General features: G+C 28.0%; 53 protein-coding genes (2 of these 53 cut by a window edge). 31 read left to right on the top strand and 22 right to left on the bottom strand.

Going from position 1 to position 57671, the window contains the following annotated elements; genetic code table 11:
• The 5 genes from KMP11_RS06625 to KMP11_RS06605 all read left to right on the top strand — a co-directional run.
• Positions 1–1093, top strand: the end of a protein-coding gene (locus KMP11_RS06625) for an Eco57I restriction-modification methylase domain-containing protein (RefSeq protein ID WP_215756806.1). Its footprint begins 2954 nt before the window's first position; 1093 of the gene's 4047 nt are visible here — the last part of the coding sequence; the start codon falls outside the window, past its left edge; it ends in the stop codon at positions 1091–1093.
• Between the two features lie 2 nt (positions 1094–1095).
• Entirely contained in the window at positions 1096–1677 is a 582-nt protein-coding gene (locus KMP11_RS06620; RefSeq protein WP_215756805.1) for an SLATT domain-containing protein, read from the top strand.
• Complete coding sequence (locus tag KMP11_RS06615) at positions 1655–2452, top strand: SMODS domain-containing nucleotidyltransferase (RefSeq protein WP_215756804.1); 798 nt, start codon at positions 1655–1657, stop codon at positions 2450–2452. The genes KMP11_RS06620 and KMP11_RS06615 overlap by 23 nt, the downstream gene beginning before the upstream one ends.
• A 2-nt stretch (positions 2453–2454) precedes the next feature.
• Positions 2455–3600, top strand: a complete 1146-nt coding sequence (locus KMP11_RS06610; protein WP_215756803.1) for an ATP-binding protein — start codon at positions 2455–2457, stop codon at positions 3598–3600.
• A 70-nt stretch (positions 3601–3670) separates the two neighbouring features.
• Complete coding sequence (locus tag KMP11_RS06605) at positions 3671–4159, top strand: hypothetical protein (RefSeq protein WP_215756802.1); 489 nt, start codon at positions 3671–3673, stop codon at positions 4157–4159.
• 16 nt (positions 4160–4175) lie between these two features.
• Here KMP11_RS06605 and KMP11_RS06600 read toward each other — a convergent pair whose 3' ends face one another.
• Together KMP11_RS06600 and mobC are read right to left on the bottom strand one after the other, a co-directional pair.
• Positions 4176–5516, bottom strand: a complete 1341-nt coding sequence (locus KMP11_RS06600; protein WP_215756801.1) for a relaxase/mobilization nuclease domain-containing protein — start codon at positions 5514–5516, stop codon at positions 4176–4178.
• Between the two features lie 2 nt (positions 5517–5518).
• Complete coding sequence (gene mobC, locus KMP11_RS06595; protein ID WP_215756800.1) at positions 5519–5875, bottom strand: plasmid mobilization protein; 357 nt, start codon at positions 5873–5875, stop codon at positions 5519–5521.
• Positions 5876–6542: 667 nt separating this feature from the next.
• On the opposite strand from mobC, the gene KMP11_RS06590 reads away from it, so the two are divergent.
• The 8 genes from KMP11_RS06590 to KMP11_RS06555 all read left to right on the top strand — a co-directional run bounded on the left by KMP11_RS06590 (position 6543) and on the right by KMP11_RS06555 (position 14531).
• A complete protein-coding gene (locus KMP11_RS06590; protein WP_215756799.1) occupies positions 6543–6959 on the top strand; it encodes a sigma factor-like helix-turn-helix DNA-binding protein in 417 nt (138 codons plus the stop codon).
• A 447-nt stretch (positions 6960–7406) separates the two neighbouring features.
• Complete coding sequence (locus tag KMP11_RS06585) at positions 7407–7562, top strand: hypothetical protein (RefSeq protein ID WP_215756798.1); 156 nt, start codon at positions 7407–7409, stop codon at positions 7560–7562.
• 100 nt (positions 7563–7662) lie between these two features.
• Positions 7663–9318 (top strand): recombinase family protein, encoded by a 1656-nt coding sequence (locus tag KMP11_RS06580; RefSeq protein WP_215756797.1) that lies wholly within the window; start codon positions 7663–7665, stop codon positions 9316–9318.
• 1 nt (position 9319) lies between these two features.
• Positions 9320–10987 carry a recombinase family protein gene (locus KMP11_RS06575; protein WP_215756796.1) on the top strand — a complete coding sequence of 556 codons (1668 nt, stop codon included), beginning with the start codon at positions 9320–9322 and terminating at the stop codon, positions 10985–10987.
• Complete coding sequence (locus KMP11_RS06570) at positions 10980–12479, top strand: recombinase family protein (protein ID WP_215756795.1); 1500 nt, start codon at positions 10980–10982, stop codon at positions 12477–12479. Before KMP11_RS06575 ends, KMP11_RS06570 begins: the two co-directional genes overlap by 8 nt.
• A 56-nt stretch (positions 12480–12535) precedes the next feature.
• Positions 12536–13078, top strand: a complete 543-nt coding sequence (locus KMP11_RS06565) for a hypothetical protein (protein ID WP_216279790.1) — start codon at positions 12536–12538, stop codon at positions 13076–13078.
• A gap of 246 nt (positions 13079–13324) precedes the next feature.
• Positions 13325–14287 carry a hypothetical protein gene (locus tag KMP11_RS06560; RefSeq protein ID WP_216279789.1) on the top strand — a complete coding sequence of 321 codons (963 nt, stop codon included), beginning with the start codon at positions 13325–13327 and terminating at the stop codon, positions 14285–14287.
• A 19-nt stretch (positions 14288–14306) separates the two neighbouring features.
• Entirely contained in the window at positions 14307–14531 is a 225-nt protein-coding gene (locus tag KMP11_RS06555; protein ID WP_371741339.1) for a TnpV protein, read from the top strand.
• A gap of 317 nt (positions 14532–14848) precedes the next feature.
• On the opposite strand, the gene zwf is transcribed toward KMP11_RS06555, so the two are convergent.
• Together zwf and gndA are read right to left on the bottom strand one after the other, a co-directional pair.
• The gene (gene zwf, locus KMP11_RS06550; RefSeq protein ID WP_253195954.1) at positions 14849–16270 is read right to left on the bottom strand and encodes a glucose-6-phosphate dehydrogenase; all 1422 of its coding nucleotides are present in this window, start codon (positions 16268–16270) and stop codon (positions 14849–14851) included.
• Complete coding sequence (gndA, locus tag KMP11_RS06545; RefSeq protein ID WP_216279787.1) at positions 16209–17621, bottom strand: NADP-dependent phosphogluconate dehydrogenase; 1413 nt, start codon at positions 17619–17621, stop codon at positions 16209–16211. The genes zwf and gndA overlap by 62 nt, the downstream gene beginning before the upstream one ends.
• A gap of 167 nt (positions 17622–17788) precedes the next feature.
• Between gndA and KMP11_RS06540 the strand changes: the two genes are divergently transcribed.
• Complete coding sequence (locus KMP11_RS06540) at positions 17789–18088, top strand: hypothetical protein (RefSeq protein ID WP_216279786.1); 300 nt, start codon at positions 17789–17791, stop codon at positions 18086–18088.
• A gap of 443 nt (positions 18089–18531) precedes the next feature.
• Here the strand turns inward: KMP11_RS06540 and KMP11_RS06535 are convergent, their stop codons facing one another.
• The 6 genes from KMP11_RS06535 to KMP11_RS06515 all read right to left on the bottom strand — a co-directional run bounded on the left by KMP11_RS06535 (position 18532) and on the right by KMP11_RS06515 (position 25765).
• On the bottom strand, positions 18532–19560 hold the full coding sequence (locus KMP11_RS06535) for a sensor histidine kinase (protein WP_215756990.1): 1029 nt from the start codon (positions 19558–19560) through the stop codon (positions 18532–18534).
• Between the two features lie 3 nt (positions 19561–19563).
• Complete coding sequence (locus tag KMP11_RS06530) at positions 19564–20265, bottom strand: response regulator transcription factor (RefSeq protein ID WP_215756989.1); 702 nt, start codon at positions 20263–20265, stop codon at positions 19564–19566.
• 118 nt (positions 20266–20383) lie between these two features.
• Positions 20384–21724, bottom strand: coding sequence for an SSURE domain-containing protein (locus KMP11_RS06525; RefSeq protein ID WP_216279785.1), 1341 nt, complete (start codon positions 21722–21724; stop codon positions 20384–20386).
• A gap of 763 nt (positions 21725–22487) precedes the next feature.
• Complete coding sequence (locus KMP11_RS06520; protein WP_216279784.1) at positions 22488–22958, bottom strand: hypothetical protein; 471 nt, start codon at positions 22956–22958, stop codon at positions 22488–22490.
• A 359-nt stretch (positions 22959–23317) separates the two neighbouring features.
• Positions 23318–23443, bottom strand: coding sequence for a hypothetical protein (locus tag KMP11_RS07860; protein WP_256444857.1), 126 nt, complete (start codon positions 23441–23443; stop codon positions 23318–23320).
• A gap of 837 nt (positions 23444–24280) precedes the next feature.
• On the bottom strand, positions 24281–25765 hold the full coding sequence (locus KMP11_RS06515; RefSeq protein WP_216279783.1) for a DUF1846 domain-containing protein: 1485 nt from the start codon (positions 25763–25765) through the stop codon (positions 24281–24283).
• A 165-nt stretch (positions 25766–25930) separates the two neighbouring features.
• Here KMP11_RS06515 and KMP11_RS06510 point away from each other — a divergent pair, with 165 nt between their 5' ends.
• Positions 25931–27154, top strand: a complete 1224-nt coding sequence (locus KMP11_RS06510) for an HD domain-containing protein (RefSeq protein ID WP_215756568.1) — start codon at positions 25931–25933, stop codon at positions 27152–27154.
• A gap of 655 nt (positions 27155–27809) precedes the next feature.
• On the top strand, positions 27810–29186 hold the full coding sequence (gene brnQ, locus KMP11_RS06505; RefSeq protein WP_215756567.1) for a branched-chain amino acid transport system II carrier protein: 1377 nt from the start codon (positions 27810–27812) through the stop codon (positions 29184–29186).
• A 155-nt stretch (positions 29187–29341) separates the two neighbouring features.
• Here the strand turns inward: brnQ and KMP11_RS06500 are convergent, their stop codons facing one another.
• Both KMP11_RS06500 and KMP11_RS06495 read right to left on the bottom strand, forming a co-directional pair.
• The gene (locus KMP11_RS06500) at positions 29342–29470 is read right to left on the bottom strand and encodes an LPXTG cell wall anchor domain-containing protein (protein ID WP_216279782.1); all 129 of its coding nucleotides are present in this window, start codon (positions 29468–29470) and stop codon (positions 29342–29344) included.
• A 28-nt stretch (positions 29471–29498) separates the two neighbouring features.
• Positions 29499–30092 (bottom strand): hypothetical protein, encoded by a 594-nt coding sequence (locus tag KMP11_RS06495; protein WP_216279781.1) that lies wholly within the window; start codon positions 30090–30092, stop codon positions 29499–29501.
• 179 nt (positions 30093–30271) lie between these two features.
• On the opposite strand from KMP11_RS06495, the gene KMP11_RS06490 reads away from it, so the two are divergent.
• The 7 genes from KMP11_RS06490 to dnaJ all read left to right on the top strand — a co-directional run bounded on the left by KMP11_RS06490 (position 30272) and on the right by dnaJ (position 38025).
• Positions 30272–30823 (top strand): DUF402 domain-containing protein, encoded by a 552-nt coding sequence (locus KMP11_RS06490; protein ID WP_215756564.1) that lies wholly within the window; start codon positions 30272–30274, stop codon positions 30821–30823.
• 1 nt (position 30824) lies between these two features.
• Positions 30825–31637, top strand: coding sequence for an NAD kinase (locus tag KMP11_RS06485; protein WP_215756563.1), 813 nt, complete (start codon positions 30825–30827; stop codon positions 31635–31637).
• Positions 31630–32511, top strand: a complete 882-nt coding sequence (locus KMP11_RS06480) for an RluA family pseudouridine synthase (RefSeq protein ID WP_215756562.1) — start codon at positions 31630–31632, stop codon at positions 32509–32511. The genes KMP11_RS06485 and KMP11_RS06480 overlap by 8 nt, the downstream gene beginning before the upstream one ends.
• A 637-nt stretch (positions 32512–33148) precedes the next feature.
• A complete protein-coding gene (gene hrcA / locus KMP11_RS06475; RefSeq protein WP_252344704.1) occupies positions 33149–34156 on the top strand; it encodes a heat-inducible transcriptional repressor HrcA in 1008 nt (335 codons plus the stop codon).
• 12 nt (positions 34157–34168) lie between these two features.
• The gene (gene grpE / locus KMP11_RS06470) at positions 34169–34759 is read left to right on the top strand and encodes a nucleotide exchange factor GrpE (protein ID WP_216279780.1); all 591 of its coding nucleotides are present in this window, start codon (positions 34169–34171) and stop codon (positions 34757–34759) included.
• Positions 34760–34833: 74 nt separating this feature from the next.
• Positions 34834–36663, top strand: coding sequence for a molecular chaperone DnaK (gene dnaK / locus KMP11_RS06465; protein ID WP_216279779.1), 1830 nt, complete (start codon positions 34834–34836; stop codon positions 36661–36663).
• 204 nt (positions 36664–36867) lie between these two features.
• Positions 36868–38025 carry a molecular chaperone DnaJ gene (dnaJ, locus tag KMP11_RS06460; RefSeq protein WP_216279778.1) on the top strand — a complete coding sequence of 386 codons (1158 nt, stop codon included), beginning with the start codon at positions 36868–36870 and terminating at the stop codon, positions 38023–38025.
• A gap of 434 nt (positions 38026–38459) precedes the next feature.
• Here dnaJ and KMP11_RS06455 read toward each other — a convergent pair whose 3' ends face one another.
• The gene (locus KMP11_RS06455) at positions 38460–38888 is read right to left on the bottom strand and encodes an Rrf2 family transcriptional regulator (protein ID WP_216279777.1); all 429 of its coding nucleotides are present in this window, start codon (positions 38886–38888) and stop codon (positions 38460–38462) included.
• 148 nt (positions 38889–39036) lie between these two features.
• On the opposite strand from KMP11_RS06455, the gene KMP11_RS06450 reads away from it, so the two are divergent.
• Complete coding sequence (locus tag KMP11_RS06450; protein ID WP_216279776.1) at positions 39037–39666, top strand: NAD(P)-dependent oxidoreductase; 630 nt, start codon at positions 39037–39039, stop codon at positions 39664–39666.
• Positions 39667–39752: 86 nt separating this feature from the next.
• On the opposite strand, the gene KMP11_RS06445 is transcribed toward KMP11_RS06450, so the two are convergent.
• Positions 39753–40178, bottom strand: coding sequence for an HIT family protein (locus KMP11_RS06445; RefSeq protein WP_215756556.1), 426 nt, complete (start codon positions 40176–40178; stop codon positions 39753–39755).
• Between the two features lie 12 nt (positions 40179–40190).
• Positions 40191–41015, bottom strand: coding sequence for a purine-nucleoside phosphorylase (locus KMP11_RS06440; RefSeq protein ID WP_216279775.1), 825 nt, complete (start codon positions 41013–41015; stop codon positions 40191–40193).
• A 777-nt stretch (positions 41016–41792) separates the two neighbouring features.
• Between KMP11_RS06440 and KMP11_RS06435 the strand changes: the two genes are divergently transcribed.
• From KMP11_RS06435 to KMP11_RS06420, 4 genes are all read left to right on the top strand, one after another.
• Entirely contained in the window at positions 41793–42902 is a 1110-nt protein-coding gene (locus KMP11_RS06435) for a BMP family lipoprotein (protein WP_215756554.1), read from the top strand.
• A 183-nt stretch (positions 42903–43085) separates the two neighbouring features.
• Positions 43086–44597, top strand: coding sequence for an ABC transporter ATP-binding protein (locus KMP11_RS06430; protein ID WP_216279774.1), 1512 nt, complete (start codon positions 43086–43088; stop codon positions 44595–44597).
• 12 nt (positions 44598–44609) lie between these two features.
• The gene (locus KMP11_RS06425) at positions 44610–45677 is read left to right on the top strand and encodes an ABC transporter permease (protein WP_215756552.1); all 1068 of its coding nucleotides are present in this window, start codon (positions 44610–44612) and stop codon (positions 45675–45677) included.
• A complete protein-coding gene (locus tag KMP11_RS06420) occupies positions 45678–46598 on the top strand; it encodes an ABC transporter permease (protein WP_215756551.1) in 921 nt (306 codons plus the stop codon). It abuts the gene before it with no gap.
• A 245-nt stretch (positions 46599–46843) separates the two neighbouring features.
• Here KMP11_RS06420 and KMP11_RS06415 read toward each other — a convergent pair whose 3' ends face one another.
• From KMP11_RS06415 to KMP11_RS06395, 5 genes are all read right to left on the bottom strand, one after another.
• The gene (locus tag KMP11_RS06415; protein ID WP_216279773.1) at positions 46844–47419 is read right to left on the bottom strand and encodes a DJ-1 family glyoxalase III; all 576 of its coding nucleotides are present in this window, start codon (positions 47417–47419) and stop codon (positions 46844–46846) included.
• 17 nt (positions 47420–47436) lie between these two features.
• Positions 47437–48165, bottom strand: coding sequence for a gamma-glutamyl-gamma-aminobutyrate hydrolase family protein (locus KMP11_RS06410; protein WP_216279772.1), 729 nt, complete (start codon positions 48163–48165; stop codon positions 47437–47439).
• A 75-nt stretch (positions 48166–48240) separates the two neighbouring features.
• Positions 48241–48786 (bottom strand): ribosome hibernation-promoting factor, HPF/YfiA family, encoded by a 546-nt coding sequence (gene hpf / locus KMP11_RS06405; protein WP_215756548.1) that lies wholly within the window; start codon positions 48784–48786, stop codon positions 48241–48243.
• A gap of 150 nt (positions 48787–48936) precedes the next feature.
• Entirely contained in the window at positions 48937–49536 is a 600-nt protein-coding gene (locus KMP11_RS06400) for a ComF family protein (protein WP_216279771.1), read from the bottom strand.
• 7 nt (positions 49537–49543) lie between these two features.
• A complete protein-coding gene (locus KMP11_RS06395) occupies positions 49544–51004 on the bottom strand; it encodes a DEAD/DEAH box helicase (RefSeq protein WP_216279770.1) in 1461 nt (486 codons plus the stop codon).
• A gap of 212 nt (positions 51005–51216) precedes the next feature.
• Between KMP11_RS06395 and KMP11_RS06390 the strand changes: the two genes are divergently transcribed.
• On the top strand, positions 51217–53385 hold the full coding sequence (locus KMP11_RS06390) for a hypothetical protein (protein ID WP_216279769.1): 2169 nt from the start codon (positions 51217–51219) through the stop codon (positions 53383–53385).
• A gap of 21 nt (positions 53386–53406) precedes the next feature.
• Positions 53407–54141 (top strand): GTP pyrophosphokinase, encoded by a 735-nt coding sequence (locus KMP11_RS06385; protein ID WP_216279768.1) that lies wholly within the window; start codon positions 53407–53409, stop codon positions 54139–54141.
• Between the two features lie 876 nt (positions 54142–55017).
• On the opposite strand, the gene KMP11_RS06380 is transcribed toward KMP11_RS06385, so the two are convergent.
• Positions 55018–55620 (bottom strand): glycerol-3-phosphate acyltransferase, encoded by a 603-nt coding sequence (locus KMP11_RS06380; protein WP_216279767.1) that lies wholly within the window; start codon positions 55618–55620, stop codon positions 55018–55020.
• On the bottom strand, positions 55617–56588 hold the full coding sequence (locus tag KMP11_RS06375; RefSeq protein WP_215756541.1) for a lysylphosphatidylglycerol synthase domain-containing protein: 972 nt from the start codon (positions 56586–56588) through the stop codon (positions 55617–55619). Before KMP11_RS06375 ends, KMP11_RS06380 begins: the two co-directional genes overlap by 4 nt.
• Positions 56589–56800: 212 nt before the next feature.
• On the opposite strand from KMP11_RS06375, the gene ychF reads away from it, so the two are divergent.
• Positions 56801–57671, top strand: the 5' portion of a protein-coding gene (gene ychF, locus KMP11_RS06370) for a redox-regulated ATPase YchF (RefSeq protein WP_216279766.1). It continues 230 nt past the right edge of the window; only the first 871 of its 1101 coding nucleotides appear in the window; its start codon is at positions 56801–56803; its stop codon lies off the right edge, out of view.

Here is a 57671-nt window from a genome sequence, read left to right as displayed (position 1 = left end):
AAAGATATGTAATTTACTTAAACAAAATAAAAAATTTAGGGAAATTGACTTAACTGATGAAATAAAGGCAGGTGAAAAAATAGTGAAGTTTGGAGCAATAGTAGGCAATCCACCTTATCAAGTTAGTGATGGTGGAGCACAATCGAGTGCAAAACCAATTTACCATCATTTTGTTTTACTTGGGAAGCAATTATCTAATACTTATACAAGCTTTATAACACCAACAAGATGGTTTGCAGGTGGAAAGGGATTAGATAATTTTAGAGAATACATGTTGAATGATAATTCTATTGTAGAATTACATGATTTTTTAACTCCAGAGGATGTCTTTCCAAACACAAATAATCGAGGTGGAGTATGTTATTTTATAAGTGATATTAATAAGGTAAAGCCTGAGGTTAAAGTTGTAACGAATAAAAATCGAGAAGTTATTTCTAATATCGACAGAAAACTTTTAGTGGAGGGTATTGAAATCTTTATTAGAGACAGCATTGGTTTAGAAATTATTGATAAATGCAAAGGTAATTCTATATCTGAAGAAGTATCATCGTTACGCCCATTTGGATTTAGGGGTTATTTTATAACCGATCCAAAATACAAAGATAGTTTAGAGGATATGATTAATCCAATTATATGTTATGGAAAAGGAAAAAAAATTGGATTTGTCGAGAGAGAATTAGTTGGAAAAAATACAGAATGGATTGACTCATGGAAAGTGTTTATACCTAGAGCAAATAACATAGGTACTGAATTAAATGATGATAACTTAAATGCTTTTGTAGCTAAACCAAATGAGATTTGTACGGAAAGTTACTTATCAATAGGAGCAAATTTGAATTTAGATAATAAATCTAGTTGCAATTTAGTAAAATATTTAACAACAAAGTTTGTAAGATATATGCATAGCCTTGCAAAAGCCAGTCAAGATGCTACATCTAAAACATTTAGATTTGTTCCTATACAGGATTTTAGTGATAAGTCAGATATAGACTGGTCAAAATCTATTGAAGAGATAGATATTCAACTATTTGAAAAATATAGTTTAACTGAAAACGAACGTAATCATATTAAAACTTCTATTAAGGAGATGTAATTATGAATGATTATTTTATCCTAGAAGATAATGTGCGAAATACATTTATGAGTGTTGTTTGGGCACATAAAATTCAAGAAAAACAGGCGGATATTTTAAGCAATAAGTATAAACGATATGAAGTTGCAAGAATAATCTGCTCTTCACTCACATCAGCAGGATTAATATCATTAATTTTTGTAGATGAGTTTTGGGTTAAACTGGGATCAGCATTACTATCTTTTTTAAGTGCATTTATAAGTATGTTTTTTAAATCCTTTGAATTACAAAACAATATACAAAATCATAAAAAAACAGCTGTAGAATTACTTATTTTAAGAGATAAATTTAAGGTACTGCTGATAGAAATTATGCATGCAAATAATAATATTGAAGAACTATTAATAAAATATACAGATTTGCAAAACTTGCTTTGGGATGTTTATAAAAACGCTCCAAACACTACTGATAAAGCTGTAAAAATGGCACATGAAGCTTTGAATGTTAAAAAAGATAATAATTTTACAGAAGATAAGATTGATATCAATTTACCGAAAAGTTTACAAAGGGGGAGGTTGAAAAATGATGAGAGTAAGAAAATATGACAATGTTATTCCTAAAGATGTAAGAGATGTTATTTCTTATAGATATAAAAGAATAACTAGAGCCATTAATAGAGAATTTTGGAAAACTGAAAGTGAATTTAATAATAGTATCTTTGTTGGTTCATATGGTCGTAATACAGCAATAAGTACGAGTGATATTGATATATTAGTCAAGCTACCTGAAAAAGAGTTTGATAGGTTTGATAGTTTAAGTGGGAATTCACAATCAAGATTATTACAGGCTGTTAGAAATGCAATAAAAGATAGTTATCCTAATAGCGAAATTAGAGCAGACGGTCAAATTGTTAAAGTACTTTTTAGTGATGGAATTAAATTTGAAGTTCTACCTGCGTTTAAAAATTGGAATGATAATTATATTTATCCAGATACTAACATGGGAGGGAATTGGCTATCTACAAATCCGAAAGCGGAACAAAGTGCAATAAAAGAAAAGAATAATTCCAGTAATGGATTGTTAATAGCTACTTGCAGGCATATGAGATTTATAAGAGATAACTATTTTAAGAGTTATAAGTTATCTGGAATAGTTATTGACAGTTTTGTTTATCATGCTATGGGTGATTGGAAATTTGTTAATTCAGGTGAAAGTTCTTCTGAACCAGGTACTTATGAAAGAGTTTTGCTAGACTATTTCAACAAGAACAAATATTATTGGAGAATTATTAAAATTAAAGCTCCAGGTAGTTGTGATGAAGTTGATTGTGAACATAGTGTAGATTGTTTAGAAAAAATTCTTAATTTCATGGTGAATTAATAATGAATAATGAAATTAAGAATATAGAATTTTTAGAAAAAATTCTTTTGAATGCTTTGGAAAGCCAGCGAGAAGATGAGTTTTTTGATTTCAAACTTAAGTGGCATGAAAATATAGAAGATTTAATCAAAGATATAATATGTTTTACAAATACAGTACATGATAAGGATTCGTATATTTTCTTTGGAATTAGTGATGAGTTTAAGGTTATAGGCATTAAACCCGAGGAAAGAAGAAAGCAGGCAGAAATTGTAGATACAATGTCAAAATTATATTTTTCTTGTGCTGAGAGACCTATATTTTCGGTAAAAACAATTAATATAGAAGATAAAATAGTAGATGTATTAGTAATAAAAAATATAAATAATACTCCTTTATTTCTTGATAAGCCATATGGAAAAATGAAGTCTGGATGTATATATTCACGAGAATTAGACCGAAATACTCCTAACAATGGAAATTCAACATTTTCACAGATAGAGAGACTTTGGAAGAAAAGGTTCGGATTTAATAAAACAAAAAAAGAAATTTTTTTTGATTTACTTGTAAATAAAATGGATTGGTCTTACATTGAACCAGAATATTACAACTCATATTTTCCTGAATTTAGAATTAAGATAGAAGATGGTTACGAGAATTTTAGTAACGCTGATGCTTTTTACTCTTATGCTGTGATTAATGAATCAACTTCCTTTTCGGATATAAAACTTCAATACAAGGGAGAAGTGATTGATCTCTATCAAGGAGTTACCTTAGATTCAGGGAGACTTTTTATTCCAACTCCTGAGTGGGGATTTATTTCTAATAGAACTCAATATTACAAAGATAATATAGTATATAGGTACTATTTAAAGGATAGTTTTAGATATAGGTTATTACAATTTCTGTATGATAGAAGTAACGAAGAGGCTAATTATGCTTTTAATAGATTTAAAGAAGTTATACTATTTTTTGAAAATAGTGAAGAAAGAGAAATATTTGAATCTTATATTCTCGCCAATTTAAATGAATTAGAAAATCTGAAGAATAATTCGAAAGATTTTGATTATATGTCTGATGATGACTTGAAAATGAAGGATTATAAAGAAAAATTAAAATATGGTCTTAACCTTAATATTTTATTAAATAAATTTAGAAAAACAAGTTAATTTTCTCATACCTGACAAACCACATCTCCATGCGGTAAAATATAGTTAAGAAAGATAGGAGGTGTATAGAATGATACCAGCTATAATTTTAGTAACATTATTATTCATTGGATTTTACAAGTTATTAGCATTATCTTCGCTTAAAATAACAGCATTTGCAGTTGATTTTTTGCTTATCTTTATATACACAACTACCTTTATGCATAGTGCAGTATCTGTGAAAATTTCAAGTGGTTATGTTGTTTATTTCTGGGATATAGTATTTGGAATTTTAGCAATGGGAATATACGGGTTCTTAATTTTATTGATACACCGACTTCTTCCAATTGTTAGTAAAGGACTAAATTACTTTATTACATTTATAGGTGTTTCTGTTACTATAAGACTTGCTACAAGTTTTGCAACATCAATTATAAATATCTTTAATTCAAATTTTAAACCTACAAATCACATACAGTTACTTAACAATGTAACGGCAGATAAAGTAGTGTATATTCTTATAGCAATACTAATTGCTATTCCAGTTTGGAATGTCAGAATGGAAAAACTAAATAGCTAAAATCAAAGACTTGGAGTTATAGTTCCAAGTCTTTATTAATATACTTATCATAGTTATTTTTTAATAATTGTAATTTGTAATTCAAATCATTTATAGAAGAATACTCAGCATATAAAGTATTCTTTTTTTCTTGTAGTACTTCAAGTTCTTTACATAATGTTTCTGTATCTGGCATTTTATCATAATTGTTTTTAAGAAGTTTTAAAGCATTTTTATATTCTTTAATTTCATTTGAGTAGTCATTTTTAAAAATAGGATTTTTTACATCTTTTTTATAAGCATCATAAATTTTTTTATATTGATATACTTTATGACTAGCTTCTACAATTTTATCGAGTTGAGTGAGTTCCTTGTCAATAATTTTCATTTCATCAAGTAAATTTTGTCTTTTCTCAAAATTATTTTTAATGTATTCATCAAGCTCTTTTTTACTATTAATACCAAGTTTTCTTAATGAAATGATAGAATCAGCCATTGTAGAAAGATTGTGTTTTGTTACCCAAATTTCATAACCTTTACTATTTTTAGCTTTTGAATTATTTTTAATATCAATAATTTTTCCAATAGATTTTTTAGTAGCTTTAATTTGCTTTTTAATTTTTGTTTTATTTGTATTAAGTATTCTTTCTTTTATTTTTTCTTCAGTATAATCTTCACCTATTGTCTTAGAACGAGTGTATCTTTCTTTATCTTTATACTTAAAAGCAATATGTTTTCCGTATTTTATTTCGTAGCCTTTTTCTTTCATTAGTTCTAAAAAGTTATTCCAAGTACTTGATTTAATAATTGAGTTATCAATATCAAATTGTAATTTTGATTTCCAAGAAGTTCCTTTTTTATTTTCTAAATATTGTTTATATGATTGTCCTTTAGCTCTTAGTTTTTTATATTTTTCATAAAACTCATCAATAATGATTAGGTTGTTTTCTTTGCACAATTCATCACTAATCGCTCTTATAGTATGGTAAGTTCTTTTATTACTTTGATAACATTTTCCAGTTTTAAAACCAACATTATTAAATATAATATGATTATGAATATGTCCACGATCAATGTGAGTAGTAAGAATATATTCATAGTTATCTTTTAGTAATTTATTACATAATTCTTTTCCAATTTTGTGTGCAAGTTCAGGACTAACTTCATCAGGAAGAAAAGATTGAATTAAATGTCTTGCTAGTACAGTTCCTTTTGTTTCATAAAAATTTCTAGTATTTTGAAATTGAATATAAGCAGTATCTTCATGACAATTAAAGGTCGATACAAGTATTTTGTCATCTGTTTTATTTTCGTTTGTAATGTATTTAATAGCAAGATTAAGTGTTGATTTTATAGGATGAATTTTAGTAATTGCCATAGTTATTCCTCAACATTTATCTTGTTTGTATTTTGTAAATAAGAGAGAATATCCAACACATTTTTAGAAGTCTTACTAATCATTTGTTTCATATCTTCTATATCAGTTTTATAAATCACACCATAAGTATTTGTGTATTTTGCAATCTGATTAATATTGTTTGTTGCATTAGAAAGTAGGTGCTGAATTTTGTAAAAAGGTTCTAAGTCGATAACGATTATTTCTTTTTCTAAGATTGATTTTCTGATAAAAGAAGCCATAGATGAGCATTTTGATAATCGTCTTTTTTCTTCAAAAAGTTCTTTTTCTTTATCTGTAAGACAGATTTTTAACTGAATTTTTCTAGTTCTATTTGCCATTTGTTTTCTCCTTTCAAAAAATATAGGGGTCTTAGGGTTCTCCCTAAAAGTAAAATTGATAACAAAAAAAGCAGAGCCTTAAAAGGTCTGCTTTATCAATTTTTTTCGTAAGTGGGTACACACTTACTGTGCTTGCTACAATATAATACAAGCTAAAAGCCATTAATTCTATAAAAGTATTATAGCATAAATCAAAAAATAAATCTTTTCTAAAGAATATGTTTAAATGTAATAAAATTTCGTTTTAATGTAGACATTTCACTAATTGTATGAGGAAGTATTGTAAAATTATAGTATAGAAAATAGTTAGGAGTATAACAACAATTCTCGCTAATTCCATACTAAATAATTAAAGTTTATCTGAGAAATTATTTCTTGGCGTTTTATTTTATGACCTATAATACCGTTGTTTAGTTTGCTTAGCAATAATTACTAAATATCTTATGACTAAAGGGAATCGGTCTTTAAGAAGAATTATTGTGTTTATCAGGGTTCGATTTTATTTAATCGCTCCCTTTTTTTGTTTTTTAGAAGTCTACTTCTGACAAGGAAGGGGGCTTTTATTGAATGAAATATTTTTTGATGCTTAAAGCTAAACTAACTATTCGATGTAGAAGCCCTCCTTTATTTCTTTTCAAAACAAGAGAAGAAATGGAGGAAAATTAAAATGAAAGACAAAAAAGAATATTACCTAAAAGTCAATGGTAAAAGAATTCCTGTAACAAGAAAAGTATATCTTGAGCATTGCAAAGAATTAAATAGAGAAAATTATTTAAAAAGGTTAGATAGAAAAAATAATTTATTGTATTTTTCTGAATTTGATAAAGAAAATGATAATTTTATAGATCATATAAAAGATAAGTCTGTTGATGTGGAAAAAATAGTTGAAGCCAAGATGAGAATAGAAGATTTATATAAGGCAATTTCCAAATTAAATGAGGAAGAAAGAAAAATAATTGATGCTATTTATTTTGATGAGAAATCAATGCGAGATTTAGCAAAGGAAAATAAAACGAATGTTATGAAAATCAGTAGAAAACATAAAAGTATATTAAATAAGATACGAAAATGGTTAGCTGATTAATTATTTCTTAAAGTGGTTATAAAAAAATAACCACTTTTTTAAATTTTTTTCAAAAAAAGTGTTACACTAGCCTCAAAAATTCACTTATACATATAGAGGGATAAAACTATTCTTCTAAAAATATTTAAATAGTTCATTGACAACTGAATAGACCAAAGTAGGACTTTATCTATTTATAGAGAATTAGGACTTACGCAATGACCTTTCTGCTTAAGGGTTTAAATGAATACTTGTATCTGTCTTATACAAAGGATAAAAGAAAGTGAGCGATAAATAGGAATACCTAAACATATAGTGTGGAAACTGTATGCAATGAAATAAATAGTGATAATGATACTTCAATACGTTGAGCTTCCTGTCGAGAAAAAGGGAGTGGTGAGATGCCAATGTAGCAACCAATGCACCTACTAATGTCAAAAAACTTAAATCTTATAAAGGAGATTTATTATGAAAAGTAAAAATAAATTATCAAAAGAAAAAGAAGAAAAAACTAAAGAAGAAAAAATTAGAGATAAAGTAAAAGTAAGTTTTTCTAACGGTAATAAATTAAGTCTAGAGGATATCATTGAAAATTATTTATGTGCAGCTTGTATTAAAATTTAATCAGATGACCTGACATAAATTATAGGGTGCGGTAAAATATTAGATGTAGAAGCACTTCCTTAATAGACTTTTACCACAAGATATTAAGGAGGTAATAAAAATGAGCAAATTAGCTTGTATGTATCTCAGACTTTCAAAAGAAGATGGAGATACAAATGAAAGTAATTCAATATCTAGTCAAAGACAGATTATTGAATTATTTGCAAAAAATAATGGTATTAATATTGTAGCCGAATATATAGATGATGGTTATACTGGATCTAATTTTAATCGTCCTGATTTTATTAGAATGATAGAAGATTTAAACAATAAAAAATTTAATATCATTATTGTAAAAGACTTATCACGATTTGGTAGAGATTATATTGAAAGTGGCAAATATCTACAAAAAATATTTCCTGAAAAAAGAGTTCGTTTTATATCGGTAAATGACAACTATGATAGTGAAAATGCTGATGTCAGTGATACACATCTAATTTTACCAATCCGAAATTTTATCAACGATAGTTATTGTCGTGATATTTCAATGAAAGTGAAATCTTCAAAAGAAATCAAAAGAAAGAATGGAGAATTTATTTCCTCATTTGCTCCTTTTGGTTACAAAAAAGATGACAATGATAAACACAAATTGATAATCGATAAAAATGTATCTCATATAGTTGAGAGAATTTTTGATATGAAAATTGAAGGGTATTCTTCAAAAGCTATTGCTGATTTCTTAAATAGTATTGGAGAAGTAACACCTGGTAAGTATAAAGAAAATACTTATATGAACTGTAATGGATTTTCTATAAAAAATGGAAAATGGGATGCGAAAATGATAAATCGTATTTTAGAAAATAAGGTTTATATAGGAATACTTGAACAAGGGAAAACAACAAAACTCAATTATAAATCTACTAGAATTGTAGATGTATCTAAAGATGACTGGATTGTGATTAAAGATAGCCATGAACCTATTATTAATAAAAGTATTTTTGAACTTGCTAATAAGATGATGTTAAGAGATTTGAATACCTCAAAACAAAAACCAAGTTTGCTTGCAGGTATGCTTTATTGCAAAGATTGTGGTTCATCTATGGTTAGGAGAAAAATAAAAAAAGCAAGTGGAGAAGACATATTTTATATTTGTTCAGAGAATAATAGAACGGGAAATTGTTCAAGACATAGCATAAAAGAAACAGAAATACTAGAAGCACTTGAATATGTATTAACAAATCATATAAAAGTTTATCAAATATTACTTGATAAAATTAAAAACATTGATTTTACTAAATTAGAAGTTAAAGTTGATGTTGCAAGTCTTGAGAAAGAAAAATCTAAATATGAAAAACTAAGACAATCTTTATATCTTGATCTTGAAGATGAACTTATCTCTAGCGAAGAATTTGAAAGATATCGTAAGAATTATCTATTAAAAATAAGAGAGATAGAAAGTCAAATTTCAAAGAAAAAAGAGATTGTAGAAGTCTTAAAAGAAAACATTTCAAAACTGTCTACGGATAATTATAAACAAGTGCAAGAAATTGATAGATTAACGCTTGTATCTTTTGTAGATAAAATTTTTATTGAAGAAGATAATCGTATTGATGTCGTTTTAAATAACTATGAAGAAGTAGAATTATTAAAACAAATTTCAGAGTCAGTAGATGTATCTGAACCAGAAACAAAAAAGAAAAATAGAATAATGAATTTTAGAAAAGCTCTACACGATTCACTTGTTGAAAGTAGACATGTATCTGTAGGAGGTGCGTAAAATGGGTAGAACATCAAAAAGACACCTTCAAACAGAAGTACTACAAGAAGCAAAATCAAGATTTAGAGCTGGTATTTATACAAGGCTTTCCAATGAAAGAAGTGAGGAATGGAGAAGTAAATCTTATTCTATTGAAACACAGACTATTGCTTGTAGGGAATATGCTTTAAAAGAAAATATCGATATTTTAGAAGTTTATACTGACTATGAATATAGTGGCACAAATTTTGAAAGACCATCGTTTATTAGAATGATGGATGATATCAAAAATAGAAGAATAAATTGTATCATCATAAGAGATTTATCAAGACTTGGGCGTGAATATTTAGAAATGGGTAGATTGATTGATAAAGTATTTCCATTTTTAGGAGTTAGGTTTATTTCTGTAAATGATAAGTTAGATACTTTAAATAACACAGATTCTAAGAAGTCATTTGAGATAACTTTAAAGAATATTATCAATGATTTGTATGCAAAAGACATTTCTGTAAAGATAAAATCTTCAAAAATAAATCGTGCGAAGAATGGATATTTTATTGGCTCTGTTCCACCTTATGGCTATAAGGTTGTTAAATTAAAAGAAGGACAGAAACTAGAATTAGATAAAAATACTTGTGGGATTGCTAGAGAGATGTTTGACCTAACTCTAAGTGGTTTATCCCAATTTGAAGTTGCTAAAATCTTTAATACCAAAGGGTATACAACGCCTATGGTTTATTATAAAACTGGAAGATTAAAAAGACTTCCAGATGATCCTGAATGGAGTAAGAGTAGCATTTCAAAGATATTAACTAAGCCTACTTATACTGGAAAATTAGTTCAAGGAGTTAAACAACAAAATCTTGCTAAAGGAATAAAACAACATTTTACAAATAAAGATGAATATATTGTTTTTGAAAATGCTCATGAACCTATCATAACGGAAGAAGAATATCAAAAAATATTAGAAGCTAGAAAAGAAAGAAAATATCTTAGCTATTTTTCTAGGAAGAAACATGATTTTGATAGAGATCCTGAAAATAGATTTAAAGGTAAGATTTATAGTTTCTATTCAGGAAAAGAACTTTATAGAAGAATGGTCATTTATGGTAAGAATAAAGATAAGTTTCATTATATCTTTAGAAACGAAAGATCTACTGGAAAGTTAAATGAAGAACCTAATATTCACATTGTTGAAAAAGTAATTGATGATAAACTAACTGAATTAGTTAGAGAATTTATAAGTAAAGATACTTGTCAGTCTAGTTTAGTAAATAAAGTCAATTCACGATACAAAAAATCTTTTGACTTATTAAATACAGAAGTTTTAAAGCTAACTAAAAAACTTGAAAGAGAAGAGATTGACCTTGAAAAATCATATGAAAAATATAAAGAAAGTAAACTGAGTTTAGAAAAATATCGATTAAAACGAGAAATATTCATTAATCACAGACAAAATTATCAAGCAGAGTTAGTAAAATTAGAAAATAAAAAGAATTTTCTAGAGATGGAACTTAAAAAAGCATTATTATGGATTGAAAACTTATATACTGCAAATAAAAGTGATAGATTATCTAGAGAATTAATAGAAGCTCTTGTTGATAAAATTATTGTAAAAAACAAAACTGAATTTGAAATAGTCTTTACCTTTTCAGTTCATTATTTAACTGGGGGTAATTATCATGAATAAAATTGCTCTTTACATGCGAATATCCATTGAGGAATTTGGGGACAGGCTAGAAAGTGAAAGTATTTCTAGTCAAAGACTTTTAATTACAGATTTTATTCTAAAAGATAGTGAGTTAAGAACATATGAAAAGATAGAATATATTGATGATGGGTATTCAGGAACTAATATAAATAGACCCAGTTTTACAAATCTAATGGAAAATGTGAAACTAGGAAAGATTAATTGCATTATCGTAAAAGACTTATCAAGATTTCTAAGAGATTATATTTTAATTGGTGATTATTTAGAAAATATATTTCCGTTTTTAAATGTACGCTTCATTTCAATTAATGATGGATATGATAGTTTTAAAGAAAAAGGAAATGGAACAGATTTAGATATTCAGTTTAAAAGTTTACTATATGATTTCTACTCAAAAGATGTTTCAGATAAAGTTAAAACATCTATGAGAATACAAAAGAAACAAGGTAAGTATTTGGGTTGGAGTCCGCCTTATGGATATATGAAAGATCCAAATGATAAATATAGAATTATTATTGATGAAGTAGTCGCTCCAGTAGTTAGAGAAATTTTTAAATTATATTTAGATGGATTATCTATTAGAAAAATTACCAAATTAATGAATGAAAAAGACTACATCATGCCAAGTGTTAGGAAAAAACAAATTACAAATATGGATTATTCTTATAATATACTTGACTATATGAATACAAAACCATCTTGGACTAATGGGACTGTTACCGATATTTTGATGAATGAAAACTATACTGGAACTTATGTATTTAATATGCAACCAAAATTAGAAGTAGGAGGAACTAAAGCAAGATCTCTTCCGAAAGAAGAATGGGAAAGAGTACCAAATAATCATGAACCTATTGTATCTTATGAAGTTTTTAATAAAGTTAGTGAACTTAAAAATAAAAATAGTTTTCTTAGAGGGAAGAATTCAGATTATGAATGGTATAAAAAATCGCCTTTACAATCATTTGTTAGATGTAAAAATTGTGGTCATATCTTAAATTGTCAGGTTACAAGTAGGAAGAAAAAAGATGGGAGTATTTATATTGTAACTTACTTTAGATGTCGCATTTGCCCACAAAGAGGAGAATCTCAAAACAGTGTTAGAGCAGATAAGATTGAAAGAAATATATTTAATTTATTAAAAGAACGATATAACATTGAATCAAGTAATACACAAAAACAAGAGTACGAAGCAAAATTTATTGCTGAAGATATTAAAAAGATAGAAGCTAAAAAAGATATATCTTATGAAAAATACAAATTGGGTAAAATATCTAGAGAAAAATTTATTGATACAAAAAACTTACTTGATAGTGAAATAGCTACTCTAAAAACTAAATTAAAAGTGTTATCTGAAAAAGAAATTAAGGAAATTAAGATTGATAAATTAACTAGAGATGTAGTTGAAAAACATATTGAGAGTATATATGTATATGATAAAGAAATTGTAGAAGTTAAATATAGGAACTAAGACCTTTGAGAGTGAGAAATCACTCTCTTTTTGATTTTTATTAGACATAATTTTTGATGACATTAATTTATGAAGAATTATATGTAATAAAAAGTGGCATACCCTTGACATCAGAGGGTTCTGGCACAACGGGGCATGCAGTAATGCAACTAAATAAAGAAGACGGAGGAAATCGTAAATATATTCTTTGCACCAATAATGAAAATAATATTTGCGAGGAAGTAACCTACCAAAGATTAAAAAATATTCAAGAAGACTTACCCCATAACTTAAAATACTTTAAAACAGAATTTATTTCTAAATATGAAAGTGATGAAGATGAAAAAACCATCTCTGAAAAAATGCTAGAACATATTAAAGAACTAATTGAACTTGAACATCATATTGAAATAGACAATAAAAAATATATTATTTTAGATGATGAAGATAAACTTGATGAAATAGTTAATACTATAAAAGAATATGGAAAACTATTTATTAGCTCGGGTATCTTCCTATCAAGAAGCCATCAAAGAATACTAGACGAAAAAAAGATAAGCATAACAGAAATTCCAGAATATTACTACAGAAGTGAACTTAAGGAGGTTGGCGAAATATGATTGGATTAAAACTTAAAGATTTTCAAGCATAAATTAAGTTCTAAGAAAAGAGATCGAAGAAACAGGAAATTCTATTATAACATCTAAGAATGCTATTGATTTTAGAAAGTTAATAGCTGATGTAGCTAAGTCCAAAGAAGCTGAGGACGAGGATAACAAATAATAATTAAAATAAACTAAATATAAACCAACGAAAGACAAGTAGAAAAGACTGCTTGTCTTTTTCTTTTTAAAGAGGAGGTAAAAATGAGAATAAATGATTATGAACATCTATTAAAAAAAATGTTAGAGGAAAATCTAAAAGATAGCGAAAGATATGTTGCATTACTTAAAGTTATTGGAAATAACTCGAAATATGATTTTAATAGTCAAGTCAGTATAGCCTATCACAATAAAGAGGCAACAGCTTGTGGAGAATATGATTTTTGGCAAAAAACATTTAATCGTGTTGTGAAAAGAGGGCAAAAAGGTATTCCGACTTTAAGGCAATTTGGCGAATATAAAAAGGTTGTTTATGTTTTTGATGTTTCTCAAACTGTTTCAAAAGATAGAAATGTTAATGAAATAAATCTTTGGAAGATGAATGCTGATTTAAGGAATGACACATTAGATAATATTTTAAAAAAAGCATACATGAATATAGATGAACACGATACGAGTATTTCAAAACTAAAGGAGGTCATTAAACAGTTTATTAATGCAAATTATTCAGTAATTGCTAATGAAATGAAAATAGAAGCCTTTAAACAGAATGATTTTAGGAACTTTTTGGAAGAAAGTTTATTAATATCTGTATCTGAAAGATTAGGTATAAATCATGTTCCTAAAGTTGAACTATTAAAAAATCATTTACAAGATTTTGATGAGATATCTTTTCAAAATTTAGGAGCATATTTAAGCACAATAAATAAAAATATCATAACAACCGTAATAGAAGCAGAAAAAGAAATTTTCAGATTAAATGAGCAGACAAAAGAGGCTGATAAGCAGTACAATATAAAAAACAAGGAATTAAATATTGAAAATCATACACAGATTAAAGGAGGAATAGAAGATGATGGACTTCGATCAAGCATTGGAGATGAACTTAATGGAGAAGAAAGAAAATTCATTTCAAGAGATGCCAACAACAGAGGAAATCTTAGAGAAGATAGTAGAATTGACAAGGCAAGAACTTTACAAACAAGCACCGATGAGTTTCTTTACTAAGGAGAGATTGAACTTTTTGATGAACTCACAAGAAGAGAAACATCAAATCATGTTACAACAGATGTATCAAGAGAAAACATTGTTGAAACATCTTATAGAAATTCAGACACAAGCAGAAAACTTTATGGAGAAAATGAAACCAGAGATGATGAAAAATATGGGGATAACAGAAGAGTTGAAAGTCAAAGATCAAATGCAGTGGGTCAAGTGTCAGCGCCAGGACAAATTGAAGCTGGTAAATTAAGAGAATTTATTAACGTGCTAGAATAAGAAAAAACAAGCCTTGATTAAAAATTTTTTCAAGGTTTATTTTTTATTGCAACGACTTATTTTTAAGTTAAAAATCTATAATACTAATTTTTTAGTTAGTTAAATAAAATTTAAGGATTAAAAACAGGAAACTAGCTAAAGATTAATAACTATATAAGAAATAAAGCTACTAAAAATTAATTTAGTAGCTTTTATTATATTAAAATTTTCTTATTATTTAGTTTTGATAAAATTAGCCCTAAATATTTTTTAAAATTTAAATTTCTTATCTAAATTTAGATTAAAAATTTATTATTCTAAATCTAATATCCAGTCTGTTAGCTTGTAGGCTTCTTTTGGTCCCATAGAATCTTGGTCGTAAGTGTATAATTTAGCACCAGAAGAGTGATATTTTTCTAAAATATCGTTAATATAATTCCAAGAAGCGACTATTTGATCCCATTGTGAAAATAGCATTCTGTCATTAACAAGGCAGGCGTACAATAATCTTTCATAGGCTTCAGGAGTATTCAAACGATTTTCTAAGATACAACTTTGGCAAAAATCCATAGAAACTTCCTGCAAGTCATTGGCTGTTCCTGGTTTTTTAGCGTTAAATTTCAAATAAATACCCTCTGTTGGTTGTATTTTTATAATCAACATATTTTGAGGAGCGTCATTTTCTGCCTTAAATTTAATTACAACTTGACTTTCTCTAGTTGCTAATTTTTTTCCTGTTCTTATAAAGAAGGGAACTTTTTGCCAGCGTTCATTATCAATTTCTACTTTTAAAGCAACATAAGTTTCCGTTTTTGAATCTGGTGCAATGTTACTTTCTTCTAAGTATCCGTCATATTGCCCCATAACTAAATTATCTTCAATATTAGTAATAGGTTTTAATGATTTTAATAATTCTAGTTGCTCCTTGTACATACTTGTACCTGTCGGTTTTTCCATGGCCACTATTGACAATACTTGTAGTAGGTGGTTTTGGATCATATCTTTCATAGCCCCACTCTTATCGTAGTAACCAGCACGAGTTCCGACTCCGACACTTTCTGCTGCTGTTATTTGGACACTTTCTATAAAATCTTTATTCCAAATTCCCTTGAATATAGCATTGTTAAAACGTACAGATAAAATATTTTGTATCATTTCTTTGCCGAGATAGTGGTCTATATGATAAATTTCATCTTGTCCAAAAAATTCTGCTAATTTATTATTTAGTTTAGAAGCATTTTCTAAGTTTGCTCCAAAAGGTTTTTCTATAATTACTTTAGCCTTGTTTTTACTGCAATATTTTTTTAATCCGTTAGTAACTGTCAAAAACATTTCAGGAGCTACTGCATAGTAGTATATATGTTCTTTAATTTCTTTATCAATATAAAATTCTTGTAACCTAGCATATTCATCTTCATTAGAAATATCTATTTTAAAATAAGTAATTCTTTGTGCAAACTCATTAAAAACTTTTTCAACATATTTTTTTCTCGAATGTTCCTTCATCCAACCACGAGCTATTTCTATATAGTCCTCTGTTGTGTAATCACGACGCCCCAGTCCGATAATTTTAAAATCTTCGTCTAGTTGATCAAGAACATGGAGATTATACATGGCTGGTAGAAGTTTACGATATGTTAAATCGCCACTGCCACCAAAAATTGTTATTGCCTTATTTTGCATTGTTTCCAACCCAATCATAGTGGAATGAACCAGCCTTGTCTGTTCTTTCAAATGTGTGAGCACCGAAATAATCTCTTTGGGCTTGGATTAGGTTAGCACCACTATTGGCAGTAGTGTAAACATCAAGATATGTTAAAGCACTACTTAGTGATGTTACAGGTAATGAGTTTTGAATTGCTAATATTACTACTTCTCTTAAACTAGCTTGATTATTTTTAATAGTTTCTTTAAAGAATGGGTCTAGGATTAAATTTTCTAATTTTGGATTGGCTTCATAGGCCTCTATAATATTTTGTAATAATTTTGCTTGGATAATACAGCCACCACGGAATATTTTAGCGATTTGTGAATAATCAAATGACCAATTATATTCTTTTTCGGCAGCCTGTAATAATTTAAAACCTTGTGCATAAGAAATTATTTTTGCTACAAATAAAGATTCTTTTACAATTTTTACTAAATTAGAAGGGTCTTTTACTACTTCATAAGCTTTACGGTTAAATATTTTTTCTGCATTAACTCTTTCATCTTTAAAGCTAGACATGTAGCGAGCATTTAGTGAGCTAGAAATTACAGAAATATCTATTCCCAAATCAACTGCCTGTTCTGTTGTCCATTTTCCAGTTCCTTTTTGTCCAGACTTGTCAAGGATTTTATCAACTAAAAATTCTTCTGATTCGGAGTCTTTCACCTTGAAAATATTTGCCGTGATTTCTATTAGGTAAGATTCTAGCTCTTCACTGTTCCATTTTTCAAAAATTTCTTGTAATTCTTGATTAGTAAATCCTCCTAAGTGTTTTAATATCATATAGGCTTCAGAGATAAGTTGCATATCGCCGTATTCAATTCCGTTATGAACCATTTTTACATAATGACCAGCACCGCCAGTAGAAGTATAACTACAACAAGCTACATTATTCACCTTAGCAGATATAGCTTCTAAAATTGCTTTTATTTCTTCATAGGCTTTTTCATTTCCACCTGGCATCATGGCAGGACCACGTCTAGCTCCCTCTTCACCACCTGATATACCTACACCGAAGAAGTGAATATTTTTTTCTGATAGGTATTCATATCTTCTTTGTGTATCTTTGAAAAATGAATTACCACCATCAATAATAATATCTCCATCTTCTACATATTCTAACAACTGTTCAATCACTGCATCAACAGCAAAGCCAGCCTTAACCATGATAATAAATTTACGTGGTTTTGCCAAACTCTTAACTAATTCTTCTAATGTTTTTTTTCCTTCTATATTTCTATGCGGAAATTTTTCAATCATTTCTTCCATAACAGAAGTTGTACGATTAAAAACTGCTACCTTGTATCCATTATCTGCTATATTAAGGGCTAGATTACTACCCATAACAGACAAACCGATTACTGCTATATTATTCATTGTTCCCTCCAAATTTATAATAATACGATTATACCACTAATACAAAATAATTAAAAATGAAATACTACTAAAATATAGGAGATTATCTAGGAAAGAAATTAAAAAAATTATTTGATAAAAAGATTTTGAAATAGGAGACTACTTAAGATGATTTTATAAATAATATAATGGTTTTATTTAATGAGGAAATGAAATTTAAAAAATACAAAGACTTACCGAGTAGGATTAATTTTTTAGTTCAAGACAGATTTGCTTTTGCAAGTGCTAATATTAACCTTGTAAAAATTATTATTCAAGAAGTGCAAACTTTAAGCCTAATTCGTAAAAAATTATTGCTAAGTTTCCAGCCAGTTTTACCAGAATTTATAAATATAATACAAGCTGTTTTAAAAAAAGACGATAGGGTAAATAAAGAACTTAGAGAAGATGTAATATTAAGAATTATCATCGCTCCTATCTTTACCTAGATTTTCCAAAGATATTTTTTTAGGAATTGCTAGACAAAAGGAGGAAAATGATTTAAAAATGATTGAATTACAAATTATGAAATTACTATATGAATAGAGATTGCTAACAACCTCTTTTTATTTTAGAAATAATTTAATTTTATTATAAAGTTTAAATTTATTTTTAAATTCTATTTTCTATTGATGAAGCTAATAAAAAAATTTATTAATTATTAAAGATTTTGTAATTAAAAATCATAATAAAATAAGTTTATTAATAAAAATTATTAGCTATTGTTATAGAGAAAATTTAGAAATTATTATAGCTATTATTCCATACAAAATATATTTTGCTATCTGATATTCCTAAAATAATATTTTTGTTAATATCTAGTCAGTTCAACAAAAAACACTGGGGATTTTCCAGTGTTTTTATTTTTACAGATTTATAATTTTCTAAAAATTTATTTATTTTCTATAGTTAGGGTAAAGGAACTACCTTTTCCAAATTCACTTTGCACACTTATTTGACCATTTAATTGACTTGCTAATTCTTGGGCTGTATAAAGCCCTAAACCATATCCTCCCGTATTCATATTTCTTGAAGATTCTACCCTATAAAGTAGGTTGAAAATTTTTTGCAAGTCGTCTTTCTTAATACCTTGTCCCTCATCTTTAACACTAATATTTAATTTCTTATCATCTAATTTAGCCTGTATCTTCAAGGCTGAACCACTTGGTGAATATTTTAGGGCGTTGCTTACAAGATTAACTAAGATACGCAAGATTTTGTCATAATCGCTAAAAATTTTAGCTGAAGTTGGTTCTACTTTAATATCAACTTGTCTATTTTCCTTATCTAATTTTAATTGAAATTCTGATAGGGTATCAATAAGTAGTTTATCAATAAAAATTACTTGTAGAGGTTTTTCTTTATTGTTTATTTTATTTAGTGTAACTTCATTTAAGGCTTCAACCAATTTATTTAATCTGTCAGTTTGTCTTCTGATTGTTTTTAGATAGTATTCTTGTTCATCTTTTAATATTATACCGTCTAGCATTCCCTCGATAGTAGCTTGAATAGAAGTGATAGGTGTTTTTATGTCATGAGATAATTGAGCAATCATGATATTTTTTTCCTTTTCACTATCTTCTAGGGATTGAAAACTTTCTTCTAACTTGCGTGTCATATCGTTTAAAGTTTTAGCAAATTCTTGAAATTCAATAGGATTTTTTATATTTTCAATAGTTTCAAAATTATTTTTTGATATACCCTCTATATGATTTGTTAAATATTCTAGCGATTTGAATACTTTTTTAATAAGTAGTCTACTAACTAAGGCACCTATTAAGCTGGCTGATATAGTTGTTAAGACTATAAAAATTTCTCCTTCTTCAGGGATAAGCATTCTGTTTATTGCCCAAATTAAGGCCAAGATAGTAATTATTGTAGATGTTAAGTAACCTATCAAAATATAATATTTTAATTTCATTATTTATACTTGCACCTCCAATTTGTAACCAAGACCCCAAACAGTTTTTATTGTTGGTGTTTTCTCTGTTGAATGTTTAGATATTGCACTACGTAAACCATGAATATGAACATTTAGGGTGTTTGTGTCGTCAATATATTCTTCATTCCAAATATTGTCATAAAGTTCTGTTTTTGAAAAAACTTTTTTTGGATTGCTAATAAAAATCCAAAGCAGGTCAAATTCTTTATTTGTTAAAGAAAGTTCTTTTTCTTCAATAAAGGCTTGTCTTGTTCTGCTATTTATTTTTAAATCTCCAATTTGTAAGTAGTCCTTATTTTTCTTTGTTTCTTTATTGCCATTGATACGGCGTAATATGTTATTTACTCGTAAGACTAGCTCACGCGGGCTAAAAGGCTTGCTTATAAAATCATCTGCACCTATGCTAAGTGAATAAATTTTATCCATATCAGAAGTTTTTGCTGTGATGAATAAAAATGGTTGGTCTGGTGAAATTTTTTGCACTTGACTTATTAGGTCATAGCCGTCCATAAGAGGCATCATTATATCTGTAATAATTAATGAAATTTCTTCTTTTTTAAAAATTTCTAAGGCTTCAAGACCGTTGTTGGCAATTTTTACTGTGTATCCTTCTTGAGTTAGATAACGACGGTTTATTTCTTTTATTTCAATTTCATCATCTACTAATAATATTGTTTTATTCATCCTACCCCTCCTTTATGAAAAATAGTGCTATACTTATGCAAGTATAACACTATTTTAGAAAGTCCTTCAAGTTAAGCTACTTAATTTTAAAAAATTATATTTGCTTATTTTTTAATTACTACATTTTAATTTTAAATTTTTTGTGTAAACCTAGTCCAGCTAATATAGTTAGTATAAAACTAACAATACCTAATGAATTAGAAGTTGTAGAACCTGTTTTTGTAAGTTTTTTATCCATTTTATCTGGCATTTTCATTTCATCTTGCATTGTCATTTTGTCAGACATAACCATTCCGTCTTTCATTTTCATTTCTTCTGACATTGACATTTCACCTTGTATATTCATTTTTTCAAGCATCTTCATATTTACTTTTAATGTAACTTTTCTGCTTGCAATTACATTTGTTTCGTCAGCTTTTCCATTTTTGTTGCCAAAAACTTCTACTGTTGCAGTGTATGAATTTATACCAGCAGCCTTAAGTGCTTCTAATAATTCTTTACCAGTCTTACCAGCTGCAACTCCGTCAAGTGATACTTTGTAGAAGTATTGACCGTTCGTTAATGTACTTAGAGGCAAGATTGGAGCATTCATATCTACACCATTATCAGACCAAGGAGCATCTTTAGCAGCCATAAGAAGTAGGCGAGTAAGCATTCCATCGCCACCAAATGCTTCAAATGGAATAGTATTATTTACACCAGCAAGGAAAGGACCCATAGCTTCTGAATCTGCATTTTCAACATAATAAGTAGGTACTTCTGTTTCTTCATTTATATTTTCTTCAACTGCTTTTATAACATCACTAGTAGGAGTTAGCCCATTAATAGTTACTTTAATTGTTCTGCTAGCAATAACATTACTTTCATCTGCTTTATCACCAATTTTTCCGAAAACATTGACATCCGCATTATAAGTTCGAGTTCCATTGTCTTTAAGCTTGTTTAACAACTCTTTACCAACCTTACCATCAGTTCCTTCAAGAGAAACTGTATAGAAGTATTCCATATCTTTTAAGTTTTCTAGGGGTGCTATTGCGTCATTCATATCTGCACCATTATCAGACCAAGCCACATCTTTAGATTTTTCAAGTAATAATCGAGTAAGCATTCCATCGCCACCAAATGCTTCAAATGGAATAACATTGTTTACACCAGCAAGGAAAGGACCTGTTCCATCTTCTTTTGCCTTTTCAAGGTAAGAGGCAGGAACTTCAGTTTCTGCTTTTATATTTTTCTCAACTGCCATTTTAATATCTTCTTTAGTAGCCTCTTTCATATTGGGTTGATTTTCATTCATAGGCATGGCTACTTCGCTGTTTGCAACTGGCATATTTTCCATCTGTGCAAGAGCATTATTTCCTCCTGCAAATAGTAAAAAGGCACTAGCTATTAAAACAGAAGCTACTCCTGCTTTAAATTTTCTAATTGAAAATATATTTAATTGTTTTTTATTTAACATAATTAATCTCCTTATATTTTATGATAGACTAAGTATAACAGATATTTATTAAGTAGTTTTTAGCTAATTCTTAAATATTTCTTAAGAATTAATTATTTTTTTATAAGGATTTAATTTTATCGTTACTTTTTAGAGACTTGCTAAGTATAATATTTTTTGTTTATTTATTTTGAAAATATTATATAGAAAAATTAAAAATTTAGTAAAAATTTTAAAAAATACTAGTAAATAAAAATTGAAAATTTATAAAATATAATATATGGAAGAAAATTTTATTTTTAGTTGAAGCTAATTTTTATAAATAAAATTAGGGGCTGTATGGTATTTAGAAATTTTATTTATAATATTTTATTATTAAAATAAAAGTAGGAGCTTAATTATATTTATTAAAATTTAATTATAAAGACTTAATAAGTGTTATATACAAATTTTAAAGTTAATTATTGATAATTTTAATGATAATAAAAAATGCTTGAATTTGAAATTTCAAATTCAAGCATTTTTTATATTTTAAAGTAAAGGTTTTCTATTTTTTAGAAAAATGACTATTTATCATTCTTTTTATATGGGAAGAGTATATATAAAATAATTATTGAGCCTATTATTATTGTAAATTTTATATATATATTTAAGTCTTTAACTGAATTATTTATTATATTAGTTAATTCTGGATAAAAAAATTGTCTAATAATACTTAAAGTTAAAAAAAATATTGTTATAGAGAAAAATAAAAATTTTTTTATGGAATTTTTTTTCATAGAATTTAAAAGGCTATGAACATAGCTGTTTTAGCTGTCCAGTGAGCAGATCCTCTACTAAAGCCACAATATTCTACTAAAAAATTCTCTATCCCAGTTTGTAAATCGTCTTCCCATTCTAATAAATAATCTGTTATCTCCGCTACGCTTTTTTCTCCAACTTTTAAAGAAATCCACTTAGCTATTTTTTTTATAACTGCTAATTTCCACCTGTCAGTTGGTTGATTATCCATTATCTCCTTATCTTTTAGTATTTCTAGTTGTTGTTTTTTAGTGAGTTTTAATTCTTTTTTTAGTTTGTTAAATTCTATTTTTTTATTATAATTTAATCTATTATATAGTCTTTGAAATTCGTCATTATTACTTAATTCAGCTGCTCTTACCACATTCTTATAATTATGAGTCAAAGCATAAATAGGAGTAATTAACAAACTAGCTGAAAGAACAGCACTTAATATTTTAAATTGTGTATTCATAATATTACCTCTCTTTGTAAATATTTATAATTAATAAGTATACTTATGAAATTTATTATAACATATTAAAATATAAAAATCAAGCCACAAACTTTAAGGGATATATGATATAACTAAATAATTACCGCTTTTAAAGGTTAGGTTTTTTATTTGAAATAAAAAATTTAAGAAGATAATGAAAAAATAAATGATGTAATTTAAAATAAAAATACAAGCATTTATTTTTAAAGTTATTCTATTTTGTATTTTTAGATAAATTCTTAATATTTAATCTTTTTTTCTACGCTTTTTTAATAATTTATAATTTGATATTATTCCTAGTAAGCACAATACTAACAAAATATTACATAAGATTTGAATCATCGTACTGCCCCCATTTCAAAGGTATCTCCAATTTTAAAATCATGTGATGTAATTTTAAGATAACCATAATTTTGATAAATCCTATCAACTAAAGTAAGCATGCTTTTAAATTTATTATTCATAAGGACTCCTCCTTTTATGAAATAAAGGTTAATATGCAACTGCAATAACAACACATTACTAAATAAGCATGAAAGTATATTTATATTATTCATTATAGCATACATAAAGAAAAAAACTGTTTTTATATCTTTAAAAAATAAATTAATGACTTCAAAAAATATGCAACTAAAAAATGGTTGAATTTCAAATTCAACCATTTATTTTGTTTGTTTTTTCTTGAGATTTTTTATATATTTTCTTACTATATTTGAGGTGATTGCATAGGTATACATAAATATTATAGAAAATATTAGAAAGTTAATATTTTCTTGAGTAAAAGACATATATTTAGATAATACATTTCTATAATATAGGTATGCAAATAATATTACAAATAAAGTTGTTACTATAAGGTCTCTTTTCATTTTATATCACTTCAAATCTTATTTTTTACTTTTTCAGCTTTTGCCACATTTTTATAATTATAAACTAAAGTAGAAATAGGTGTGATAATTAAGATAGATGCTAAAACAGCACTAGTAAATTTGAATTATTTATTCATATTAATTTTCTTTCTTTATGAGTAAATTATTATATTTTAAATAGCATTAGCTCTTTTATTTTCATTTTTATTATATCACTAAAATTATAAAAAAAACAAGAATTATCTTTTTTTAAAAAATATATGGTATAATAAAGGGTATTGCGATTTCAAAATTTAAAAAATTTTCAAAAAATTATTTTTTCAACTACTAATTTTAAAACTAAATTTTAATATAATAAAAAATGGCTGAATTTTAAATTCAACCATTTTTTATAATTTTTTTAGATAAGTTGGTTATTATTAATTTTAAAATTTATTTTCTGTAAAATTTATTTTGTTGGAATACTGGGTCGAAAGTTAGGTTTATTCCTAATTTTCTCAAGGTATTTTTATCTTCTTCTTTTAGCATTACAGTAGAATGAGCCTCACTACCTTTTAGATTTCCAAGTTCTTTCATTGCCTTGTTGGCATCTTTATTGTTCATAGCAGTTATGGCTAGGGCTATTAAAATTTCGTTGGCGTGCAGACGAGGATTTTTATTTTCCAGATGATTTATTTTTAGATTTTGGATAGGTTTAACGTATTCTGGTTCTATTAGTCTAGTTTCCTTATCTATGTTTCCTAATTTTTTAATTGCATTAATTATAAGTGCAGCTGACGGTTCAAATAGTTCCGACCTTTTTCCCGTTACTATTTCGCCATTTGGCAATTCTAATGCTAGGGCAGGAGAGTTAGTTTTTTCTGATTTTTCCCTAGCTATGTCTGTTACTTTTCTGTCGTTTGGAGTAACTCCAATTTCATTCATCAATAATTCTATTTTTTTAATTGCTTGTTTACTAACACGTTCTGCTTTTAAGTCAACAAGTGTTTGGTAGTAGCGACGAATAATTTCTTGTTTTGATGCTTCTATTGCATCTTCCTCATCAATTATCGAAAAGCCAACCATATTTACACCCATATCAGTAGGTGAAGAATAAGGTGATTTGTTTAAAATTCTTTCAAATGTACGATTTAAAACGGGGAATACCTCAATATCACGATTGTAATTAACGGCAGTTTTTCCGTATTTTTCTAGGTGGAATGGGTCAATCATATTAACATCATCTAAGTCTGCTGTTGCCGCTTCGTAAGCCAAGTTTACTGGGTGGTGTAAAGGTAAATTCCAGACTGGGAATGTTTCAAATTTTGCATAACCAGATTCAATACCTCTTATTTGGTCATGATAAAGTTGCGAGATACAAGTTGCTAATTTACCTGACCCAGGGCCTGGAGCAGAAACAACAATTAAGTTGCGTTTTGTTTCTATGTAATCATTTTTTCCCATACCATTTTCAGATATGATGTAATCTATATTTGTAGGATAGCCATCTATCGGATAGTGCAGGTAAGATTTAATACTATTTTTTTCTAGTTGCTTGCGAAAGTTATCGGCAGCACTTTGGTTTGCGTATTGAGTAATAACGACAGAACCTACATAAATATTAAGTTCATTAAATGTATCGATAAGTCTTAAAACTTCTTGGTCGTAAGATATTCCTAAGTCGCCACGAGCTTTAGATTGCTCAATATTATTAGCGTTAATAGCAATAACAATTTCAACCTCATCTTTTAACTCTTTTAATAATTTTATTTTATTATTTGGTTCATAACCAGGTAATACTCTTGCAGCGTGAAAATCTTCTAACATTTTCCCGCCAAATTCCATATAGAGTTTGCCACCGAATTGATTAATTCTTTCTAGTATATGGTTACGTTGTAAATTCAAATATTTTTCTGAATCGAATGCTTGTTTTTTCATAATATTTTTTCACCTCAAACAAATATTATAACAAAAATTTATCTATATTGGAAAAATTTTAATGTAAATTTCAATAAAACTTTATTATTTTTTTATAAAGTGATACAATACCAATAAATAGATTAGTTTATAAAATTTTAGTAATAAGTCTAAGAGGAAGAATATATGAAATTAGAAAAATTATCAGAAAGAAAAGTTATAAGAGATTCTATACACGGTTATATAAATATAGAATACAAAATTATTTGGCAGGCCATAGACACAAAAGAATTTCAACGTTTAAGACGTATTCATCAGTTGGGTGGAGATTTTCAAGTTTATCCAACTGCAGAACATTCAAGATTTACACATTCGCTAGGTGTTTATGAAATAGTTAGACGCATGGTTACAGAAATAAAATCCTTGCATGCAGAATTAAGTGAATATGACAGACTTGCAGTAATGCTTGCAGGACTTTTACATGACATAGGGCATGGTCCATTTTCTCACGCCTTTGAACAGGTAACAAGTCATAATCACGAAGACTATACAATAAAAATACTTTTAGGTGATACAGAAATAAATAAAATTTTAACAAAAGTATCTGCTAGTCTTGCTCAAGATGTTGTAGCTATAATTAATCATGAACATAAAAATGATTTGTTAAATCAGCTTGTATCAGCCCAATTAGATGCAGATAGAATGGACTATCTATTGCGTGATTCTTATTTTTCAGCGACAAGTTACGGTCAATTTGACTTGGAAAGAATACTTAGAACATTTAGGGTAAGAGAACATACTGACGGAAAAAAATATATAGTTACTAAAGAAAGTGGTATACATAGTGTAGAAGATTATATTATGGCAAGATACCAAATGTATTGGCAAGTTTATTTTCACCCAGTAGCCAGAAGTTACGAAGCAATATTTATTCAACTTTTCAGCAGACTAAAAGATATTTACAAGGAAAATAAAAAATATTTTAAAGACTTGCCTGTGATTATTCCATTTTTAACCAAAGAAGAAGTTACAGAAGAAGAATATTTTAAACTTGATGAAAGTGTTGTGCAGTATTATTGCAATATAATTCAAGAAAAAGACGATGAAATAGCTAAAGATTTAGCAAGTAGATTATTAAATAGAAAACTTTTTGAATATGTAGATTATTCAGAAGAAAAATTACTAGAAATAAAAGAGAAATTAAAAAAATATAATTTAGATGAAAAATATTATTTAAGAGAAGAAAATATAGAAAAAAGCCCCTACACGCCCTATACTGGGCAAAAAATTCTAATCGAAAAGAAAAACGGAGAGATTATAGCCCTAGAAAAAGCTAGTAATATAGTTGCTGCCATAACTAAGGGAGACACAAAAAAAGAGGGAACAATTTTCTATCCAAAACTAAATTAATTTTTAAGAAGATGATAAAATACGATAAAAATTATTTTTATTGTATTTTATTTTTTAGATAAAAATCTGCTATATAGTAATATTTATAAAAAATAAAAAATTTTTCTAGTAATAACTTTTGTTAAAAGTTTTTAAAGTATTTTACTAATGATACTAATAATAAATATGTAGTATCCTATCTTTAATTTATAGAAGAAAATAATTATAATCTTCAAGTGAATGATAATATTCCATATGGAAAAATATAGATAACTTTTAAAAGGTAATTTATTTATATCTAGTTAAAGTGAAAAAATTTCATCTTGTGTAAACATTATTTCACAAAACATAAATTTTAATAAATATCCTAAAATAAATGAAATTAATAAGGAATAATAAAAAATGCAAATTTTAAAGTATGGTGTAGAAATAATAAACTTCTAGTAAGTTATATATTATATTTATATTTATAAATATAATATAATAGAAATTTTAGAAAATAATTATAATTATAAGTATTAGAATGCTATATTTTTGTATATTAAAATAATTTTTCTGACAATTCAAAAAGTTATTGAAAAAAATATTGACTTTTTTATGAATATATATTAATATATATTTCATAAAATTTTTGAAATATAAAATTTTTGAAATATTATTTATTTAGGAGGTATTTATGTCAAAATTTTTAAAAAATTCTTATGTAACCATAGGACTAATGCTATTTGCCCTATTTTTTGGGGCAGGTAATTTAATATTTCCAGCCTTTCTTGGAGCCTATTCAGGAGAAAATGTTTGGCTTGCAATATTAGGTTTTTGTATTACGGGTGTTGGTTTACCTATGTTGGGGGTAGCGGCTATTGCTTATTCAGGTTCTTCTGATGTTGCAGATTATGCTGGACGTGTATCAAAAACTTTTGGTGTATTTTTTGCAGTTGCCCTTTATTTGTCTATAGGACCACTTTTTGCCATACCTAGAACTGGAGCAACTTCTTATTCTATAGGTATAGAGCCTATATTTGGAACAAGTCTTACTGTTAAAATTATCTACGCTTTAGTATTTTTTGGTATTACATATTTTCTAGCAATTAACCCTAGCAAAATTGCTGATCGTGTGGGTAAATTTTTAACACCTAGTTTGTTAATAGTTATAGGCATTTTGGCGACAGCGTCTTATTTAAAAGCAACTTCAGGCTATGGTACACCTTTAAATTCAGGTAAGGGAGTAGCTGATTCTTTCGCTGACACTCCTTTTGTAGCGGGGTTTATTCAAGGATATGGAACATTGGATACTTTGGCCTCTTTAGCTTTTGCAATTATAGTCATCAATGCGGCTAAATTATTTGGAGCGAAAACAGGAAAAGAAGTATCATCTATTACTTTAAAATCAGGTTTATTATCTGTATCATTACTTGCTGTAGTGTATATATTTATTGCCAGAATAGGAGCAATATCACAAGATTTGTTTTCATTACAAGGAGGAGCTTTAACTTATAAAGGAGATGCCATTTCAGGTGGTATAGTATTAAGTTTAACTTCTGATTATTTTTTAGGTAATTTAGGACAAGTTGTCTTAGCTGCTATAATATTTTTAGCATGTCTAACTACTTCTACAGGTTTAGTTACTGCTTGTTCTGAATATTTCCATAGATTAATGCCAAAATTTTCAGAAAGATTTTGGGTAACATTATTTACAATAATTTCAACATTACTTTATTTTAACGGTTTAACAAATATAATTAAATGGTCAGTACCAGTCCTTTACTTACTATATCCGCCAACAGTAATCTTAGTATTTATTACATTTTTAGATAAAATTTTTGATAGTAGAAGAGAAGTCTATGCTACTACGGTAGGGTTCACATTTGTCCCAGCCCTGTATGATTCTATTTCAACATTTTCTGCCCTGACAGAATGGTTTAAAGTTCCAGCAGGTGTAACAAAATTCTTTACAGAAACAGTACCTCTAGGAAATTATTCTCTAGGTTGGCTAGGATTCTCTCTTGTAGGATTTGTGGTAAGTTTTATCTATGTAAAAGTAGTAAAGAAGTAATTAAGTAAAAATTTTCTAATGTAAATTTTCTATCATTAAAAATTTAGAAAAATAATTTAAAATAAATATTTAAAAAATTATTTTAAGAAAAGATAATAAAAATATTTTTATTAATATTTACATATAAAAAAGATACGGAAATATTTCCGTATCTTTTATTTTTTCTTATTATTTTTACGCCATACCAAGTAAGAAATTATTATAAATAGTAACACGAGTCCTACATAAGAACTATAATCACTTATTATTTCTCCAGTATGGGGCAGTCTAGCTAATAATTTCATAAGAACTCCTTTAGCTTGATTTATTTTATTATGCTATTTCAGATTTTTCTTCTCTTGAAATTTCTTCTATTTTTTCTTTAGTTTCTACAACTATTGAATCAATATCTTCTTTATATTCTTTTATTTTTCCTTCGACATTGTCTTTTTTTACAATTTCTTTAAGTTCTTCAGATTTTAATGAAATTCTGCTGACTATATCCTTCACATCATTAATATAATTATTTAAGGCAGGTGTGATTTCTTCTTTTAAAATTTTTGTAGCTTCTGTTAGATTGTTAGTAAGTTCAGCTCCCTTGTCTTTAATAGCAAAGGCACTGTCTTTAATAGCCACACTGTCGTTAGCTAGTTGCTTACCGTATTCTACCGTATCATTTACCTTGTTATTTAATTTTTCTATATTTTCTTTGGTAACTCTTTCCAAGTCATTTTTCAGGTGTTCAGCAGATTCTGCTATACCATTTTCTTTTGTATAGTTCCACATACATTTTGTATAAGATATAGAATTATTAGCCTTTTCTTTTAAAATTTCTTTATGTTCTTCAGCTTTTTTTGGATTATCTAGATAGTACTTAACAGCATAGGCTCCAGCACCTAGTAATAGTAATTTTGATATTTTTACCACAATAAATTCCTCGTTTCATCTTTATTAAGTTAATTTATTATAACACACTTACTTAAAAAATAGTATAAAATAACATATAAAAAAATTTGGAAAATAATTTTTATTTTTTCTTAATATTTTTAAATTGTGTTATAATTATATAGATTAATATTTTTTAGAAATTTTTGAAAGGAGGCAGTATGTATAGAGATAATATAAAACCTAAAAAGGGAGATATTGTAAAAATTATTGCATATAAACATAATGGTTCTATTCACAGAATTTGGCATAAAAATACCGTATTAGAAGCTAGTGAAAAATTTGTGATACTAGCCAACCATAAAACATCTGTAACAGAAAGTGATAATCGTACTTGGGTTACTAAAGAAACAGCCTTTGTTTATTTTCATATAGATTGTTGGTTCAATATAGTTTGTATGCTTAGGGAAGACGGGATACACTACTACTGCAATTTGAGTTCACCATTCGCATCAGATGTAGACGGTATTAAATATATTGATTATGACTTGGATATTAAGAGATATCCTGACGGCAAGTATTTTTTATTAGATGAAGATGAATATAACTTACATAAACTTCAGCATAATTATGGGGAAAATATAGACAAGATATTACGATATAATGTCAATAAATTAAAACATTGGATTGACTACGACTTGGGACCTTTTTCTAAAGAATTTATCCATGTATGGACTGAAAATTATGAAAATATGAAAAAGCAGGTTTATTAATATGTTGCTAGGAAAGTTTACAGTAATAACTAGAAAAGATAAAATTTCAGAAGAAATAGCTTTGAAACTAAAAAATTTTTTATTAAAAAATAAGATGCAAGAAGATGAAACAAGTCCTGAATATATTTTTGTAGTCGGTGGCGATGGTACGGTATTAAAGGCTTTTAGAAAATACCTAGATATAATTAACAAGGTTAAATTTTTATCTATCCACACAGGACATTTAGGATTTTATACAGACTATCAAGCAAAGGACTATGAAAAAATTTTTGACGATATGCTCTCAAAAGAACCAAAAATTGAAAGTTATCCTCTTGTGGCAGTGGAAGCCTATTGTAAAAGTGGTAATTTATTAACGAAGAGTTACGCCCTAAATGAAATAACCTTAAATAATTCTTTGGGGACTACCTACATTGCAGAATTACTTATTGACGGCGAACATTTTGAAAATTTTCGAGGCGATGGAATTTGCATAAGTAGCCCAACAGGCTCAACAGCCTATAATAAAAGTTTAGCTGGAGCGGTTATTCACCCAGGGCTTGACGTTTTTCAAGTAACTGAAATAGCGGCATTAAATAATTTAGTGTATAGAACTTTAGGTAATTCTATGATTTTATCAAAAGATGAAAAACTTACTATTAAACCAAAGAAACAAGACAATAATCACAGATTAAGCATTGACCAATCTTTTTATAGCTATGACTCCCTATCTAAAATAGAAGTAACCCTATCGAAAACACGCAAAATTTCATTTATCAGATATAATCAAGTGAGTTTTTGGCAAAGGGTTAAGAGGTCGTTTATCGGTGAATAATTTAACTTTAAGATATGTGGTTAAAAAAGAAGAGATTTTACGAGATTTCCTACTAAGTAAAAATATTTCTAAAAAAACTCTTATTAGAATTAAATTTGATAAAGACGGCAGTATTAAGGTTAATAATAAAGAAGAAAATGTTAGATATAAACTTTTACTAGGAGATGTGGTTGAAATTACATTACCTAGTGAAAGTTTTTCTAGTCATATCCGCTACTTTTTTGATAAAATAAATATTTTATATGAAGATGAATATATTTTAATAGTAGAAAAAGGAGCAGACCTCCCCACAATTCCGTCAAGAAACTCCTCGGATAAAAGTTTATTAGAACAGATAAATGGGTATTTTGTAAAAAATAATTTTTCGACGATTCCACACATAGTTACTAGACTTGATAAAAATACAAGTGGTTTAGTTCTAATAGCAAAACACAGGCATATTCACTCCTTACTTAGCAAAATAGATATTGATAAATACTATCTGGCTTTGCTACATGGCAATAGCCCCAAAGAATTAATAATAGAAAAAAATATTGCTTGTGCAAGTAATAGCATTATAGAAAGAATAATAAGTCCTGATGGAGAATATGCAAAGACTTCTTTAGAAAGATTAGCCTATAATGAAAAATTTGATTTTACTTTGGTAAAATTCAAATTATATACAGGTAGAACACATCAAATAAGAGTTCACTCTAAGAGTATAGGACATTCACTTCTGGGAGATGAATTATATGGCGGTAAAAAAGACTTGATTAAAAGGCAGGCGCTACATTGTCATAATTTAATTTTCAATCACCCCATAACCAATAAAAAAATTAATATTAAAAGTGAATTAACTTATGATATGGCTTGCTTAATAAAAAACGTCAAATAAAAATTTGACGTTTTTTATTTTGCTCTAACTTAATTTTGTTAGATGTAATTTTTTGTAGTTAAATTTTAGTCTGCAACTTAATTTTTAAAATTTAGTAGAAATTATTTAAGAAAAATTATTTTTGTAATACTTAAATTTTATATGGCAAATTAGTCTAAGGAATTTTTATACAAATATTTAAAGGATATTATTTTTAATTTCCTTGAAACAAACTAATTTTTAAAAATTTCTTTTAATAAGACTTAAAAATATTTTTATTCTATTTATAATAAATTCATAAAAATAAGTCTAAGTTTATCATTTTAAAAAATTATTTCAATCAAGAGATTTTTATCCAATTTAATTTTTTATGAATTTAAGTAACCTTATTAAATTTTAAAAAAATAATCTCAATATATGATTTTAATTTCAAAAAAATTTATAAAAAATATTACTTCAAATAAATTTAAAATAAATTATTTTTTAATACAGGCTACTGTAAATAAGTAAAATATAGTTTTTAAAATAAAAGTCAAAAAAAATCAAAAAATTAATTTTTATCTATTGACTTTTTTTGACTATAATGTTAATATTTTAAATATGAATTAGCACTCATTGATTTAAAGTGCTAATTTATGAAGATAAGAAGGTGATTACTATGCTATTAGATAGGCAGATACTTATTCTTCAAACCATAGTAGAAAATTTTATTACTACCAATCAACCAATAGGTTCAAAACATATTTCAAAAGATATGAAATTCTCTTCTGCAACTATCCGTAATGATATGAGCAAGCTAGAAAAAGAGGGATTTATAATGAAGACTCACACGTCTTCTGGTAGGATACCATCAGAAAAAGGTTACAGGTATTATGTTGATTATATAAATACTGAGTATAAGCTAACAGACAAGGATAATAGTGTATTAAATTCTATTTTGACAGAAGATATTTATTCTGAAAAAAATTTTTTAGAAAAAAATGCAATAGTCTTATCCGATTTGACAGATTGTACTGCAGTTATATTAGCACCAACAAAAACCGACAAACGTATAAATAAAATAGAAGTTATTTTATTAAGTAGTAAGAGTATTTTAGTTATTTTAATTACGAATACTGGCGAAGTTCATCAACAAAATTATAAGATGCAGGCAGATTTTACGTCTGAAGAAATAGAAGAAGTTAATAAAATTTTAAAGACTTATTTTTACGATGTAGAAATGGCACAAGCCCATATATTATTGCACAGGGAATTAGAAAAATATTTAAAAGAGTGTGTTAATAATTATGACATGATAGTTATTGCTTTGAATAGGCTACTAAGTAATAAGATGAAAAAAACTATTGCACTTGGTGGGAAATACAATCTACTAAAACAACCTGATATAGATGATTTAGATAAATTAAAAGAGGTAGTTAGTCTTTTGGAAGATGATAAAATTATTGATTTAATAGATGAAAATGTTAAGTACAGAGAAACATCAATTAAAATCGGTAATGAACTTTCACTGGATAAAATTACTGATTTGTCATTGGTATCAAGTACATTTTCTAGCGACAAAGGAGAAGGGGTAATTGCTGTTTTTGGTCCAAAAAGAATGAATTACAAAAAGGTTATGACACTTATTAATTGTGTTAAAGATAACTTAAATAATAATTTAAAGTAATAGGAGGTAGAAATGACTACTGAAAAAAATGAAGAATTAAAAGAAGAAATTTTAGCAGAAACAGAAAATTCTGAAGAAATAAAAGACTTAGAAACTTTGGACGGAGTAGAAACTTCAGAAGAAGAAATAGAGGAGAGTGTAGAGCAAATTTTAGAAGCTAAGGTTTTAAAATTAGAAGAAGAAGTTAAATCTTCAGAAGATAAATATTTAAGACTTTATGCAGAATTTGAAAACTTTAAAAAAAGAAAAAACCAAGAAATAGAAACTAACAACAAGTATAAAAGTCAGAAATTAATATCAGAAATACTACCTAGCCTTGATAATTTAGAACGTGCATTGGCAAGTACTCAGGAAACTGAAGCCAATTCAGGATTATTAAAAGGAGTACAGATGGTATATGAAGGTTTGCAAAAGGCCTTATCTTCAGAAGGTGTCGAATTAATAGAAGCAACTGGAAAAGAGTTTGACCCTAATTTCCATCAGGCAGTAATGCAGGATAGTGATAGTCAAAAAGAAGAGGGAATTGTATTAGAAACATTCCAAAAAGGCTATAAGTTAAAAGATAGAGTTATTAGACCAGCCATGGTTAAGGTAAACTCTTAATATAAAATTAAAATAATAAGTTATAAAATTACATTTATAAAAATATAGAATTAAAATTTTGGAGGAAAAAATAAATGTCAAAAATAATAGGAATAGACTTAGGAACAACAAATTCATGTGTATCAGTATTAGAGGGCGGAGAAGCTAAAGTTATCCCAAATCCAGAAGGTAACAGAACAACTCCTTCAGTAGTAGCCTTTAAGGGTGAAGAAATTCAAGTTGGTGAAGTTGCAAAACGCCAAGCTATCACTAACCCTAATACTGTAATTTCAATAAAACGTCATATGGGAACAGATTATAAAGAAAAAGTAAACGGAAAAGAATATTCTCCTCAAGAAATATCAGCAATGATTTTACAAAACTTAAAAGCAACTGCAGAAAGTTATTTAGGAGAAAAAGTTACTAAGGCTGTAATTACAGTACCAGCTTACTTTAATGACTCACAACGTCAAGCAACAAAAGATGCAGGGAAAATTGCTGGTTTAGAAGTAGAAAGAATAATTAACGAACCAACAGCCGCAGCTCTTGCCTACGGTTTAGAAAAAACTGATGTTGACCAAAAAGTTCTTGTTTTCGACTTAGGAGGTGGAACATTTGACGTTTCTATTCTTGAACTAGGTGATGGAGTATTTGAAGTTCTAGCTACATCAGGAGATAATTTACTAGGTGGAGATGACTTTGACCAAGCTATAATTGATTATCTTGTAGCAGAATTTAAAAAAGAACAAGGAATAGATTTATCTAAGGATAAAATGGCTATGCAACGTCTAAAAGATGCCACTGAAAAAGCTAAAAAAGATTTATCAGGAGTTACTTCTACACAAATTTCATTACCATTTATTTCAGCAGGAGAAAATGGACCAGTTCACTTAGAAAATACTCTATCTCGTGCAAAATTTGATGAATTAACTCATTCATTAGTAGAAAGAACTTTAGTTCCTACCCGTCAAGCTCTTAAAGATGCTGGACTTAACCCGAGTGAAATTAACCAAGTAATCTTAGTAGGTGGTTCAACTCGTATTCCAGCTGTGCAAGAAGCAGTTAAAAAAGAAATGGGTAAAGAACCTCACAAGGGAGTTAATCCAGATGAAGTAGTTGCGATGGGTGCAGCTATTCAAGGTGGAGTTATAACTGGAGATGTAAAAGATGTAGTATTACTAGATGTTACACCATTATCACTAGGTATTGAAACAATGGGTTCAGTAATGACAGTATTAATACCGAGAAATACAACTATACCTACATCCAAATCACAAGTATTCTCCACTGCAGCAGATAATCAACCAGCAGTAGATATTCACGTGCTACAAGGTGAAAGACCAATGGCATCTGATAATAAAACTCTTGGAAGATTCCAATTATCTGATATACCGCCAGCGCCTCGTGGAGTACCTCAAATAGAAGTAACATTTGATATTGACAAAAATGGTATCGTAAATGTAACGGCTAAAGATTTAGGAACACAAAAACAACAAAAAATTACTATCGAATCTAGTTCATCACTAACAGATGAAGATATAGACAGAATGGTTAAAGAAGCAGAAGCAAATGCAGAAGCTGACGCAAAACGTAAAGAAGAAGCTGACCTTCGTAATGAAGCAGACCAATTAAGTTTCCAAGCTGACAAAGCACTAGAAGATGGTAAAGATAAAGTTGACCAAAGTTTCTTAGATAGAATCAAAGAAAAAAATGATGTCTTAAAAGAAGCTATTAAAAATAATGATTTAGAAGCTATGAAGTCAGCTAAAGATGAACTTAGCAAGGCAGTTCAAGAAATGACAATGAAACTTTACGAACAAGCAAATGCAGCACAACAAGCGGCTGCTGCTGGAGCAGATCAAAATTCTTCATCAGCTAATAACAATGACGATGTAGTAGATGCTGATTTCACAGAGAAAAAATAAATATAGTTTTAAATAAAATATGACTAAATATTAAGTATCTTATTTCAAAACGACTAAAAATATTTTAATAAAAATTTTCTAGCAATAGATGCTTTATAAAAAATTAGTTGAAAATTATTTTATAAAACTTTTAAAATATTTTGATAACAATAAGGGGAGCAGGCTACAACCTACTCCCTTATATAAGTATAACAGAGGTAGATAATGGCAAAAAGAGATTATTATGAGGTGTTAGGCATAAGCAAAGGAGCTAGCGACCAAGAAATAAAAAAAGCATATAGAAAATTGTCAAAACAATACCATCCAGACATAAACAAAGAAGCAGGTGCTGACGCAAAATTTAAAGAAATTACGGAAGCCTATGAAGTATTAAGTGATGAAAATAAAAAAGTCCAATATGACCAATTCGGTCATGCAGCCTTTGAACAAGGTGGTGCAGGATTTGGTGGTGGATTTGGAGGATTTTCTGGTGGTTTTTCTGGGGCAGATTTTGATGATTTAGGAGATATATTCTCTAGTTTCTTTGGTGGTTCTGCACGTAGAAGAAATCCTAACGCACCACGTCAGGGGGAAGACTTGTTACACAGGATGAATATTAGTTTTAAAGATTCTGTATTTGGAATTAAAAAAATTATCAAACTGCGTAAAGATGTAGAGTGCGACTATTGTCATGGAAGTGGGGCAAAAGATTCTTCTAGTGTAGAAACTTGTCGAAACTGTCACGGAAGTGGAGTTGAAACTTATGTTCAACAAAGTGTTTTTGGACAAGTGCAAAGTCAAAGAACATGTTCATACTGTAAGGGAAGCGGAAAAATAGTTAAAGATAAATGTTCTCATTGCTTTGGTAAAGGACACAACAATAAAGAAGTAGAATATGAAGTAGATATACCAGCAGGTATTAAATCTGGACAAAGAGTTAGATTGCAAGGTAAGGGTGGACCAGGTGCTAATGGAGGACCAGCAGGAGATTTATTTATAGAAGTAATAGTCCCTGAAGATAGCTATTTCCACAGAGAAGGTGATGATATTTATACAGAGTTAGAACTTTCTCCAGCCCAAGCAGCACTTGGAGCAAAAATAGATGTTCGTACCCTAACAGGAGAAATTGAACTGAATATTCCAGCAGGAACACAACATGGCAGAAAATTCAAGTTAGCTGGTAAGGGTGTTAATAATGTTATGGGCTATGGAACAGGCGACCACTACATAATCACAACAATAAAAATTCCTAAAGATTTAAGCAACAAAGAGCGTGAACTTTATGAAGAATTAGCTAAAATTCGTGGAGAAAAACATTCTTCGCAAGAAGGATTTTTTGAAAAAGCTAAAAGAAAAATAAATGAAGCCTTAGATGATTTGTAATAAAATTATAAATTAAGACTGACTTTAAAAATATAAAATAATTATTTTATATTATAAGTTTTACTAGGTTAAAAATAAAAGACAACTGCAAAGTTGTCTTTTTTATATTTAAAATTGCTAAAGTAATTAATATATAATATTTATTAAAAATAAAAATAAATATTTCAAACTTTTCATTTTAAAAAGCCTATTATATCAGCATTTTAATAAATCAAAATATTTTATCATCAATTTTTTTCATCAACGCACTTGACAAAGAGGCAACAAAAACTAAGTATTTTATAAATGGTTAATGATAAAAAATTTCAAATTAATAACTTTATAAATAACTACTGATAAAAATTTTTTAAATTAATAAATTTTATAATAATTAAAAAAATAATACTAATTACTTCTATATAAATAAAAAAGTCAAGCTAGTAAAGTCTTGACTTTTATTTTATTCTTTTATCTAAATCATAACATAGACTAGAAAATTTTATTTTTCTAAGAGAATTTTCAAAGTCTATTTGAATTTCATTAAAGATAGGATTGATAACATCTTTGACATTTGCTCCGACAGGGCAGTCTGTGTTTACATTGTCGTGGCTTAGAAATAATTTTTTATTATCATCTTCAATAGCTAAAAATATATCTAATAGACTAATATCCTCAATATTTTTAATAATTTTAGCTCCGCCAACACCTGCTTCTACAGAAATTATGCCAGATTTTTTAAGTTTTCCTAAAATATTTCTTATAATTACAGGATTTGTTGTTAAAGATTCTGCAATATAAGTAGATGTTACCTTGTCTACATTTTGAAATTTATAAATTGTAAGTAATATGTGTAATGTTATTGTTAATTTTGAAGAAAATTGCATATAAATCTCCTTTGTAGATACATTATAGCATAAAAAATATTTTTTTAAAAATATTAGTTGTAACTATTGACATTACAACTTAAAAATGATAAACTTTAGTTGTAACAAAAAAAATTACAACTAAAAATTAAATTTAAGGAGAATTAAAATGAAAGTAGCAGTATTAAGTTCAAATGGAAAAGTAGGAAGTCTAGTAGTAGATGAATTTTTATCTCGTGGTCATGAGGTAACAGGTTTTAGTCGTTCTGAAAATAAATCTAATGTAAAGAATTTTATTAAAAAAGATATTTTTGATTTAACAAAAGAAGATTTAGCAGGTTATGATGTTGTTGTTGATGCTTTTGGAGTTTGGACAGAAGAAGAATTTCCATTATTTACAAAAGTAACAAATCATTTATCAGAAATATTAGCTGGCAGTTTAGCAAAATTATTAATAGTTGGTGGAGCAGGTAGTCTTTATGTAGATTCAGACCATAAAGTTCAGTTATTAGACACTCCAGATTTTCCAGCTGAATTTTATCCGTTAGCAAAAGCAATGACAGATGCTTTAGCAGTGCAAAGAACTAAAAATGATGTAGACTGGGTATTTATTTCACCGGCTGCTGATTTTGTAGAAGATGGTGAGAAAACTGGACAATATATTATAGCTGGTGAAGTATTTACTGTAAATGAAAAAGGAGAAAGTATAATTTCTTATGCAGATTACGCAGCAGCCTTAGTTGATATAGCAGAAAGTGGTAAATATTCTAAAGAAAGAATTAGTTTATTAGGAAAATAAAAAGAGTAGGAAAAATTGAATTGTTTTAAAGAGTTGGATATAAAAAATCCAACTCTTGAATTTTAATTCAGTAATTCCTACTTTTTTTATAAATTTTTTGTTATTTTTTCTTGGATAATAGCAAATTCTTCTGGGCTAACTTTTTGTGGTGGCCATTTAACTTCTAAGTTATCAAAATTATTTTCTTTGTCTTTATATCTTGGTACTACGTGGAAGTGTAGGTGAAAAACACTTTGTCCTGCATATTCTTCATTGTTTTGGAAGATATTAACGCCGTCAGCGCCAAAACTTTCTTTTACTGCATTGGCAATTTTTGGCAATACTCTTCCTATGTGGGCAGCAGTTTCACTATCACAGTCAAAAATATTTCTACTATGTTTTTTTGGTATGATTAATGTATGCCCCTTAGTTATTGGGAAAACATCTAAAAATGAATATACATACTCATCTTCATAAATTTTGTAACTTGGTATTTCCTTATCTAATATTTTTTCAAAAATAGTTTTTTCCATAATTCTCTCCTATTAATCTAATTTTTCTAATGTTTTAGTTAGTAATTGTTTTAGATTACCACTAATTTTTTGGGCTGTTTTTAAAACGTGTTCGTGGTCGTGTTTGCGTTCTTGTATTCCAGTTGCCATATTTGTAGCACAAGCAAGAACTGCAACTGGTAATTGTGCATGATTAGCAGCTATAACTTCTGGTACAGTTGACATACCAACTAAATCACAACCCATGGTTTTGAATGCTTGAATTTCTGCACGAGTTTCAAAGTATGGGCCCATGAAAAATCCGTAAGTACCATGATGTAAACTTATATTTAATTCTTCAGCAGATTTACTTAGAGTTTCTACAAGTTTTGGATTAAATGGAGTAGTCATATCAACAAATCTTTGTCCAAGTCTGTCATCATTTGCTCCAATAAGTGGATTGTCTGTTACTAGGGATATAAAATCATCTAGGCAAACTATATCACCTTCAGAATAATTTGTATTTATAGCACCGCAGGCATTTGTTATGAATAGCCCTTTAATGTTCATAAATTTTACAACATAAGTCATAAAGGCAACATCTTTCATGCTGTGTCCCTCGTAGTAGTGTAGTCTACCATTAAGAACCATAACAGTTTTTCCAGCAACATTACCAAAAGTAAGTTTGTTTGCGTGTCCCTTAACATGACTTGATTTATTATTTCCTGGGAAGTTTGGAATGTCAGCGTAACTTAGTTCTTTTTGATTATCAAGTTCTAAAGAAATACCACTTCCTAAAACTACTGCATAATCAATTTTTTCTCCGTAAAAATCAGAAATAAATTTTGCAGTTTCGATAATTTTATCGTAATAAGTCATAAATTTCTCCTTAGTAGTTTAGTTTATATAGTAATTATAGCAAAAAAACTTTTAAAAATAAATTAAGTATATATAATTATGATTTTTTATTTTATAAATTTTTTTAATTTTTATTAAACTTGATAAAAATATACAATAAAATTATGTAAGGTAAATTAAATTAATAGGGGATTATTTATTATTTTTATATTAAGATAAACTGTTTTATTATTTTATTAATAAGGATAAAAACAGTTTCTGAAAAACGCTTGTACTCCCCAAAAAATTGTACTATATTTTATATATAAAAAATTAATGAAGGTAGATTTATTTTCATCAATAAAATAATTTCAGTGCTAGCTGTGCTGCTATCAGTAATATTAATATTCACAGCTTGCTCTTCTAAAAAGGGACATCATCTTCTAATAAAGATGAACTTAAAATAGGAGTGGTAACTGGAGAAGGTGGAATAAAATCAATAACCCTTATTAACAAGGGTTCTTTTTTTATTTTTAAAATCGTAAAAATTAGCGAAAAATAATAAAACTATAAAAAATTTTTTAAAAGTTAAAAGTATATAAATAAAGTCTTATATGATTTATATAGTTGCTATATTTTTAATTTTAAAGTAAGAGGATTTTATATATTAGATTAGAATAAATTATAAATATTACAGATTTAAAAATTATTTTTGAATATGATTACAAGACATAAAAAATATAATTTAGAAATATTGATATTTAAATATATTTATGTTATCATTCTTATATAAAATCACTCAAAGGAGAAAACTTTATTATGAAAAAAATAATTTCAATTTTAGCAGTAGCCCTGTCTGTTGCCTTAGTTTTTGTTGGTTGTTCATCTAAGTCTTCAAAAACTTCAACATCAACAAACTCAGGACTAAAAGTTGCTGTAGTAACTGACTCAGGTGGAGCAAAAGATAAGTCTTTTAACCAGAGTAATGTTGAAACAGTAGAAAAATGGACTAAGAGCAATGGTGCTACGGCTCAACAACCTATTGAAACTAAGAGCCAAGATAAAATAATTCCTAACTTAGAAACAGCATCAAAAGTTTCTGATGTAGTATCAATAGCTGGTTTCTATTTCGAAAAAACTTTACCAGAAGTTGCTAAAAAATTCCCTGATAAAAAATATATTTTATTAGATGCGGTGGTTGACCAACCAAACGTTGCATCATTTACTTTTCAAGAGAATGAAGCAGGCTACTTAGTTGGATATGCCGCAGCTTTAAAATCTAAAACTGGGAAAGTTGGGTTTATTGGTGGAACAAAAATTCCTCCAGTAATTAAATTTGGAGTTGGGTTTGTTCAAGGAGCTAAAGCAGCAAATCCAAACATTGAAGTATTCTATCAATACAGCGGTACATTCGATGATACAAATAAAGGTAAAACTTTAGCAGCAACAATGTACGACCAAGGAGCAGATATTATCTTTGCTGCGGCTGGTGGTGCTGGAAGTGGTGTAATTAAAGAAGCTCAAGAAAGAGCTATTAATGATATAAAAGAAAGTGGCGAAGTTAAACATTGGGTAATAGGTGTTGATAAAGACCAATACGAAGACGGGGTATTCAAAGCTAAAGATAAAGAGGGTAAAGAAGTAACTAAATCAGTTATTTTAACTTCAGCAGTTAAACGTATAGACTTAGCTGTTGTAAAAGCTCTTGATTCAGTTAAAGCTGGAACTTTCAAAGGCGGAGCAAGTAACACACAAGTTCTTACAATTAAAGATGATGGAGTAGGGCTTCCTGAGAAAAACCCTAACTTAAGTGATGATGTAGTAGCTAAAGTAAAAAAAGTAATTGAAGAATTAAAATCTGGTTCTGTAAAAATTGCAACAATTGGGGATGAACTACCAAACAAAGATAAAGTAAACGGAGAAGTATAATACTTCTAAAATATAGCAAAAACAGCTTGGGAATTTTCCAAGCTGTTTTTTATTTATATAAAAAATAAAACAACTATAATTTTTTAAAAGTAATAAAATATTGACAATTATAAGAAAAAACGTGTACATTTAGCCTAAAATATATTATAATTATAGAGTATAGAAAATAAGAGAGGTATTTATATGTATGCAATAGAAATGCTAAGCATAACTAAAAAGTTTGGTGACTTCTACGCAAATAAAGATATAACTATTCAGGTAAAGAAGAATGAAATACACGCACTCTTAGGAGAAAATGGTGCAGGTAAATCAACCCTTATGTCTGTACTTTTTGGAATGTATCACCAAGAAGAAGGAGTTATAAAATTAAATGGAAAAGAAGTTAATATAAAAGACCCAAAACATGCTAACGAATTAGGTATAGGTATGGTTCATCAGCACTTTAAATTAATAAAAAATTTCACGGTAGCTGAAAATATAATTTTAGGTATGGAAGAAGTAAAAGGTGGTAAAATAGACATAGAAACTGCCTCTAAAAAAATTCATGACCTTTCAATAAAATATGGTTTGGAAGTTAATCCAAAAGCTCTGGTTAGTGATATTACAGTCGGTATGCAACAAAGGGTAGAAATTTTAAAAATGTTATATCGTAACGCTGATATATTAATATTTGACGAACCCACTGCTGTTTTGACACCTGCTGAAATCGAAGAATTTTTAACTATTCTTAAAAACTTAAAAGCAGAAGGTAAAACTATTCTTTTAATAACTCATAAATTAAATGAAATAATGGCAGTTGCTGATAGATGTAGTATTATTCGACGTGGAGAATATTTTGGAACTGTGGAGATAGCAGAAACTACAAAAGAAAAATTAGCAAGTCTAATGATAGGTAAAGACCTAGAAATTATTAATTATGAACGCTCAATAGATGGAGTAAAAAAAATATTAGAAGTTAAAGGAGTTTTTGCTGACTCTGAAGAGAAAAAAAATATTTTACACGACCTTAACCTATATGTTCGTGAAAAAGAAATTTTAGGTATAGCAGGGATTGATGGTAATGGGCAACAACAATTTGTAGAAATTTTGAATGCCTTGCTAAAAACTACAAATGGCGAAATAATTTTTGAAGGAAAGGAAATTTCAAAAATTTCTACTGTAAAACGTAAGGAATTAGGCTTAGAAATAATAGCAGAAGATAGACACAAAGACGGTTTAGTACTTGATTTTAGCATAGAAGAAAATGCAGTTTTAGAAGACTACTACACAGCTAAGTATTCAAATAAAGGATTTTTAAGAAAAGCTACCATATCAAAATTTGCAAAAGAACTTTGTGAAAAATATGACGTGCGTAAAGCAGGTGGCGAAAAAATTTCAGCTCGTAGCATGAGTGGTGGTAATCAACAAAAACTTATAATAGGTCGTGCTTTAGAGTTAGAACCTAAATTATTGGTAACTACTCAACCAACTAGGGGGCTTGATGTGGGGGCTATTAACAGCATTCATAAAATGTTAATTTCTTATCGTGATAAGGGAAATTCTGTATTGTTAATTTCTTACGACTTGGACGAAATATTGACATTATCTGACAGAATAGCTGTTATTTATAATGGAAATATTATTGATGTTCTTGGTAATGATGAGAATGTAACTAAAGAACAGCTAGGTTTATTAATGGCTGGTGTGAAGAAGTAGGAAGGGGAAATTATGTTTAAAAAAGTTTTAATTAATGCAATACTACCTATTTTTGCTTCATTTTTATTAGGAGCTATAATTATCAGCATGATAGGGGCAGAACCCGTTGCTGTTATGGAAGTAATCGGTAGCGTATTTATAGACCAATCTAGCATATCAGAAATATTAGTATCTACTATTCCCCTTATATGTACTGGTTTATCTATTGCTTTTGCCTTTAGAACAGGTATGTTTAATATTGGGGCAGAAGGTCAGTTTATTATTGGTGGATTAGCTTCAGGTTTTGTAGCTATAATGATGCAAGGGGCTAATTTTTATTTAGTTCTTTTATCTAGTGTTTTAGCAGGGATTTTTGCTGGTGGTTTTTGGGCGGCAATTGCTGGTTATTTAAAATCAAGATTTAATATTAGTGAAGTTGTAGTTACAATTATGCTAAACTACATAGCACTTTACTTTGTTCAATTTTTTGTGCCGAGATATATTCGTGGTACAAATGATGTTATTTCAAAAACTATAGAACATACAGATGGAACAGGTTATTTAGAAAATAGTTTTATATTCTCTATTTTTGGCAATAATCGCCTAGGAACAGATTTAATATTAGCCCTATTAAGTTTAGTAATCTTCTACATAGTTATGGAAAAAACAGTATTTGGTTATGAATTACGTTCAGTAGGTTATAATAAACACGCTTCAGAATTTGTAGGTATGAAAGTAAATAGAAATACAGTTTTATCTATGTTTATAGCAGGAGGTTTTGCTGGCTTAGGTGGAACTCTTTATAATTTAGGACCTGTTGGTCAAGTAGTTGTTGGTACTACATTCCAAGGTTATGGTTATATGGGTATAGCCGTTGCTCTTATCGGTGCCAATACAGCTCTAGGAGTATTACTAGGTTCATTATTATTTGGTTTCTTAGCAGTTCTTACACCTCTCTTAGCCTTTGTAGGAATACCAAAAGATATAGCTAATATTTTAATAGGGCTTATTGTTTTATTTGTAGCCGCAAAAGCCATGTTTGAATCTAAAGTTTTAAGTAAAATATTTAAGAAAAACAAAAAAACGAAAGGAGAAAAATAGATGGATACATTTTTATCGCTATTAGACTCTATGTTACAATATACAGCACCAATTCTTATTGCGGCCATAGGTGGTTTCTATTCTGAAAAAAGCGGGGTAGTAAATATAGCTTTAGATGGTTTTGTTATATTCGGAGCATTTATAGTATCGTTTTTTGCAACTAGCATATATGCAGGAGAACCAACAGTAACAGACCTTATAATATGTTTAATTCTAGCTACTATTGCTGGTGGCTTGATGTCTTTAGTCCATGCATTTATAAGTATTAATTTAAAGGCTGACCAAACAATTTCAGGGACAGCTATTAACTTAATAACTCCAGCCATAGCATTATTCTTGGTTAATCACTACAACGGAACTTACGAATTACTTTTAAAAACAGGTTTTCCTCGTCATACAATAGTAGGAAAGTTGACTGTTTATCCAACAATAATAATAGCTGTAATATTAGTAATAGTTACTTATTATGTAATATATAAACGTCCATTCGGTTTGCGTTTGCGTTCAGTAGGTGAAAATCCACAAGCAGCAGACTCTTTAGGGCTTAGCGTATATAAATATCGTTATATAGGTGTAGTTATTTCAGGTTCTTTAGCAGGTCTATCAGGTGGAATTATTGCAACTACATTTTCTCAAGGATTTAACTCTTCAATTACAGTTTACGGCTTTGGTTATTTAGCCTTAGCTGCACTTATTTTTGGTAAGTATAATCCTATAAGTGTAACCTTAGCAGCTCTATTCTTTGGAGGAACTAAAGTTTTTGCAGAAAAAGTTTCTATTTTAGCTCCTAATTTGCCAGTTCCAGTTTCATTTTGGAATATGTTCCCATTCCTAGCAACTATTGTAGCATTGATTATTTTTTCTAAAAAATCATCAGCTCCAGAAGCTCTGGGTATTCCTTATGACAAGGGTCAAAGATAAAAATATAAAAATATAAAAATAAAAAGATTATTAATAATTAGCAATTTTTTTATATTAAATTATTATTGCGGAACTTTAGATATATTGTGAAATTTATAATAGAAAACTTGGAGAAAAAATTTCTTCAAGTTTTGTTTTTTATAAAATAATTTAATTGTAGTAGTAATAAGGGAGTAGTAAAAAATATTTTTTTCTTAGTAGTTAAAAATTCTTTTTGGGATATGGTAAGCATACCTTGTTACTAGTTACAAATTATTTTTCAAAACATCAATAAGCATTGGTTTAGCTACATTATTACTAGCTTCTTCTCCCAGTAGATATTGTAATATTTCTAAACCGAATAGGAGGGCAACAGCCGGACCTTGACTGGTAATAACATTTTCATCTAACACAACTGCTTTTGTGCTAGAGTAATTTTTGTAGTCAATATTTTTTTCAAAACCTGGATAGCAGGTAATATTTTTATTTTTAGTAATACCAGCTTCATTTAAAACTACGGGAGATGCACAAATAGCGGCAACTAATTTTTTATTTTCATACATAGTTTTAAAAAATTCTATTAGTTTATTATTATTTTTTAAATATTCAGCTCCGGGTAAACCTCCTGGAACAACGATTGCATCATATTCTAAAATATTTTTTATTTCTGAAATTTTTTTATCAGCAGTTATTTTTACGCCATGCGAGCTTGTTACTTGATATTCTTCATTTGCAGATATTAAATCTACATGCAAACCTCCACGTCGCATAACATCTAGAGGAGCGATAAATTCTAATTCTTCACTTCCATTTTCTATAAATAAGGCTACTTTTTTCGTCATATTTTTCTCCTATAATTTTATTTTTTTTTACAATTTTCTACAAAGTTTGAAAATAATTTTTTTGCTTCTTCATTATCATTTATTAATAATATTTCTGGGTGCCACTGAACAGCCATGATATATTGCTCTGGAATTTTTGATTCTACTGCTTCTATATAGCCGTCGCTACTAAAGGCTGTTGCGATTAAGTCTTGCCCCAAAGTTTTTATGGCTTGGTGGTGTAGGGTATTTACCAAAGTTGTCTTACCTAGTAATTTATAAAGTAAACTATCTTTTTCAATATTTACAGAATGGCTAGAAAATTTTGGGTGGGTTGTTTGTAGATGTTTGATTCTTGTTTTGTCAAGACTGTCTATGTCTTGGTGTAAATTTCCTCCCAAGGCTACATTTAAAATTTGCAAGCCTCGACATATTGCAAAAATCGGTTTTTGTAAAATTAATATTTCTTTTACTAACTCTATTTCAAATTCATCACGTGGTGGCAAAGTTTCTTTAAGGTTTGGAGAGGGTTCTTCACCGTAAAAAATAGGGCTAACATCATGACCACCCGATAAGACTAAACCATCTATTTCTTTGGCGTATTGTTTTGCTAATTTTTTATCTGTAATGGGTAGGAGAAATGGGCTTCCTCCTGCCTTGTAAATTCCCTCTATCGTTTCTAGGGGTGTATAGGCTATCTCTGTATAGCTTAATTCTTTTATTTGCTCATTTAGCTGACTTGTAACTATTCCAATAATTGGACGCATATCAATCTCCTTTTTATTTTGATAAAAAAGATACAAACTTAACAGCTTGTATCTTTTGAAATTATAACTTAAAGTTTATTTTTCTAACTCTAGTACTCCGTATTTACCGTCTTTACGCTTGTAAGCAACAGAAAATTCGCTAGTCTCTTCATCAAGGAATATAAAGAAATCATGTCCTATAAGTTCCATTTGTAAAATAGCTTCTTCTTTGTTCATTAAGTTGGCAGGAACTTTTTTAACTTTTACAAATTCTAATTTATCTTCTTCTGTAGCTTCTAACTCATTTGTTAGTAAGGCTTCAGATACAATTCCTTTTTCTTTACCTTTACGATTTATTCTTGTTTTATGTTTTCTCATTTGACGTTCTAACTTGTCAACTGCTATATCTACTGCTGCATAAAGGTCAGTATTTGTTTCTTCTGCACGAAGTGTAACTCCTTTTAAGGGAACTGTAATTTCAATTTTTTGATTACCGTTTTTATACACTTTAGCATTAGCATAAACATTTGCATCTAGTTCACTAGAGAAGTATTTTTCCAGTTTTGCAACTTTATTTTCTACATATTCTCTAATTGATGGAGTAATTTCTAGGTTTTCTCCTCTTACTTGATATCTTAACATAATTAAGCACTCCTTTCAAAAGTAGAAAACTACTTTTAAGGTCTTTTGACCCCATAATATTCTATATTTATATTATATCATTTTATGGAAACAATATCAATATTAATGAATGCAAAATTAGCTTGCTTTATAAATATTATTTTATCTTAATTAGAAATTTTTATTACTTTTGGCTAGGGTTAGAAATGAAATACTTATATGAGAATTAAAATTTTCAAGTTCCCTAGCTAGGGATAATAAAGTTTTGCCACTCGTAAAAATATCATCAATAATTAAAATTGATTTTACATTTTTTAAAAAATCTTTTTTATTATCTAGGATACTTACTTTGTGAAAATTTCTTTTGCTGTGTATTTTAGCCTGCTTTGGACGATAATTTTCACTAAAAATTTCTGTATAATTAATTTTACAGATTTGACATATAAGGGCTACATGATTAAAACCCCTTATGGCTTCTCTAGTTTTATTGGTCGGAGCTAGAGTGATTAAATCAAAATTATTATTTTTTATAAAATTTCTTAAAGACAAGCTAAATTTTTTTGCTTGTTCGGTATGCCCAAAATATTTTATAGCAAAAATTATTTCTTTTATATCCTCATAATTTGCAAGGTAGTAGTGAGTATAATTTATTTTATTAATTTTTACAGCTAAAATTTTTTTACATTCTTGGCAAATACTTTCTGAACTTTTAAAAATATTAGCAAAGCCTATTTTATTTTTTATATTTTTTTCACAAAAATCACATTTCATAAATTTTCTACCTTATATTTAATTTTCTATATTTGGCTAAGGCGTTCATATATCTTATTTCTTTTATTGCCAAAGTCATATTCTTCGTTTTTTTATCAGCAAAAAATATTATCTGCCCGCTTGTGTCATAATCTTTTCTGCCGACACGCCCAGCTATTTGAATAAGGGCTTCTTTGGTAAAGTGTTGGTGGCTAGCGTCAAAGACTAAAACATCAAGATAGTCAAAGGTTACTCCACGTTCTAGTATGGTGGTAGTTATTAGGATATTAAATTTTTTATTATAAAAATTTTCAAGAATTTCATTACGTTTTTCTTCCTTGCTACTCACAAAGGGTAAATTTAATTTTTTAGCAAGTTCTTTACCTGTTTTTATATCCGCTACAAATATTAAAGCCCGTCTGTTAGTAGATTTTATCTCAGCTATAAAATTTTCTAGCCTATCTTTTTCACAAGAAATTTTGGGCAGGGGCAGGAGGTGTTTGTGATAGCGAATAGGAATTTTAAAAATATCATCTACAAAATTTTTAATTTTTTTAGATGGGGTTGCTGATAAAAATATTATATTTGCCTTATCTATTAAGGATTTTTCAAGACCATATTCTAAGATGCTGTCGCTATTATAGGGGAAAGCATCAACTTCATCAACAATTACTAAATCGAAAAATTTGTAGTATTTAGTAAGTTGATGAGTAGTCATTATATAAATAGAAGAAGAGAGTAAAATTTTTTCATCGCCATGCAAAATATTTATATCTAAAGCAAAATCCTTTTTTATTCTCAGAGCAAGTTCTTTTACAATATCCTTGCGAGGTATGGCTATGCAAACTTTTTTACCGAGCTTCAAACTATAAAATAAAGTTTCGTAGATAATTTCTGTTTTTCCAGCCCCACACACTGCCCAAACAAGAGAGTTTTTTCCTACTTTAATATTTTCTAATAATTTTTTAGAAACCTTGTCTTGTTCAGAACTTAGAGATATATTTGGAAAGTTTAGACCGCTATAATCAATTTTATTAGGATAGTTAATAATAAATTTAAAATTTATATTATCACTAATACCCAAGTGCAAACATTTTTTACAGTAGGTAACTTGGCTGAAACTATTTTGATAACTGAAAAAATCTTTTTTATTACCACATTGCAAGCACTTATTATTTTTTAGGGTAAGTATTTTTTGCACATACTGGCTAGCAACTAAATAATGAATTTTAACTTTTTTAGCCAATAATTCCTGAATAGAAAATATTCTACCATTATATTTTTCTAAAAAATCATAATCTATTTGAGCCTCGAAATTTTGATTTTTTAATTCTAAAAATAAGTTGTCAATTTGGCTATCAAAAAAATCAGATTCTAGGTACTCACTATAAACATCATCTAAAATTTTATTTTTAATTTTTTCGTCATAACTACTGTAATAAGCACTATAAAAAGCGTGAATAAACTCACTATATTCATCAAAATACATAAAACCACTTCCTCTAGCCCAATTATACAAAATAAAAAATATTTAGTAAAACAATTTTAGGTTAAATTATGGTTAAAAATAATATAATAGTATTAAATTCTACTATTAAATAGCTAGGCTTATTATATAATTATCTTGAGATAAATTGACCTAAAATCTAGTAAATAGTATAATGTTGTAAATTAAAATTATTAAAGAAAGGAGTTTTAGCCATGAAGAAAATTTTTATTTCAGTTTTTGCTTTGTCAGTTCTTTTATGTGCTAGTGATTTTTCAAATAAGAATGCAAAAGCACAAGAGGTAAATTTTTTAGAAGCTAGGGATATATTACCAAATCAACTTAAAGATATTGTTACTTTTCCCCTGTTTCAAAAAGAAGATAATCAGGCTAAGTCTCCTGAATTAATTAGTAATTTTGATGACGGACTTAGCAAACTAGAGTTAAATTTACAATTACCTACTTATGACAAGGATAGCTATAAATTTTTGGTAGTTTATAGTCTTGATGAAGAAAGCAAAAAAAAAGAAATTTTTAGGTATCAAGTTAATAATTCAGGAAATTTGTCAATTACCGATTCTAAGATTTTAGGTCTGATAAAAAATAATATGAGTCTAATGTTTAGGACAGAAAGTTTTAAAATTAAAAACAATAAGGTTGTTGAAAAATTATATTCTCAAGACAGCAAGTACTACTACACACCAAGAGAATATAATCTGACTATTAAAGAGGGGGACAAGCTAGTCTATAGTAATAACATTATTTTCTCCGACTATGAGGTTGAAGATAATAAAGTTAATTTAAAATTTTCAGACTTGAAAAAATATTCTGTTGACAGATATTTTTCTTATGAAGCAAGTCAAATTAAAATAGACGGAATAAAAAATATTCTTGATAATGACAAACTACAAATTCCACTTTTTGCTAAAGATATAGTAATAGACCTTAGCCGAGTAGAAAATCAGTGGGCAAAAGTAAAAATTACATATCCGAGTATTTTAAAAGAAAATAATAGGAATCTTTATATAAAAAAAGGTTCAAGATTTTCAGATTTCAAAATAAATAATAGTAGGGAGCTTATAGAAGTTAAAACAGATAATGAAAATTATTCCTTTTTGTCTTACCGTATCGGCAGTCTAGATTTTAGAAATTATGAGGGAGTAGTTAATGATGACATTTTAGTAAAAGCCATTTATAATACTAAAATAAAAGTTCAAAATGATGACTTAGAAAAAGAATTTACTCTTGCCACAGGAGATAAACTTAGCAAGTTAGACCTGTCTGATTTCCAAAAAGAAAATTATAATATAGAAAATTATACAGTGATAGACGCTGAAACCAAGGAAGAAAAAATAGCAACTAAGCTTGACGATGTAGTAGTTGATAACAGTATTACTATAAAACCCAACTACAAAGAAAAAACATATAAGATAATGGTTCGCCAAGATGATTATAATAAACGTTTCGGCAGTGTCGATGCTAGCATTGAAAATAAGGATATAGAATGGAGTGCCACCAAACCAATAGGAGAACTTTTAGAAAAACTTAGGCCAAACATAAAAGCATCGGAGGGCTATGTTTTAGAATATCGTGTCAATAGAAAAAAATTAAATCCAGAAACTTTGATTAAAGAAGATATAACACTAGAAATATATTTCAAAAAAAATGAAGAAGACTGGGTCAATGTCAAGTTTGTTGGAGAAGGTATCGACAAATTTTTATCTGACGGCCAAGAAGTTTTAGCAGGCAGAAGAATTGACACTATAAACTTACCCAGCAGTCAAGGAAGTAGTAAAGAATTTTTAGGCTGGACTGCAAACCTTGATTATAAGATTGAAGTAGATGGAAAAATTTTAGTCAGAAACAAGGATTACATTTTAAAAAATATTGATCTAGCCCACGTTTTAACAAGCAAGGGACAAAATCTTATTTTTAATGCTCAATATTTAGAAACTTATAAAATTTCTCTTGAAACAAATGGGCAAGGAGAAATATTTGTTGCTAATCAAGATGGAAATGTGATTGACTGTAAACAAGGATTGAGTATAAAAAATATGCTGGCTGATAATAGGTTACTACTACTAGCAAATTCACATTTTAAATTTTCACATTTCACATCAACCCTACCTCTTACAGTTAAAAGCAAGGATGGGAGTAGTAGACTTGTAAAACTTGGAGAAAAAATTTCTTTACAAGAATTTGAAACTATCGTTCCAGATAAAAATTTAACATTTATAGCACATTTTGTACTAATCGGAGGTATAGAAGATAAGGATATTTTAAGCAATCATATATATACAGAAAATATTTTAAATTCAAGTTTTGAAAGAGATTATAGCAATCCAATATATAGGGCCTTAGGACCACTAAACTTTTTAAAATAAAAACTCTATTAGGAGATAACAATGGAAAATTATTTACAAAAAGCATTAGAGAATCAAGTTACTAATTATTTCATGTCGGTAGTGGATACAGTACTTGATTATAAAGATATGATGTTGGCTTACGATTGTGCCATTAAAGAAATTCGCACAAAGTTTGATATTCTAAATTCAGAATTTAAAATAAAACATCAACGTAATCCAATAAGCTCTATTCACTCTAGGTTAAAAAGCAATTCAAGCCTTATGGAAAAAATACGCCGTAGGGGAATTGCTACTGATGTAGAGAGTATAGAAAAATATATTGAAGACATAGCAGGGGTTAGGGTAATTTGTAACTACATAGACGATATTTATAAAATAGCAGACTCATTAATTCGTCAGAATGATGTTGAACTCTTAACTCGAAAAGACTATATTTCAAATCCCAAACCAAATGGTTACAGAAGTTTGCACTTAATCGTAAAAATACCAGTTTTCTTTGCAGACACTACAAAAGAAGTCAAGGTAGAAGTACAAATCAGAACCATAGCAATGGATTTTTGGGCAACACTCGAACATCAAATGCGTTATAAAAAAACAGAACTCGATGAAGCGGACAGTATAATTGAAGAATTAAGACAATGTGCAGAAAGCATTGCACAAACAGATATGAAAATGCAAAGCATAAGAGAATCAATTAATAATTTAAAAATAGAAAAAAGTCAAGAAGAAAAATTTATAGAAAAACTAAAAAAATTAGACATATCAATAATATAAGATTAGACAAAAGTCTAATCTTTTAGTTAGATTAAAAAAATTATATAAGAATTACATCATTTTTAAAATTTAAAAATTTTTATACTACTTAAATTATAAAAATATTAATATTAAAATTATTTCTGAGTCCATATCTATTAAAAAATAAAATATTAATAAAAATTTCTGTATTTATCTTTAAAGAGAAAATGCATATTTGCTATAAAAATAAAAATTATAAATAGATATTTTTGAAATATAATTTTAAAATTTATTTTATTTATTATATAGTAATGAAACAATAAAAAAGGAGTATTAAAATGAATAAATAGGAATTAGAATTATTATATAGTAGCAAGGTTGGGGCAATAGAAAAATTTTTTGAAGATAAGACAAAAGATATTAATGAATATGTTATATATATATATTATGCTTTTATGGCAGACAATACTTATCAGACTGTAAAGAAAGTTTACAGGTAAAAAATAGAAAATTCTGACAATCCAGAGGCGATAAAAATTCCTGCATATCTTTTTAATGGAGATGCAGAAATAATTGACGGTGAAATGTTTTAATATTAAAATTTAATATCTACTTTAAGGGTAAATTTTAATATTTTATTTAAGATTTATAATTTAAAATAAAACTAAAGTTTGATATTTATAATATTAAAATTATTAAGCAGTTAAAATAATAATTTAGATTTCTTGTAATAGGGTGAAAAATTTTATTTTTTATTAATTAAGTCTATCTTCATAAAATTTATATTTTTATAATCTTCAAGAAATAAAATTTAAAAAATTATTTCTAAAATATTAAAAATTTTTAAATTTAATTATTTTATATTTTTCCTAAGTTGCTGAAATTAAAAAAACTCTCCAAAATTTTGGAGAGTTTTTATGTTCTTTTTACTGGTCGTTTTCTAACTGGTGCAAAGTATTTTTTGAATGCTTTTTTAATATCTTCTCTTGCTACAAAGAAAAGCAGAGCAAGTACTAGGGCTAGTACTGCACTTGCCGTTAGTGACCTAAAATCTAAGTAGTGGATATATATTAAACTTGGCAGGGTACTATAAAAACCTATTGTTGTACTTCTTGTTATAAATGATATTAGCAGGAATCCTAGAATTAATACGAATACTAAATTTGGCGACAGGGCTAAGAGTGTTCCAACAAATGTTGCAACCCCCTTTCCACCTTTAAAGCCAAAAGCTATTGGCTTAATATGGCCCAAGACTACAAGCAAGATACAGATTGCTATAATTTTTGCTTCTGCATTGAAAAGTTTTAACATAATAACTATTAAAAAACCTTTAAATATATCTACTGTTGCTACAAATAAAAATGCTTTTGGGCCAAGTATGCGACCTGCATTTCTTGCTCCTATATTACCAGAACCATATTGTGAAAAGTCTTCTTTATATAAAATAGAAATTATTTTTCCACCCAGAACATTTCCCAGTAAATAGGCAAAGATAAAATATATTATATTAATTATCATAAAATTCCCTCCTTAGTGTTAAAGAATTTTTTCTTAAATGCTGTAAAAATTTCTGTTAATAAAAGTAAAAATCCTAGCAGAAATGGTATAACATAATAAGACAGTCTGTAAATAAGTATCGATGCGGCTACTATTTCGTAACTGAAACCTAAGCGTGCTAAACCTACTAAAACTAAAATATCAAAAGTTCCAACCCCACCTGGTATCATGGTTATAAGACCTGCTATTGATGCAATAACTATTATTCCAATAATTCTAAGTTCCTTGTCAAGTACAAAATCCTCCTCGAATGTGTAGAGAATTAGTAAAACTAAGAAAGCTGCATATATCCATTCAAAAAAAGAAATAATAGCAAGTTTAATAGATAAAAATTTATCTGTTTTTATTTTAGGTTTTCTTAAATTTATAAATAGATAGATAGGTAAGAATAATGACATGCTTATTAAAAAATAATAGAGACTAATATTTTTTGAATACAAATCTTCACCTGGTAAAAAACCTAAAATTACTAAGATGGATAATAAACTTATACCTGACAACATAGATATAATTATCATTCCGATAGCTACTACTAATTTTTTATTATCCTTTGAATAGGGCTTATACATATAATAACGCAAACCCGCTCCAATAAAACCGCCAAAACCTAAAATCATATTTAGGGAATTAGTCATAAAACTAATTTTAAAGATTCTTAGAGTAGATAAATTTTTGTGCATTGCTATTGCACGTAATACAAAAAAATCATACAGGGATAGTATTGCCATTCCAAATGTTCCTAGAAGAATAATTATTAAAAATTTTACCTCTCCCAAATCCAATATTAGACTTTTTACTTTTTCTAAATCTAGGGAAATAATTTCTTTTTTGAAGTAGGAATATATCATATAAAAAATAATTGAACCTACAAGTATTTGAATACACGCTTTTAGAATATTGGAATATTTATTTTTTTTATTAGTTTCCATTAAATATTCCTTATAATTAAATTTCCTTATTATGATAACATTTATTACTCTTTTTTTCAATCTTTCATAATTTTTGTAACAAAAAAGTAACCTAGCAAACTTAAATTTTTAAATCTACACTAAATATTATAAACACTAGATTTATTTGACTTTGAACTAGACATAATTTATAATAAAAAAATTAAAAATAAAATTTTAGGAGAAACAAATTAATGGCATTAACAGCAGGAATTGTAGGTTTACCAAACGTAGGAAAATCGACACTATTTAACGCAATTACAAAGGCAGGAGCATTGGCCGCCAACTATCCTTTTGCAACAATCGACCCCAATGTAGGAATTGTAGAAGTACCCGACCACAGATTAACAAAATTAACAGAACTTGTTACACCAAAAAAAACTGTACCAACTTCATTTGAATTTACTGATATTGCAGGAATAGTTAAGGGGGCATCAAAGGGAGAGGGACTAGGAAATAAGTTTCTTAGCCACATAAGAGAAGTTGATGCAATTTGTCAAGTTGTTCGTTGTTTTGAAGATGAAAATATAAGTCACGTTGCAGGTGGCGTAGACCCCATATACGATATAGAAGTAATTAATTTAGAATTAATTTTAGCTGATCTTGAGAGTGTTGAAAAACGTATCGGCCGTGTAGAAAAAATGGCTAAACAAAAAGACAAAGATGCTCTGCTAGAATTTGAAGTATTAAGCAAGGTAAGAGATATTTTAAAAGAAGAAAAACCAGCTAGATTATTAGAATTTGATAAGGAAGAAGAAAAAATAGCAAAAAATTTACATTTACTAACATTAAAACCTATGCTTTATGTTGCTAATGTGGGTGAAGATGATCTACTAGATATTGATAACAATAAATTTGTAAAATCTGTAAAAGAATTTGCCGCTGGTGAGGCTAGCCAAGTTATCGTTATTTGTGCAAAAATAGAAGAAGAAATTGCATCTTTAGAAGATGAAGAAAAGGCAATGTTTTTAGAAGAATTAGGCATTGAAGAAAGTGGGCTTGATAAACTAATAAAAGCCAGTTATTCTTTATTAGGGCTAGCAACTTATTTTACAGCTGGAGTAC

The sequence above is a fragment of the Gemella sp. zg-570 genome (genome assembly GCF_018866345.1).
In the GTDB taxonomy this organism is placed as follows: domain Bacteria; phylum Bacillota; class Bacilli; order Staphylococcales; family Gemellaceae; genus Gemelliphila.
The sequence above is the reverse complement of the archived record's forward strand: the minus strand, read 5'-3'. Positions and strand labels throughout refer to the sequence as shown.

What these genes read in the sequence shown, in the direction of transcription:
- KMP11_RS06515 (WP_216279783.1), bottom strand. Translation starts at nt 25,765, where the DNA reads ATGAAAAAACAAGCATTCGATTCAGAAAAATATTTGAATTTACAACGT.
- KMP11_RS06500 (WP_216279782.1), bottom strand. Translation starts at nt 29,470, where the DNA reads ATGAAATTATTAGCTAGACTGCCCCATACTGGAGAAATAATAAGTGAT.
- KMP11_RS06585 (WP_215756798.1), top strand. Translation starts at nt 7,407, where the DNA reads ATGAAAAGTAAAAATAAATTATCAAAAGAAAAAGAAGAAAAAACTAAA.
- KMP11_RS06590 (WP_215756799.1), top strand. Translation starts at nt 6,543, where the DNA reads ATGAAAGACAAAAAAGAATATTACCTAAAAGTCAATGGTAAAAGAATT.
- dnaJ (WP_216279778.1), top strand. Translation starts at nt 36,868, where the DNA reads ATGGCAAAAAGAGATTATTATGAGGTGTTAGGCATAAGCAAAGGAGCT.
- KMP11_RS06510 (WP_215756568.1), top strand. Translation starts at nt 25,931, where the DNA reads ATGAAATTAGAAAAATTATCAGAAAGAAAAGTTATAAGAGATTCTATA.
- KMP11_RS06375 (WP_215756541.1), bottom strand. Translation starts at nt 56,588, where the DNA reads ATGGAAACTAATAAAAAAAATAAATATTCCAATATTCTAAAAGCGTGT.
- KMP11_RS06445 (WP_215756556.1), bottom strand. Translation starts at nt 40,178, where the DNA reads ATGGAAAAAACTATTTTTGAAAAAATATTAGATAAGGAAATACCAAGT.
- KMP11_RS06520 (WP_216279784.1), bottom strand. Translation starts at nt 22,958, where the DNA reads ATGAATACACAATTTAAAATATTAAGTGCTGTTCTTTCAGCTAGTTTG.
- KMP11_RS06530 (WP_215756989.1), bottom strand. Translation starts at nt 20,265, where the DNA reads ATGAATAAAACAATATTATTAGTAGATGATGAAATTGAAATAAAAGAA.
- grpE (WP_216279780.1), top strand. Translation starts at nt 34,169, where the DNA reads ATGACTACTGAAAAAAATGAAGAATTAAAAGAAGAAATTTTAGCAGAA.
- KMP11_RS06570 (WP_215756795.1), top strand. Translation starts at nt 10,980, where the DNA reads ATGAATAAAATTGCTCTTTACATGCGAATATCCATTGAGGAATTTGGG.
- KMP11_RS06420 (WP_215756551.1), top strand. Translation starts at nt 45,678, where the DNA reads ATGGATACATTTTTATCGCTATTAGACTCTATGTTACAATATACAGCA.
- hpf (WP_215756548.1), bottom strand. Translation starts at nt 48,786, where the DNA reads ATGTTAAGATATCAAGTAAGAGGAGAAAACCTAGAAATTACTCCATCA.
- mobC (WP_215756800.1), bottom strand. Translation starts at nt 5,875, where the DNA reads ATGGCAAATAGAACTAGAAAAATTCAGTTAAAAATCTGTCTTACAGAT.
- KMP11_RS07860 (WP_256444857.1), bottom strand. Translation starts at nt 23,443, where the DNA reads ATGAATAATAAATTTAAAAGCATGCTTACTTTAGTTGATAGGATTTAT.
- KMP11_RS06525 (WP_216279785.1), bottom strand. Translation starts at nt 21,724, where the DNA reads ATGTTAAATAAAAAACAATTAAATATATTTTCAATTAGAAAATTTAAA.
- gndA (WP_216279787.1), bottom strand. Translation starts at nt 17,621, where the DNA reads ATGAATAATATAGCAGTAATCGGTTTGTCTGTTATGGGTAGTAATCTA.
- KMP11_RS06415 (WP_216279773.1), bottom strand. Translation starts at nt 47,419, where the DNA reads ATGACGAAAAAAGTAGCCTTATTTATAGAAAATGGAAGTGAAGAATTA.
- hrcA (WP_252344704.1), top strand. Translation starts at nt 33,149, where the DNA reads ATGCTATTAGATAGGCAGATACTTATTCTTCAAACCATAGTAGAAAAT.
- KMP11_RS06385 (WP_216279768.1), top strand. Translation starts at nt 53,407, where the DNA reads ATGGAAAATTATTTACAAAAAGCATTAGAGAATCAAGTTACTAATTAT.
- KMP11_RS06610 (WP_215756803.1), top strand. Translation starts at nt 2,455, where the DNA reads ATGAATAATGAAATTAAGAATATAGAATTTTTAGAAAAAATTCTTTTG.
- KMP11_RS06565 (WP_216279790.1), top strand. Translation starts at nt 12,536, where the DNA reads ATGACATTAATTTATGAAGAATTATATGTAATAAAAAGTGGCATACCC.
- dnaK (WP_216279779.1), top strand. Translation starts at nt 34,834, where the DNA reads ATGTCAAAAATAATAGGAATAGACTTAGGAACAACAAATTCATGTGTA.
- KMP11_RS06450 (WP_216279776.1), top strand. Translation starts at nt 39,037, where the DNA reads ATGAAAGTAGCAGTATTAAGTTCAAATGGAAAAGTAGGAAGTCTAGTA.
- KMP11_RS06620 (WP_215756805.1), top strand. Translation starts at nt 1,096, where the DNA reads ATGAATGATTATTTTATCCTAGAAGATAATGTGCGAAATACATTTATG.
- KMP11_RS06560 (WP_216279789.1), top strand. Translation starts at nt 13,325, where the DNA reads ATGAGAATAAATGATTATGAACATCTATTAAAAAAAATGTTAGAGGAA.
- KMP11_RS06430 (WP_216279774.1), top strand. Translation starts at nt 43,086, where the DNA reads ATGTATGCAATAGAAATGCTAAGCATAACTAAAAAGTTTGGTGACTTC.
- KMP11_RS06410 (WP_216279772.1), bottom strand. Translation starts at nt 48,165, where the DNA reads ATGCGTCCAATTATTGGAATAGTTACAAGTCAGCTAAATGAGCAAATA.
- KMP11_RS06600 (WP_215756801.1), bottom strand. Translation starts at nt 5,516, where the DNA reads ATGGCAATTACTAAAATTCATCCTATAAAATCAACACTTAATCTTGCT.
- KMP11_RS06435 (WP_215756554.1), top strand. Translation starts at nt 41,793, where the DNA reads ATGAAAAAAATAATTTCAATTTTAGCAGTAGCCCTGTCTGTTGCCTTA.
- KMP11_RS06485 (WP_215756563.1), top strand. Translation starts at nt 30,825, where the DNA reads ATGTTGCTAGGAAAGTTTACAGTAATAACTAGAAAAGATAAAATTTCA.
- KMP11_RS06575 (WP_215756796.1), top strand. Translation starts at nt 9,320, where the DNA reads ATGGGTAGAACATCAAAAAGACACCTTCAAACAGAAGTACTACAAGAA.
- KMP11_RS06535 (WP_215756990.1), bottom strand. Translation starts at nt 19,560, where the DNA reads ATGAAATTAAAATATTATATTTTGATAGGTTACTTAACATCTACAATA.
- KMP11_RS06400 (WP_216279771.1), bottom strand. Translation starts at nt 49,536, where the DNA reads ATGAAATGTGATTTTTGTGAAAAAAATATAAAAAATAAAATAGGCTTT.
- KMP11_RS06455 (WP_216279777.1), bottom strand. Translation starts at nt 38,888, where the DNA reads ATGCAATTTTCTTCAAAATTAACAATAACATTACACATATTACTTACA.
- KMP11_RS06540 (WP_216279786.1), top strand. Translation starts at nt 17,789, where the DNA reads ATGGTTTTATTTAATGAGGAAATGAAATTTAAAAAATACAAAGACTTA.
- KMP11_RS06615 (WP_215756804.1), top strand. Translation starts at nt 1,655, where the DNA reads ATGATGAGAGTAAGAAAATATGACAATGTTATTCCTAAAGATGTAAGA.
- KMP11_RS06440 (WP_216279775.1), bottom strand. Translation starts at nt 41,015, where the DNA reads ATGACTTATTACGATAAAATTATCGAAACTGCAAAATTTATTTCTGAT.
- KMP11_RS06380 (WP_216279767.1), bottom strand. Translation starts at nt 55,620, where the DNA reads ATGATAATTAATATAATATATTTTATCTTTGCCTATTTACTGGGAAAT.
- KMP11_RS06490 (WP_215756564.1), top strand. Translation starts at nt 30,272, where the DNA reads ATGTATAGAGATAATATAAAACCTAAAAAGGGAGATATTGTAAAAATT.
- KMP11_RS06425 (WP_215756552.1), top strand. Translation starts at nt 44,610, where the DNA reads ATGTTTAAAAAAGTTTTAATTAATGCAATACTACCTATTTTTGCTTCA.
- KMP11_RS06390 (WP_216279769.1), top strand. Translation starts at nt 51,217, where the DNA reads ATGAAGAAAATTTTTATTTCAGTTTTTGCTTTGTCAGTTCTTTTATGT.
- KMP11_RS06555 (WP_371741339.1), top strand. Translation starts at nt 14,307, where the DNA reads ATGAACTCACAAGAAGAGAAACATCAAATCATGTTACAACAGATGTAT.
- brnQ (WP_215756567.1), top strand. Translation starts at nt 27,810, where the DNA reads ATGTCAAAATTTTTAAAAAATTCTTATGTAACCATAGGACTAATGCTA.
- KMP11_RS06605 (WP_215756802.1), top strand. Translation starts at nt 3,671, where the DNA reads ATGATACCAGCTATAATTTTAGTAACATTATTATTCATTGGATTTTAC.
- KMP11_RS06395 (WP_216279770.1), bottom strand. Translation starts at nt 51,004, where the DNA reads ATGTATTTTGATGAATATAGTGAGTTTATTCACGCTTTTTATAGTGCT.
- KMP11_RS06580 (WP_215756797.1), top strand. Translation starts at nt 7,663, where the DNA reads ATGAGCAAATTAGCTTGTATGTATCTCAGACTTTCAAAAGAAGATGGA.